At 72.0% G+C, this 55445-nt stretch carries 52 protein-coding genes, 1 tRNA gene and 2 pseudogenes (2 of these 55 running past the window's edge); 20 read left to right on the forward strand and 35 right to left on the reverse strand.

The annotated features are described in order from the left end of the window. Positions 1-517 carry the 3' portion of a dihydrofolate reductase family protein gene (locus ACWG52_RS37775; protein ID WP_453127265.1) on the forward strand. Its footprint begins 65 nt before the window's first position, so only the last 517 of its 582 coding nucleotides appear in the window; its start codon lies off the left edge, out of view; the stop codon is at positions 515-517. Between the two features lie 141 nt (positions 518-658). On the opposite strand, the gene ACWG52_RS37780 is transcribed toward ACWG52_RS37775, so the two are convergent. After that, the gene (locus tag ACWG52_RS37780; RefSeq protein WP_453127267.1) at positions 659-1072 is read right to left on the reverse strand and encodes a VOC family protein; all 414 of its coding nucleotides are present in this window, start codon (positions 1070-1072) and stop codon (positions 659-661) included. A gap of 92 nt (positions 1073-1164) precedes the next feature. On the opposite strand from ACWG52_RS37780, the gene ACWG52_RS37785 reads away from it, so the two are divergent. Both ACWG52_RS37785 and ACWG52_RS37790 read left to right on the forward strand, forming a co-directional pair. Continuing rightward, on the forward strand, positions 1165-1848 hold the full coding sequence (locus ACWG52_RS37785; RefSeq protein WP_453127268.1) for a class I SAM-dependent methyltransferase: 684 nt from the start codon (positions 1165-1167) through the stop codon (positions 1846-1848). Between the two features lie 45 nt (positions 1849-1893). Next, positions 1894-2244, forward strand: a complete 351-nt coding sequence (locus ACWG52_RS37790) for a hypothetical protein (protein ID WP_389806262.1) — start codon at positions 1894-1896, stop codon at positions 2242-2244. Here the strand turns inward: ACWG52_RS37790 and ACWG52_RS37795 are convergent. Continuing rightward, on the reverse strand, positions 2229-3125 hold the full coding sequence (locus tag ACWG52_RS37795; RefSeq protein WP_390167417.1) for a helix-turn-helix transcriptional regulator: 897 nt from the start codon (positions 3123-3125) through the stop codon (positions 2229-2231). The two genes, ACWG52_RS37790 and ACWG52_RS37795, sit on opposite strands and share 16 nt — an antisense overlap. A gap of 160 nt (positions 3126-3285) precedes the next feature. Here ACWG52_RS37795 and ACWG52_RS37800 point away from each other — a divergent pair, with 160 nt between their 5' ends. After that, positions 3286-4710, forward strand: coding sequence for an MFS transporter (locus ACWG52_RS37800; RefSeq protein ID WP_390167439.1), 1425 nt, complete (start codon positions 3286-3288; stop codon positions 4708-4710). 177 nt (positions 4711-4887) lie between these two features. On the opposite strand, the gene gap is transcribed toward ACWG52_RS37800, so the two are convergent. Beyond that, complete coding sequence (gene gap / locus ACWG52_RS37805; RefSeq protein ID WP_033224285.1) at positions 4888-5886, reverse strand: type I glyceraldehyde-3-phosphate dehydrogenase; 999 nt, start codon at positions 5884-5886, stop codon at positions 4888-4890. Positions 5887-5995: 109 nt separating this feature from the next. After that, positions 5996-6952 carry a GlxA family transcriptional regulator gene (locus ACWG52_RS37810; protein WP_390137686.1) on the reverse strand — a complete coding sequence of 319 codons (957 nt, stop codon included), beginning with the start codon at positions 6950-6952 and terminating at the stop codon, positions 5996-5998. Between ACWG52_RS37810 and ACWG52_RS37815 the strand changes: the two are divergent. Next, positions 6849-7250: pseudogene (locus ACWG52_RS37815) on the forward strand (hypothetical protein); the annotation flags it as partial. The gene ACWG52_RS37810 and the pseudogene ACWG52_RS37815 sit on opposite strands and share 104 nt — an antisense overlap. Before the next feature lie 167 nt (positions 7251-7417). Here the strand turns inward: ACWG52_RS37815 and ACWG52_RS37820 are convergent. Next, positions 7418-8680, reverse strand: a complete 1263-nt coding sequence (locus ACWG52_RS37820) for a hypothetical protein (RefSeq protein WP_389806255.1) — start codon at positions 8678-8680, stop codon at positions 7418-7420. A gap of 278 nt (positions 8681-8958) precedes the next feature. Between ACWG52_RS37820 and ACWG52_RS37825 the strand changes: the two genes are divergently transcribed. Continuing rightward, positions 8959-9918: an MBL fold metallo-hydrolase gene (locus ACWG52_RS37825; RefSeq protein ID WP_389806253.1), complete on the forward strand. Its 960-nt coding sequence runs from the start codon at positions 8959-8961 to the stop codon at positions 9916-9918. Between the two features lie 40 nt (positions 9919-9958). On the opposite strand, the gene ACWG52_RS37830 is transcribed toward ACWG52_RS37825, so the two are convergent. Genes ACWG52_RS37830 through ACWG52_RS37840 form a run of 3 tightly spaced genes read right to left on the reverse strand, consistent with a single transcriptional unit; the run spans position 9959 to position 12970 of the window. Beyond that, complete coding sequence (locus ACWG52_RS37830) at positions 9959-11365, reverse strand: hypothetical protein (RefSeq protein WP_453127272.1); 1407 nt, start codon at positions 11363-11365, stop codon at positions 9959-9961. 52 nt (positions 11366-11417) lie between these two features. Then, a complete protein-coding gene (locus ACWG52_RS37835) occupies positions 11418-12329 on the reverse strand; it encodes an SDR family oxidoreductase (protein WP_389806249.1) in 912 nt (303 codons plus the stop codon). A 29-nt stretch (positions 12330-12358) separates the two neighbouring features. Then, positions 12359-12970: a TetR/AcrR family transcriptional regulator gene (locus tag ACWG52_RS37840; protein ID WP_389806247.1), complete on the reverse strand. Its 612-nt coding sequence runs from the start codon at positions 12968-12970 to the stop codon at positions 12359-12361. Positions 12971-13138: 168 nt separating this feature from the next. Here ACWG52_RS37840 and ACWG52_RS37845 point away from each other — a divergent pair, with 168 nt between their 5' ends. After that, positions 13139-14161 carry a phosphotransferase gene (locus ACWG52_RS37845; RefSeq protein ID WP_453127275.1) on the forward strand — a complete coding sequence of 341 codons (1023 nt, stop codon included), beginning with the start codon at positions 13139-13141 and terminating at the stop codon, positions 14159-14161. Positions 14162-14202: 41 nt separating this feature from the next. On the opposite strand, the gene ACWG52_RS37850 is transcribed toward ACWG52_RS37845, so the two are convergent. Beyond that, positions 14203-14592: a hypothetical protein gene (locus ACWG52_RS37850; RefSeq protein ID WP_389806882.1), complete on the reverse strand. Its 390-nt coding sequence runs from the start codon at positions 14590-14592 to the stop codon at positions 14203-14205. A gap of 175 nt (positions 14593-14767) precedes the next feature. Here ACWG52_RS37850 and ACWG52_RS37855 point away from each other — a divergent pair, with 175 nt between their 5' ends. Continuing rightward, positions 14768-15316: a GNAT family N-acetyltransferase gene (locus ACWG52_RS37855; protein ID WP_389806242.1), complete on the forward strand. Its 549-nt coding sequence runs from the start codon at positions 14768-14770 to the stop codon at positions 15314-15316. A gap of 12 nt (positions 15317-15328) precedes the next feature. Here ACWG52_RS37855 and ACWG52_RS37860 read toward each other — a convergent pair whose 3' ends face one another. The 3 genes from ACWG52_RS37860 to ACWG52_RS37870 all read right to left on the reverse strand — a co-directional run bounded on the left by ACWG52_RS37860 (position 15329) and on the right by ACWG52_RS37870 (position 17675). Continuing rightward, on the reverse strand, positions 15329-16936 hold the full coding sequence (locus ACWG52_RS37860; RefSeq protein WP_389806240.1) for a phospholipase D-like domain-containing protein: 1608 nt from the start codon (positions 16934-16936) through the stop codon (positions 15329-15331). A 90-nt stretch (positions 16937-17026) separates the two neighbouring features. After that, positions 17027-17212, reverse strand: a complete 186-nt coding sequence (locus tag ACWG52_RS37865) for a hypothetical protein (protein ID WP_389806238.1) — start codon at positions 17210-17212, stop codon at positions 17027-17029. A 19-nt stretch (positions 17213-17231) separates the two neighbouring features. Next, positions 17232-17675, reverse strand: coding sequence for a tyrosinase family protein (locus tag ACWG52_RS37870; protein ID WP_453127278.1), 444 nt, complete (start codon positions 17673-17675; stop codon positions 17232-17234). A 202-nt stretch (positions 17676-17877) separates the two neighbouring features. Here ACWG52_RS37870 and ACWG52_RS37875 point away from each other — a divergent pair, with 202 nt between their 5' ends. Continuing rightward, positions 17878-18195, forward strand: coding sequence for an ASCH domain-containing protein (locus tag ACWG52_RS37875; protein ID WP_389806234.1), 318 nt, complete (start codon positions 17878-17880; stop codon positions 18193-18195). A gap of 96 nt (positions 18196-18291) precedes the next feature. On the opposite strand, the gene ACWG52_RS37880 is transcribed toward ACWG52_RS37875, so the two are convergent. Continuing rightward, complete coding sequence (locus ACWG52_RS37880; RefSeq protein ID WP_389806232.1) at positions 18292-20175, reverse strand: ATP-binding cassette domain-containing protein; 1884 nt, start codon at positions 20173-20175, stop codon at positions 18292-18294. A 487-nt stretch (positions 20176-20662) separates the two neighbouring features. Here ACWG52_RS37880 and ACWG52_RS37885 point away from each other — a divergent pair, with 487 nt between their 5' ends. Next, the gene (locus ACWG52_RS37885; RefSeq protein WP_390168616.1) at positions 20663-22252 is read left to right on the forward strand and encodes an outer membrane protein assembly factor BamB family protein; all 1590 of its coding nucleotides are present in this window, start codon (positions 20663-20665) and stop codon (positions 22250-22252) included. A 19-nt stretch (positions 22253-22271) separates the two neighbouring features. On the opposite strand, the gene ACWG52_RS37890 is transcribed toward ACWG52_RS37885, so the two are convergent. Continuing rightward, positions 22272-22826, reverse strand: a complete 555-nt coding sequence (locus tag ACWG52_RS37890) for a flavoprotein (RefSeq protein ID WP_389806228.1) — start codon at positions 22824-22826, stop codon at positions 22272-22274. A gap of 120 nt (positions 22827-22946) precedes the next feature. Next, the gene (locus tag ACWG52_RS37895; RefSeq protein WP_390168618.1) at positions 22947-23540 is read right to left on the reverse strand and encodes an NAD(P)H-dependent oxidoreductase; all 594 of its coding nucleotides are present in this window, start codon (positions 23538-23540) and stop codon (positions 22947-22949) included. A gap of 291 nt (positions 23541-23831) precedes the next feature. Between ACWG52_RS37895 and ACWG52_RS37900 the strand changes: the two genes are divergently transcribed. Continuing rightward, positions 23832-24326, forward strand: a complete 495-nt coding sequence (locus ACWG52_RS37900; RefSeq protein WP_244290937.1) for a hypothetical protein — start codon at positions 23832-23834, stop codon at positions 24324-24326. Here the strand turns inward: ACWG52_RS37900 and ACWG52_RS37905 are convergent. After that, positions 24304-24924, reverse strand: a complete 621-nt coding sequence (locus ACWG52_RS37905; RefSeq protein WP_389806222.1) for a GNAT family N-acetyltransferase — start codon at positions 24922-24924, stop codon at positions 24304-24306. The genes ACWG52_RS37900 and ACWG52_RS37905 overlap by 23 nt on opposite strands. Positions 24925-25140: 216 nt before the next feature. Here ACWG52_RS37905 and ACWG52_RS37910 point away from each other — a divergent pair, with 216 nt between their 5' ends. Continuing rightward, positions 25141-25980, forward strand: coding sequence for an NmrA family NAD(P)-binding protein (locus ACWG52_RS37910; protein WP_389806881.1), 840 nt, complete (start codon positions 25141-25143; stop codon positions 25978-25980). A 62-nt stretch (positions 25981-26042) separates the two neighbouring features. After that, entirely contained in the window at positions 26043-27053 is a 1011-nt protein-coding gene (locus ACWG52_RS37915) for an AraC family transcriptional regulator (RefSeq protein ID WP_389806220.1), read from the forward strand. 6 nt (positions 27054-27059) lie between these two features. On the opposite strand, the gene ACWG52_RS37920 is transcribed toward ACWG52_RS37915, so the two are convergent. After that, complete coding sequence (locus ACWG52_RS37920) at positions 27060-27563, reverse strand: GNAT family N-acetyltransferase (RefSeq protein ID WP_389806218.1); 504 nt, start codon at positions 27561-27563, stop codon at positions 27060-27062. Between the two features lie 230 nt (positions 27564-27793). On the opposite strand from ACWG52_RS37920, the gene ACWG52_RS37925 reads away from it, so the two are divergent. Further along, a complete protein-coding gene (locus ACWG52_RS37925) occupies positions 27794-28366 on the forward strand; it encodes an anthrone oxygenase family protein (RefSeq protein ID WP_389806216.1) in 573 nt (190 codons plus the stop codon). A gap of 99 nt (positions 28367-28465) precedes the next feature. On the opposite strand, the gene cpt is transcribed toward ACWG52_RS37925, so the two are convergent. Next, positions 28466-28987: a chloramphenicol phosphotransferase CPT gene (gene cpt, locus ACWG52_RS37930; protein ID WP_389806880.1), complete on the reverse strand. Its 522-nt coding sequence runs from the start codon at positions 28985-28987 to the stop codon at positions 28466-28468. Between the two features lie 138 nt (positions 28988-29125). Here cpt and ACWG52_RS37935 point away from each other — a divergent pair, with 138 nt between their 5' ends. Further along, the gene (locus tag ACWG52_RS37935; protein ID WP_453127284.1) at positions 29126-31297 is read left to right on the forward strand and encodes a TerD family protein; all 2172 of its coding nucleotides are present in this window, start codon (positions 29126-29128) and stop codon (positions 31295-31297) included. A gap of 15 nt (positions 31298-31312) precedes the next feature. On the opposite strand, the gene ACWG52_RS37940 is transcribed toward ACWG52_RS37935, so the two are convergent. From ACWG52_RS37940 to ACWG52_RS37955, 4 genes are all read right to left on the reverse strand, one after another. Beyond that, a tRNA-Phe gene (locus tag ACWG52_RS37940) sits at positions 31313-31479 on the reverse strand. Continuing rightward, positions 31441-31623 (reverse strand): hypothetical protein, encoded by a 183-nt coding sequence (locus tag ACWG52_RS37945; protein WP_390137659.1) that lies wholly within the window; start codon positions 31621-31623, stop codon positions 31441-31443. Before ACWG52_RS37945 ends, ACWG52_RS37940 begins: the two co-directional genes overlap by 39 nt. A gap of 22 nt (positions 31624-31645) precedes the next feature. Next, positions 31646-33172 carry an APC family permease gene (locus ACWG52_RS37950; protein ID WP_390168623.1) on the reverse strand — a complete coding sequence of 509 codons (1527 nt, stop codon included), beginning with the start codon at positions 33170-33172 and terminating at the stop codon, positions 31646-31648. A gap of 105 nt (positions 33173-33277) precedes the next feature. Then, positions 33278-34024 carry a TetR/AcrR family transcriptional regulator gene (locus ACWG52_RS37955; protein WP_389806206.1) on the reverse strand — a complete coding sequence of 249 codons (747 nt, stop codon included), beginning with the start codon at positions 34022-34024 and terminating at the stop codon, positions 33278-33280. A gap of 105 nt (positions 34025-34129) precedes the next feature. On the opposite strand from ACWG52_RS37955, the gene ACWG52_RS37960 reads away from it, so the two are divergent. Further along, a complete protein-coding gene (locus ACWG52_RS37960) occupies positions 34130-35371 on the forward strand; it encodes a saccharopine dehydrogenase family protein (RefSeq protein ID WP_266447084.1) in 1242 nt (413 codons plus the stop codon). Positions 35372-35380: 9 nt separating this feature from the next. Here ACWG52_RS37960 and ACWG52_RS37965 read toward each other — a convergent pair whose 3' ends face one another. From ACWG52_RS37965 to ACWG52_RS37995, 7 genes are all read right to left on the reverse strand, one after another. Next, entirely contained in the window at positions 35381-35773 is a 393-nt protein-coding gene (locus tag ACWG52_RS37965; protein ID WP_389806203.1) for an Imm7 family immunity protein, read from the reverse strand. Positions 35774-35814: 41 nt separating this feature from the next. Continuing rightward, a complete protein-coding gene (locus tag ACWG52_RS37970) occupies positions 35815-36090 on the reverse strand; it encodes a hypothetical protein (RefSeq protein ID WP_389806201.1) in 276 nt (91 codons plus the stop codon). Positions 36091-36534: 444 nt separating this feature from the next. Then, positions 36535-37482 (reverse strand): carbohydrate ABC transporter permease, encoded by a 948-nt coding sequence (locus ACWG52_RS37975; RefSeq protein ID WP_389806199.1) that lies wholly within the window; start codon positions 37480-37482, stop codon positions 36535-36537. Continuing rightward, entirely contained in the window at positions 37479-38813 is a 1335-nt protein-coding gene (locus ACWG52_RS37980; protein ID WP_453127288.1) for an ABC transporter permease subunit, read from the reverse strand. Before ACWG52_RS37980 ends, ACWG52_RS37975 begins: the two co-directional genes overlap by 4 nt. A gap of 10 nt (positions 38814-38823) precedes the next feature. After that, complete coding sequence (locus tag ACWG52_RS37985) at positions 38824-40158, reverse strand: ABC transporter substrate-binding protein (RefSeq protein WP_389806195.1); 1335 nt, start codon at positions 40156-40158, stop codon at positions 38824-38826. A 128-nt stretch (positions 40159-40286) separates the two neighbouring features. After that, complete coding sequence (locus ACWG52_RS37990) at positions 40287-41969, reverse strand: glycoside hydrolase family 13 protein (protein WP_453127290.1); 1683 nt, start codon at positions 41967-41969, stop codon at positions 40287-40289. Between the two features lie 224 nt (positions 41970-42193). Then, positions 42194-43468 carry an ABC transporter substrate-binding protein gene (locus tag ACWG52_RS37995; protein WP_389806191.1) on the reverse strand — a complete coding sequence of 425 codons (1275 nt, stop codon included), beginning with the start codon at positions 43466-43468 and terminating at the stop codon, positions 42194-42196. Between the two features lie 168 nt (positions 43469-43636). Between ACWG52_RS37995 and ACWG52_RS38000 the strand changes: the two genes are divergently transcribed. From ACWG52_RS38000 to ACWG52_RS38010, 3 genes are read left to right on the forward strand one after another with little or no spacing between them, the layout of a single operon-like run. Then, positions 43637-44143, forward strand: coding sequence for a PadR family transcriptional regulator (locus ACWG52_RS38000; protein ID WP_109782798.1), 507 nt, complete (start codon positions 43637-43639; stop codon positions 44141-44143). Continuing rightward, positions 44140-44952 (forward strand): ABC transporter ATP-binding protein, encoded by an 813-nt coding sequence (locus ACWG52_RS38005; protein ID WP_390168628.1) that lies wholly within the window; start codon positions 44140-44142, stop codon positions 44950-44952. The genes ACWG52_RS38000 and ACWG52_RS38005 overlap by 4 nt, the downstream gene beginning before the upstream one ends. 2 nt (positions 44953-44954) lie before the next feature. Continuing rightward, positions 44955-47294 carry an ABC transporter permease gene (locus tag ACWG52_RS38010; protein WP_390137807.1) on the forward strand — a complete coding sequence of 780 codons (2340 nt, stop codon included), beginning with the start codon at positions 44955-44957 and terminating at the stop codon, positions 47292-47294. Between the two features lie 10 nt (positions 47295-47304). Here the strand turns inward: ACWG52_RS38010 and ACWG52_RS38015 are convergent, their stop codons facing one another. Then, complete coding sequence (locus ACWG52_RS38015; protein ID WP_390137642.1) at positions 47305-48708, reverse strand: phosphotransferase; 1404 nt, start codon at positions 48706-48708, stop codon at positions 47305-47307. A 7-nt stretch (positions 48709-48715) separates the two neighbouring features. Next, the gene (locus ACWG52_RS38020) at positions 48716-49627 is read right to left on the reverse strand and encodes an NUDIX hydrolase (RefSeq protein WP_389806185.1); all 912 of its coding nucleotides are present in this window, start codon (positions 49625-49627) and stop codon (positions 48716-48718) included. Positions 49628-49855: 228 nt separating this feature from the next. On the opposite strand from ACWG52_RS38020, the gene ACWG52_RS38025 reads away from it, so the two are divergent. Next, positions 49856-50356 carry an NUDIX hydrolase gene (locus ACWG52_RS38025; RefSeq protein ID WP_389806184.1) on the forward strand — a complete coding sequence of 167 codons (501 nt, stop codon included), beginning with the start codon at positions 49856-49858 and terminating at the stop codon, positions 50354-50356. A gap of 33 nt (positions 50357-50389) precedes the next feature. Here the strand turns inward: ACWG52_RS38025 and ACWG52_RS38030 are convergent, their stop codons facing one another. The 4 genes and pseudogenes from ACWG52_RS38030 to ACWG52_RS38045 all read right to left on the reverse strand — a co-directional run. Further along, positions 50390-51913 (reverse strand): adenosine deaminase family protein, encoded by a 1524-nt coding sequence (locus ACWG52_RS38030; RefSeq protein WP_453127293.1) that lies wholly within the window; start codon positions 51911-51913, stop codon positions 50390-50392. Positions 51914-52007: 94 nt separating this feature from the next. Continuing rightward, positions 52008-52391, reverse strand: a pseudogene (locus ACWG52_RS38035) (nuclear transport factor 2 family protein); the annotation flags it as partial. A 523-nt stretch (positions 52392-52914) separates the two neighbouring features. Continuing rightward, positions 52915-55020 carry a xanthine dehydrogenase family protein molybdopterin-binding subunit gene (locus tag ACWG52_RS38040; RefSeq protein WP_389806181.1) on the reverse strand — a complete coding sequence of 702 codons (2106 nt, stop codon included), beginning with the start codon at positions 55018-55020 and terminating at the stop codon, positions 52915-52917. A 39-nt stretch (positions 55021-55059) separates the two neighbouring features. Next, positions 55060-55445, reverse strand: partial view of an FAD binding domain-containing protein gene (locus tag ACWG52_RS38045; RefSeq protein ID WP_390168632.1) — the final stretch only. It continues 622 nt past the right edge of the window; the window shows 386 of its 1008 coding nt (coding positions 623-1008); the start codon falls outside the window, past its right edge; it ends in the stop codon at positions 55060-55062.

The following is a 55445-nucleotide window of genomic DNA, read 5'->3' on the forward strand; positions in this document are numbered from 1 at the left end:
GCCCGGACCGCTGTTCGACTGGTTGTCCAGCGGTGACGTCCCCTTGGACGAGAGCGGCGCGCTGAAGGTGTCGCAGACGTCCTACGACCACACCCGGCCGTACTGGGACCGGATCGGCGTCACGGTCGTCGGCCGCCACGTCTTCGACCTGACGGACGGCTGGGACGGGAAGCCTCCGGGCGGGATCGACCACGTGGTCGTCGTGACGCACCGGCCGGAGCCCGAGGGCTGGGACCCCGAGGCGCCGTTCCGTTTCGTCGACGGCGTCGAGGCGGCCATGGCCAAGGCGCAGGAACTCGCGGGTGACCGCGTGGTCGAGGTCGCCGCCGGTGACGTCGGTGGCCAGGTGCTCGCCGCGGGCCTGGTCGACGAGGTGCGCATGGACGTCGTACCCGTCGTGCTCGGGTCCGGCAAGCGCTACTTCGGGTCGGTCCACGCGCAGCACCTGTTGGAGGACCCCGACGTGGTGCTTCAGGGCGACCGGGTGCTTCACCTGTGCTACCGGGTGCGCCGTTGAGCGATCGGCGCGGGTGCGCGCAGCCGGCGGCCGCGAGGTCTCCGGTGCCCGGTTCTTCGTGGTCGATGAACCGGGCACCGGAGACCTCGCTGTTGCCCGATCAGGGCACGCCGTCGCTCAGCTCACTTCGTTCGCACGGGCCTACTGGTCGCGCTCGGGCCAGGTGGGGCCCTGTTCGGTCCAGACGACACCCTTGTTGCGGCAGAGGCAGAAGGGGTGGCCGATGGGGTCCGTGTAGACGCGGAATCCGTAGCCGTCGGGGCCGGTGCAATCCCGCTGCAGGGTCGCGCCGAGGTCCAGGACGCGGCGCTGTTCGGCCTCGAAGTCGTCGACCTCGAAGTCGAGGTGGAACTGCTTGGGATGCTCGCTGTCGGGCCACTGCGGGGCGCGGTAGTCCTCCACCTGGATGAAGGCCAGTTCGATCGCGCCGAACTGGATACCGGCCCAGTGCTCGTTGCTGCTCTTCTTGACCGGGAGCCCCGTCACCTCGGAGTAGAAGGCCGCCAGCTTCATCGTGTCCGGGCAATCGATGATGAGATCGGTTAGTCGTAGCACCCCGTGATCTTGCCACAAGATCAAATGTGCCGGGCGGTGAGACGCCCATGGGGCGGTCCGGGCCCGCCACGGGCAGGAGTAACGTTCTGCCCGTGGCGGAACACCAGGACGAGACCAGGACGGCCTACGACGGGGTCGTCGCGCTCTACGCGTCGCTGTTCGCCGATCGGCTGGAGACGCAGCCGTTCGCGCGGGCCATGCTCGCCACCTTCGCGGAGTTGGTGCGCGGGACGGGCAACTCGCGGGCGGCAGACGTCGGGTGCGGGCCCGGACATCTGACGGCCATGCTCCACGACCTGGGCCTGGACGCCTTCGGGATCGACATCTCCCCGGGCATGATCGACCACGCCCGCCGGGCCCGCCCCGCGCTGCGGTTCGACGAGGCGCGGATGGAGGCCCTGCCGGTCGAGGACGGAGCGCTCGGGGGCGTCCTCGCCCACTACTCGATGATCCACACACCGCCCGGGGAACTGCCCGCGCTGCTCGCCGAGCAGGCGCGCGTCCTGGCCCAAGGGGGCCTGCTCCTGGTCTCCTTCTTCGCGACCGACGGACCGGAGCCGGTCCGCTTCGACCACAAGGTGACCCCTGCCTACAGCTGGCCGGTGGACCGGTTCGCCGAGCTGCTGGCCGGGGCGGGGCTCACACCGTTCGCCCGGTTGGTCCACGACCCGGCCTCCGAACGGGGCTTCCTCGACGCCCACCTGCTGGCCCGCCTCGCGCCGGCCGCGAGCGAACCGAGGGCATCCGGGTGCGGCTACTCACCCCCTTCTGAGTAGCCGCACCCAGGCGGGGTCGCCCGCCGTTCGCCTAGCCTTCGTTCCATGAGCCTCGTGAAGGAACCGGCCGGGCCGGAGCAGCAGACGCAGGAGGAGCCGGCGATGGAGCCGGAGCGCAGGGGCACGGCGTCACTCGCCCTGGGGGCCACCGCCGTGGCGATGCTCGGCTGCCCGTTCCTCCCGGAGCAACTCCCGCCGTGGATCCGCTTCTTCCCGCTCTACCTCGTCCTGCCCGTCGCGATCATGGCGCTCGTCTGCGGTCTCCCCGACCTGTGGGCCATGCGGGGCGACGAGGCGGCGGCCCGCGGCCGCGCGCGGATCGGGGTCGCTTTCGGCACGGTGGCCGTCCTGGTGCCGCCGGCCGCCTGCCTCCTCATGGTTCAGCTCCTGGACTGAAGTTCGCCCTCGCCGAGAAGCCCCGCCCCGGCCGGTGCCGCCAGCCGTTCCAGCTCCTCCAGGCGCTCGCGCGACTCCTGGTCCAGCGGTACGTACGTCACGAGCCTCGGGCCGGTGCGCGGTCCGAGCCACAGGTTGTTGTGTTCCAGGTACAGCATGCCCACGTGCGCGTTGCGGACGTACTTCGACTTCGCGACCTGACCGCCGACCACCTCGTGGCGGGCCCACACCTCCCGGAACTCCGCCGACGCCCCCTCCAGCCGGGCCAGCAGCGTCTTCCACGCGGGCTCCGCCAGGTGCTCGGCCATCGCCGCCCGGAACCGCGCCGCCATGATCCGGTGCGTGCTCGGCAGGTCGACCACCGAGTCCTGCCACTCCTGGTCGGTGAAGGCGAGCCACATGCAGTTGCGCTCCTCCGGCCGCTTGCCGTCCAGGTCGCCGAGCAGACGCCCGTAGGTGGCGTTGTAGGCGAGGATGTCGTACCGGCTGTTCTGGACACACGCCGGGATGTGACCCAGCTGGTCGATGATGGCCCGCACGGACGGTGTCACGCTCGGGCAGACCGCCGGCTGCACCGGGTCGAGGCTCCCGGCCAGCGAGAACAGGTGCTCCCGCTCGCTCACGTCGAGCAACAGTGCCCGCGCGACGGCGTCCAGCACCTGCCCCGACACCTGGATGTGGCGCGCCTGCTCCAACCACGTGTACCAGGTCACGCCCACCGACGACAGGTGCGCGACCTCCTCACGACGCAGCCCCGGGGTCCGTCGGCGCGGCCCGCGCACCAGCCCGACCTGCTCGGGAGAGATCCGCTCCCGGCGGGTGCGTAGGAACTCGGCCAGCTCGTGCCGCCGAACATCGCTTCCAGGAGCCACAGTGGTCATGATCCCAGCCTGCCGCACCGCCCATCCTGTTGCCAGGTAGTCCTGATACCTGGATAACGACACTCTGGTACCCGTCTGACGGCCGGGAGATCGTCGGACGGTGACTCAGATCCCTGTACGCAGCAATCCTGTACGCAGCAACTCCGGGCACGGCGACCCCGTGCCCAGCGTTTCCGTCCGAAGTGTCCCCGTCCGAAGTGTCCCCGCGCCCCACCTGAGCGGCCTCGGCCTGTTCACCGTGCTCCTCGGCGCGGCCCTGCCCCTGATCGACTTCTTCATCGTCAACGTCGCGCTCCCGTCCATCGAGCACGACCTCGCCGCCGGCCCCGCCCTCCTGGAACTGGTCGTCGGTGGCTACGGCGTCGCGTACGCCGTCCTGTTGGTCCTCGGCGGGCGCGTCGGCGACAGCCTCGGCCGCCGCCGGCTCTTCCTCGTCGGCATGGCCGCCTTCGGCGTCACCTCGCTCGCCTGCGGCCTCGCCCCGAACGCCTGGGCCCTCGTCGCCGCCCGCGTCGCCCAAGGCGCGGCCGCCGCCCTCATGCTGCCGCAGGTCCTCGCCACCATCCAGGCCACCACCGAGGGCCCGCGCCGGGCCCACGCCATGAGCCTCTACGGGGCCACCGGGGGCCTGTCCATGGTCGCCGGGCAGATCCTCGGCGGCGTCCTGGTCGCCGCGGACCTCGCCGGAACGGGCTGGCGCGCGGTGTTCCTGGTCAACGTCCCCGTGGTGCTGGTCGGGCTGGTCCTGGCGGTGCGCAGCGTCCCGGACACCCGGGCCGGCCGGCCCGCGGCCGTGGACGTGCCCGGCACCCTGCTCCTCGCGCTGTCGCTGATCTCGCTGCTGCTCCCGCTGACGGAGGGGCGCGCCGCCGGCTGGCCGCTGTGGACCTGGATCTCGCTGGGCGTGTTCCCCGTCGCCGCAGCGGCGTTCTACTTCACCGAGCGCCGGGCGGACCGTAAGGGCCACACCCCGCTGGTGCCGCCGAGCCTGCTGAGGCTGGAGTCGCTGAGGCGCAGCCTGGCACTCCTGATGCCGTTCTCCGTCGGCTTCGGCGGCTTCATGTTCGTCCTGGCCGTGACCCTCCAACAGGGCCTGGAGATGGGCCCGGTGACGGCGGGCCTGGCGCTGGCGCCGATGGCCGTCGCCTTCTTCGGAGCCTCGCTGGCCGGTCCGCGCCTGATCACCCGCTTCGGCAGCCGGATCGTCACCGCCGGCGGTGTCATCCAGGCGGCCGGGATCGCCCTCCTGCTGGTCACCCTGCGCCAGGGCTGGCCGGACCTCGGCGTGGCCGTACTCGCACCCGGCATCGCGCTGGCGGGACTGGGCCAAGGCTTCCAGATGCCGGTGCTGATGCGCCTGACGCTCTCGGACGTCCCCGCCGACCGGGCCGGGGCGGGCAGCGGCGTCATGATCACCGCCCAGCAGTCCGCCGTGGCGCTCGGCGTCGCCACGCTCGGCAGCCTCTTCCTCGCGCTGGTCCCGACGGCCGGCATGCGCGCGGCCGTGTCCACCACCCTGCTCGTCCAGCTCGGCCTCATCGCGCTGACCGTCCTGCTCAGCCTCCGCCTCCCGCGCATGCGCTGACCGGATCACGCCGGTGCGAAGCATCGAGCACGAGCAGGAGCACGAGCACCGGCGCGGCCGCGCGGTCGCGTGGATACGCCGAGGCGCCCGCGCGCGGCAGGTCGGTCACCGTGATCCGTGACCGTGACCTACCGCGCGCGGGCGCCTGGCCCGCCCCCACCGGGGACCGCTGTCGGTTCAGCCCGCGGCGAGGAGCGTGAGCGTGTCGATCACGCGGTTCGAGAAGCCCCACTCGTTGTCGTACCAGGCGACCACCTTGACGTGGCGGCCGTCGACACGGGTGAGCTCCGAGTCGAAGATCGACGAAGCCGGGTTGCCCGTGATGTCGGAGGACACGAGCGGGTCCTCGGAGTACTCCAGCACGCCGGCCAGCGGTCCCTGCGCCGCGGCGCGGTACGCCTCAAGGATCTCCTCGCGCGTCACGTCGCGGGCGACGGTGGTGTTGAGCTCGACGATCGAGCCCACCGGGACCGGCACGCGGATCGAGTCGCCCGACAGCTTGCCGTCGAGCTGCGGCAGCACGAGGCCGATCGCCTTCGCGGCGCCGGTCGAGGTCGGAACGATGTTGACACCGGCGGCGCGGGCACGGCGCGGGTCGCGGTGCGGGCCGTCCTGCAGGTTCTGCTCCTGCGTGTAGGCGTGCACCGTGGTCATGAAGCCGTGCTCGATGCCGGCGAGCTCGTCCAGGACGGCGGCCAGCGGGGCCAGCGCGTTGGTCGTGCAGGACGCGTTCGAGACGATCACGTGCTCGGCCGGGTCGTAGGCGTCGGTGTTGACACCGAACGCGAGCGTGACGTCGGCGCCGTCGGACGGCGCGCTGACCAGCACCTTGCGCGCACCCGCCTTGATGTGGCCACGGGCGGCCTCGGCCGAGGTGAAGCGGCCGGTCGCCTCCAGGACCAGGTCCACCTCGAGCTCGGCCCACGGCAGCTGCTCCGGCTCGCGCTCGGCGAGCACAGTGATGCGGTGGCCGTCGACGACGAGCACATTCCCCTCGACGGTCACGGGGCGGCCGAGCCGGCCCGACGTGGTGTCGTAGGCGAGCAGCCGAGCGAGGGTCGCGGGCTCCGTCAGGTCGTTGACGGCGACGACCTCGAGGTCGGTGTCGCGCTCGAGGAGCGCGCGCAGCACGTTGCGACCGATGCGGCCGAATCCGTTGATGGCAATGCGAGTCATGAGCGATGTCCCTTTCGTTCGCCATCAGGTTCGCTCGCGGTCACCCTCCGCAACAGCGGCGAGATCGCCATGGTTCGTAAGGATCTCGCCATCGGGCGGGGTGGGTCGGTCACTCGCCCTGGGTGAAGGTGCGCCGGTACTCCGTCGGGGTGGTGCCGAGGATGCGGTGGAAGTGCAGCCGCAGGTTGGCGCCGGTGCCCAGGCCGACGTCGTCGGCGATCTGCTCGACACTTCGCTCCGAGCGTTCCAGCAGCTCACGGGCCACGTCGATCCGGGCCCGCATGACCCACTGCATCGGCGTGTACCCGGTGTCCTCGGCGAAGCGCCGCGAGAAGGTCCGGGGCGAGACCCCCGCCTGCTGGGCCAGCGCCTCCAAGGTCAGGGGTTCTCCCAGGTGGTGCAGCGCCCACTCGCGGGTGGCGGCGAACCGCTCGCCGAGCGGCTCGGGCACGCTGCGCGGCACGTACTGCGCCTGGCCGCCGCTGCGGTAGGGGGCCGCGACCAGACGGCGGGCCGCGTGGTTGGAGGCGGACACGCCGAGGTCGCGGCGCAGGATGTGCAGACACAGGTCGATGCCCGAGGCGGCGCCGGCGGAGGTGAGCACGCTGCCCTCGTCGACGAACAGGACGTTCTCGTCGAGGTGGACGAGGGGATGTTTCGCGGCGAGGGCTCGCGCGTAGTGCCAGTGGGTCGTCGCGCGCTTGCCGTCGAGCAGACCGGTGGCGGCGAGCGCGAACGCGCCCGTCGAGATGGCGGCGAGCCGCGCGCCCCGGTCGTGGGCGGCGATCAGCGCGTCGATGACGGCCCGCGGCGGATCCTCGCGGTCGGGGTGGCGGTAGCCGGGGACGAAGACGATGTCGGCCCACGCGAGCGCGTCGAGCCCGTGGGTGACGTGGTAGGAGAGCCCGTCGCCGCCGGTCACGAGCCCAGGAGCCGCGCCGCACACGCGCACCTCGTACGGCATGCTCGCGCGGGTCGTGAACACCTGCGCGGGGATACCGACGTCGAGGGGCTTGGCGCCTTCGAGGACGAGGACGGCTACACGGTGGAGACGGGAGGGCGACACGGGGTTCAGGGTACGGCGGGGGAGAGGACGCCCCGTCCTCGGCCGCCCCGGGCGTCCGCGCTGTCGGCCGTGGCGGACAGCGAACGGGGACGGCTGGTCCGCCTTCCCGGTCGACGGCCGCCCGGTCGCCGTCACCGGCGACCGGGGCGGCCGCGTTCAGGTGTGGGACGTGGACACGCGTACGGAAGTGGTGGGACGGGGGCGCCCGACCTCGCACACGGGTCCGGTGCGGGCCCTCGCCGCGGCCGTCGTGGACGGTCGGCCGCTCGTCGTCACCGGCGGCGACGACCGGACGGTCCGGGTGTGGGACCTGGGATCCCACCGGCCGGTGGGATCGGTCTCGGTCCTTCCCCGCGAGGTGACTGCGGGGACCATGGCGCCCGACGGGCGGATGGTGGTGGGATGCGGCGGTGACGTCGCGGTCCTCGCACCCCTGACCTCCTGCCCCCCGATCGCCCGGCGGAGTCACAGTCGTTTGGCGATGAGGTCCAGGTCCCCGCGGGTGAACCCCGGACCGTCGGCGCCGTCCGGGGCGAAGGACTCGATGACCGCGCGGACGACGGGCTTCTCGTCCGTACCGGTCACTTCGGTGAACTGCACGTTGTAGAAGACGACTCGGCCATCCACGTCCACGTTGGAGATCTCCAGGACCTCGTCGACCCATTCGGTCGCCTTGGCCGCGTTGCCCTGCTCGCGCTCCAGTTCCCGCAGACAGCTGCGGCCGATGCCCGGCAGCAGGGTCACCGTGAGCGCCGTGGCATCGGCGAAGGTGCGTACGTCCGGCCAGAAGGTGTTGATGGGCCGGGGCCGGGACGCGTCCGTGAAGTCGAAGAAGGTCAGGGTGTGGCGCACGCACACGTGGTGCACGTTCTCCTCGGCCGCCGTCAGTGTCAGGGTCACCTTTCGGTCGCCCACGTCGGCGAGGACCGTAGCGGTCGCGGCGGGGTTCGCCGAGTCGGCGTACACCGCGATGGACGGCGCGTTCACCCGGGCTTCCGTGAAGAGGCGTAGGCCCTGCTCGGACGTCGGGAACGGGGTCATCCCCTTGCGCAGGTTCTGCTTGGTCCTGGCGTCGTAGACCCACTGCTCGCGCAGGGGCGGGTACAGCACCGCCCCGTCGCGGGCGACCTGTTCGGCGGCGACGTGCGCGGTCCGCAGGTGCCGGTGCAGGGTGGTCCAGAGCGCGGCGTCGTACACGCCCCGTCCGTTGTCCGCCTCCGCGGCGTGCAGCCACGCCGTCTCCAGGTCCTTGAGCGCGAGCGACACGGCGTCCATCCGGCGCGTGCCCGGCCCGCCCGGTATCGGCTCGGTGTCGGGGTCGAAGTTCATGCCCGGGTCGTCGGCCGGACTCTGCGGGCCCAGGGACACCATCAGCGGCAGGTTCCACAGCAGGCGGTGCGGGTTGGGGCTGCCACCGGGACCGGCCATCGCCACGGCTTCGGCGACCCGCTCACCGGCCACCGTCCAGCACAGACTCCAGAACGCCCGCGCCGCCCCCTGGAGCTTCGCGTTCTGCGCGTTCCAGGCGGGGGTGAGCTGCTCGGCGATCGAGCTGAGGCGCTCCTTGGAGATCTTGTGGTGCAGTGCCCCGGATTTCCACTCGGTCGGTAAGGTGTAGGCCGCCTTGCCGTCGTTCAGCGGCTTGACGGCCCACTTGGTCTTGTCCGGGACCTCGCGGGCACTGCTCGGTGGTGGCGCCGGCCTGCCGGCAACCGGAGACGTCGTCATGGCACTCCCTTCGTGGCCCACCGAGCGCGGGCCGCGCCCATCTTCGAGTCCTCCGCGAGGGGACGTCCACCGGTTCCGGCGCATTGGGAAGGGTGGGACGAAAGACATTGCGAGAGTCACCGCGAGAGCCGCCGCACCTGCCCCGTGAATCCCAGCCGCCCTATCGGCCGGGCCTGTCCGGTGCCGAGGCGCAGCCTCGGAAATCGGCGCGCCCCGACCGGCCGGGGCCCGTTACGATCGGGCCCTCACCCGATCATGGCGGTACCACGGAGGCACCGATGACACTCGCCCCTTCGCGGACGCCCGACCACCCCGAACTGCTGGAGCGAGGACACCCGTTCCGCCAGTGGAAGACCTGGCGCATCCCTGGCACCGAGCTGACCCTCACCGGGTACTCACGCGCGAACGACAAGACGTTCTTCCACATCCCCGAACTGCGCTGCGCGCTCGACGCCGGGCTGGCGGAAGGCCGTCAGCCGGAAACCGTCTTCCTCACCCACACGCACCACGACCATTCCAAGGACCTCGACCACCTGGCGGCCAGGCCCGACGGGGTCGACATCCACCTGCCCGCCGCGGCAACGCCGTACGTGGAGACCTTTCTGCGGGCATCCGCCGAACTGAACCACGGAACCGCCTACGATCCGGCCCTCGCCGCGGGCTGCCGCCTCCACGGGGTGCGCGGCGGAGACGAGTTCACCTTCGGGCGCCGCGGCCACCATGTACGGGTGGTGGAGTGCGTCCACAAGGTGCCGTGCGTGGGATACGCGTTCTCCGAGCGGCGCAAGGCGCTGCTGCCCGAGTACGAGGAACTGCGGCGAACCCTCGCCGAACAGGGCCGGGGTGCGGAGTTCGGCCGCGTCCTGGCGCAGCGCCGCAAGGAGGGGACCGAGGTCGAACACGAGGTGCGCAAGCCGCTGTTCGCCTTCCTCGGCGACACCCATGTGAGTGTCTTCCAGGACAACCCGTGGCTGTTCGCGTACCCGGTGATCATCACCGAGTGCACCTACCTCGACGACGCCGAGCTGGAGCGGGCCGACCGGGTCGGACACACCGTGTGGAGCCGGCTCAAGCCCGTCGTCGAGGCGCACCCGGACACGCTCTTCGTCCTCACCCACTTCAGCCTGCGCCACTCGGACCGGGACGTCCTGGACTTCTTCCGCGACGAGCGGCCCGACAACGTACTGCTGTGGGCGCACCCGGACAGCCGAATGCCCGAGCAGCACCAACACGGCTGACGCCCCGGGCCGTCGCACCAGGGGACACGGCCGGCCCGGGTCAGCATCCCGCCAGTGCGTCCCGCAACCGGCGTGCCTGTTTGAGCAGTTGGGACGACCCGGGGCGCTGGGCGAGCGCCGTCACCTCGGGCAGCTCACCACGCGCTCCCGACAACCGGGCGGAGTCCGCGGCGACGGCCAGCAGCGCCCCGTGCAGCTGGGGCCGGGTACGAGCCAGCAGGCCGGGCAGAGCGGTGGCCAGGACCGCCCAGACCGCCGCGGCGCCTTCCGGTACCGGTACGGCGACGGCCGCCCGGAGCGACTCCGTCAGCAGGGGCACCCGCAGCGTGCCCAGCTCCACGAGCGCGGTCAGCTCCCGGCCCAGCAGCTCGCCGTCCAGCCGCCCGCGCGAGGCCAGTACCACCAGCGCGCGCACGGCGGCCTCCCGGTCGGGCTCGGGGACGGAGGCGAGCCCGTAGGCGACGGCCAGATGCACGGCGGGCCCGGCCGGGCCGTCCGTCGAGGCGAGCGCCTCCAGGAACGCGGGGGAGCCGCTGCCGTCCTGGTCGGCGGCCGACGCGACACCGGTCAGCAGCCGTGCCGCGGCGATCTCCGGATGCCAGGGCAGGGTCGCCACCGTGTGGGCGTCCCGGTAGTCCGGCAGGGACCAGTGCGGACAGGAGATGAGCGGCTCGAACACGCGGAACAGTGACCAGAACTGCCGGGGGAACGCACCGCGGCCCTCGATGGCCTCGTGCCCCACCACGATCCGGCGGCCGATGCGTGCTCCCCGGCGTTTGCTGGGACGCTCGGCCTCGCCCGCCTCGCGCTCCCGCTGCCAGGCAGGTGGGGGCAGTCCACCCTGGCGCAGCCAGGCGGCCAGCCGGATCCCCTCCGCCGACTCCAACTTCTCCGCGGCACGCACCACTTCGGGGTCCATCGGGCCGCCGCCGCAGCGCAGCAGCGCCTGCCCCAGGTCCGCCGGTCCGGGCCGGATGCCGAGCCGCTCGTACTCCGCGAGGCGTTCGACCAGCTCGTACGGTTCCACCGCGCCGGTCGGTCCGCTCGGTACGGAGAGCAGGAACGGCACGTGATCACCGGCCCCCAACCGTGCCGCGACCTCGCCCGAGCGCGCGCCCGCTATGTAGCCCAGTGCCACGTGCTGGCACAGTTCGAGCCAGCCGGCCCCGGACGTCTCCCAGGCCTCCTCCGCCCGCACGGGACCGACCGCTTCGCCGACGATCACCGCCAGGCACCGCACCTGAGCGTGCGGCTTGACCTTGAACTCGCGCGGGACGGCCCCGAGCGCGGCGGTCAGCGCCTCCCTGTCCCGGAAGCTGTGACTCACCACGGCGTTGAGCAGACGCTCGAACACCACCACGCCCGGGTCATGACGACCCGCCAGCACGGCCCGGACCTCGTCGGCGAGCGCACCGAGTGACGGTACGGCGAATTCCCCCTCGATCATGTGACGCAGGCTAGCTCCTGCCACTGACAGCGCCGCCGCGGGGTGTGTGGTGTCAGAGCGGATCGCCGAGGGGCCCGTACTCCGCCTCCAGGTTCCTGGCCCAGTGCGCGGCGAAGTCGGGCCGGCTGCCGTCGGCGTCCGTGAACCCGTACTCCTTGTACAGGTCCCAGGTGGCCAGCGCCCGCCCGGTCCTGGTGATGACGTCCGGGTCGGCCGCCAGGGCGACGACCGCCCGCCCCAGATAGGCGGGAGTCTCCGAGTGCGCGAAGTTCGGGTCCTCGGCCGCGCCGTCACGCCAGGTGGCCTCGGTGACGCCGAAGTGCTCCAGCATCGCCTCCGAGCGCAGGAATCCCGGTGTCAGGGAAACGGCCGCGACGCCGTGCGGCCGCAGCTCGGCGGCCTGCGCGACGGCCAGTCGGATCACCGCCGACTTCGCCATGTCGTAGAAGAAGGAGCCGCGGTAGCGGGCGGTGTTGCCGTCGGTGACCTCGACGACCAGGCCGCTCCCGCGGGCGACCATGAGCGGCAGCGCGTACCGGCTGGTGATCACGTGGGTCTCCACCGCCCGACGCAGCAGGCGCAGGCCTCGGTCGAGATCCTGCTCCCAGAGCGGGTGTTCCCAGTCGGTGAGCGCGTCCCCGCCCCACACGGAGTTGACCAGGATGTCGAGCCGGCCGTCCTGCTCGGTCGCGATCCGCGCCACCAGCGCCCGGACCTGCTCCGGGTCGCTGTGGTCGGTGCGGACCGGGATGCCCAGGCCTCCGGCGGCGGTGATCGTCTCGGCCGTCTCCTCGATGGTCTCGGGGCGGTCGAGATCGGAGCGCTGCGTACCGCTGCTGCGGCCGGTCACGTAGACCGTCGCGCCGGCGGCTCCGAGCTCGACGGCGATGCCCCGCCCGCCGCCCCGGGTGCCGCCGGCGACCAGCGCGACCTTTCCGGCGAGCTGTCGTGTCTTCGTCGTCATCTCTGGCTTCTCCAGATCTTCCTGCGGGTTCAGGCGGTGGGAGTGGGGGTGGTGCCGGCGATGTGGGGGGCCAGCACGGCGTCCAGTTCGTGCCGGACCCGCCGGACGAGGGCGCCCTGCCGGTCGAGCGCCCAGATGAGGCCCGCGCCGGAGGTGACGGCCTGCACGGTCGCGGTGAGGGCCTCGACATCCGTCGTGGCACGGAGCTCGCCCGTGGCGACGGCATCCGTCAGCAGCGTGCCGACCGCCCGGCGCTGGGCCTCGTGCACGGCGAGGGCCCGCTCGTGCAGCTCGGGGTCCGTGAGATCCATGCACAGGAACGCCAGATGATGGGCGAAGGTCTCCGGAGAGACCATCGGAGCCATCCACTCGGCGAGGAGGGCGGCCAGGGCCCCGAGCGCCGAACCCTGCTCCCCACGGATCCTGTCGGGCAGTGCGTCCGCGTCGCGCACGGACTGGTCGGCCAGGGCCAGGATCAGACCACGCTTGGAGCCGAACCGCTGCACGAGGGTGCCCGGCACCAGACCGACCTCGCGGGCCACCGCCGCGAGGGTCAACCCGGCCGGCCCCACCCGGCCCATCACCTCGGCGGCCGCCCGCAGGATCGCCAGGTCTTCCACCCCACGGGGACGTCCGGCCACGCCTCACTCCTCTTTAATAAATGCACGTGCATTTATTAAACCACGCAGGGTGTCGGCCGATCAACGGTCCTGCCCGACGGCTCAGGAGCCGAAGCGGTCCTTGACGGGGCGACCCGGGCAACTCCTGCACTCGAAGGAGTAGATCCCGCCCATGTCACCGAGCATCAGGTGACCGACGCACTCCGCGAGGACCCGCTGCCGACCGCGCTGCACGCGGTGACGCGCGCGTTCGTCCTGGGCGAGGTGTACGACCGGCGCTTCCTCGCCCAGGGCCTGATGAACCGGAACTGGCGCGTCGACACGGCGTCCGGTCCGTACGCGGTGAAGGAGATCACCGACGTCCCGTTGCCCGAGGTCCGCGGGAACCTCGCCGTACTCGCGGGCCTGGCCGGTGACGGCCTACCCGTGCCCGCCCCCGTGGCCACCGCGAGCGGAGACCTCGTGGCGGAGTTCGACGGACACGGCTACCGCGTCCTCGCCTGGGTCGACGGCCGGCACGTACCGGGGACCGAACTCACCCTCGACCAGGCCCGCGAACTCGGCGTGCTCCTCGCCCGCCTGCACCACGCCCTGGGCCGTCATGCCCCCGGCCCGCTCCCGGATCGGCCCCCACCGGCCGAGGCCACCGGTGTCGCCACGGCCGACAGCGCCGCCGAAGCCCTGACGGCCCGGCTTCCCGCCGACCCGATGCCCGGCCTCGACGCCGCCCTGCGCGAGCGGCACGCCCTGCTGAACCGGTACGCGGACCGGCGACCGGACGGCGAGATCCCGGCCGGACCCTACGGCTGGACGCACGGCGATTTCCGGTACCGCAACCTGCTGCGAAGGGACGGCGAGGTCGCGGCGATCCTGGACTGGGACCGGCTCGGAGTCCGGCCGTACGGGGAGGAGGTCGCGCGGACCGCGCAGGTCCAGTTCGGCGTCGACGGCGTCTTCGACCTCGACCGCGTCGCCGCCTTCACGGCCGGGTACCGCTCGGTGATCGACCTGCCCGTGGCGGACCTGGCCGACGCGGGGACCCGGCTGTGGTGGAAGCGCCTGACCGACTACTGGCAGCTGGAGTTCCTCCTCGCCCGGAAGGACCCCGCCTTCGGGAAGATGTTCCTGGAAGGCGAGGCGCTGCTGCACTGGCGGACCGACCGGGCCGATGAGGTCCAGGCGGCGTTCGCCGGCCGACGCGGTTGCCTCTGAGCCGGCGCGGTTGCCTGTGAGCTGGGGGGAGCGTTGCCCGGTCAGGCGTCAGGGTCGACTTCAGGGTGCGTGAACCGCACGGGCTTGCCCAGGGACCGGGCGTAGGCGATTTCTGCTCGCGTGCTGTCTCCGATGTAGTCGCCGACCACGAGCACCTCGTCGGCCAGCCGGATCTTCGCCCGGTGCAGATCGTCGAGTCGAACCTTCAGTGCCGCTGCCTCGACCGGATCGGACCAAAGCGCGTGGGGCGACTTCATGTCACAGCCCGGTTTGACGACAATCCTTCCGGCCTCGGTCTCCCGCAGATCGGCCTCGTTCATCTCGGTCATGAAGCGGGTGGAGCCGCAGATCACGACGATACGCGGGAGGCTCGACAGCGTCTTCGCGTCGGCGAGCCTCTCCTCGGGGGTGAGCGGTCGCGGGTAGGGCACCGGTTCCCCCGACTCCACTTCGCCGGTCACGGGCTGCTGACAGTCGGCACAGCGGAAGATGGTCATGCCGTCATTCTGTCGGGCCGCACGGGGCGCTACGAGGCCACGACACCAGGCAACCGCATCGGGCCTGCGCGGCCACCGGGGGGTGAATCCCCCTGGGTAACGTTGGCCCATGATCGATACGCCGTCACGGGTCGAACTGAACCCGCTCACCCTCTCCGACCAGGACGAGTTCTGCACGCTCGTGCGAGCCAGCTCCGCGCTCCACCGGCCGTGGATGCGACTACCCGCGACCGCGAAGGAGTTCCAGGCCTGGATGTCCCGCTTCGACGACGGCACCAACCGGGGCTTCCTGGTCCGGGCCCGGGAGACCGGCACGACCGTCGGCATGGTCAACATCAACTCGATCATCCGGGGCCGCTACCAGGGCGCTTCCCTCGGCTACGCGGCCTTCGCCCCGTCCGCGGGCCACGGGTACATGACCGAAGGGGTCGCCGCCACCCTGCGGCACGCCTTCACCGACCTACGGCTCCACCGGCTGGAGGCCAACATCCAGCCCGGGAACAAAGCCTCCCTGGCCTTGGTCCAGCGGCTGGGCTTCCGCTACGAAGGTCTCTCGCCCGCCTACCTCTACATCGACGGCGGCTGGCGCGACCACGAGCGCTGGGCCGTCACCGCACCGAGCCCCTGGACGCCCGACCCGACCCTGCCCGAGGTCTAGGCCGGGCACGCGTTACGGCGAGCCGGCCAGCAGTCGCCGTTGGTGGTCGCGCGCCGGTTCGTCGTAGTACCTGTCCGACCAGTGCCCGGCGACGAGCGGCACCGGAGCTTCGACTCCCGTCTCGGGGCCGGGCGTCGGCTGGTGCGCGGCCAGGCGGAGCGAGTCCCGGAAGCGGTGGTGGTTGAACAGGCGGGAGAACTCGGTGAAATAGATCTCCGCGAGGCCGTGGTCGCCCCGGATCACCAGCATGTTCTCGTCGTTGCGGTTCGCGGAGGGGTTGCTGAAGTTGGCGGAGCCCGTGACGACGATCGGATCGTCGCCGAGCGGGTCGATCAGCAGGTACTTCGTGTGCAGGTACTCGATGTTGTTGGAGAACGGGTTGTCGTGCTCGGCGGCCCAGCCCGCCAGCCCGCCCTCTTCGACGAGTCCGCAGGCCACCAGCTCGGTCTCGGGATCGGTGACCAGGCTCCGGTGCGCGTCCGCGACGCCGGCGTCCTCGAACAACAGCCAACGCAGAGCCGGGTGGTCGCCGGGAAGCCGGTCGGCGAACCGGGGATCGAAATTGAACGGGAACGTGATGCACACCAGCTCCTGGGCCGATCCGAAGAGCTCGGCCCAACGGTCCTGAGCCGTGGTGTGCGTGTGCGGGCTGAACACGACCGTCATGCCCGCGGGCCAGGGGTCGGGCATCGGGCTGTGGACGTCCACCCAGTTGTTGAGGGTGCCGGGGGTGGGGTCCGCGACGAGCTGGGCCCAGTAGTCGCGGTACTGCCGTGCGACGGACGCGTCGGTGACGGTGTGTCCGACGTTGGACTGGCCGAAGATCCCGTTCTCGGTGATGTTGGTCGACCCCGTCCACACGGCCCGGGGCGCGTCCTCGTGGCTCACGACCACGAACTTGTTGTGCGGGATCGTGGCGCGGGTCCGCCAGGTCACGACCAGGTCCTCGATGCCGGCGGCGGCCACCGCCTCACGGTTGTGCGGGTGGTCGAACACGACGAGCCGGACGTCCACGCCCGTGTCCGCGGCCACCCGGAACGCGGTGAGCACGGGCAGGTACTCGAACTCGTACAACGCCGCCCGGAGCTGTCCGCGGTCGCCGTCGGCGGTGCCGATGAAGGCGAGCAGCGCCTCCTCCAGGCCGCGTGACAGCCAACGCCAGGCTTCACGGTTGGGTACGTCACGCGGGTGGAGGTTCTTGAAACGTTCGGCGTAGGCCTGCGAGGCGTAGACGCCACGGTTGAACCAGACACCGTGCACGCCCGGCTCCTCGGCCCGCACCCGCAGCTCGACGGTCGAGACCGGGGTGAGTTCCTCCCCCGGGGTTCCGGTCATGGTGTGCACGCGGTAGGTGTACGTCCGCCCCGGCTCGACGCGGTAGTCGGCCCAGGTGAAGGTCTGGAACGGGTTCCAGTTGGACCCCCACCGGCGCCTCGCCTGGGGGAAGCGGAGCCGGTTGTCGAGCCAGCGGTGCCGGCCCGTGGTGTGGTCGAACCGCTCGACTCCAAAACCGAGTACGTCGTCCATGGCGGCTCGATCGTGGTCGAACCCCAGGACCACCACATGGGTCCCCGCGATGGCTCGTACGCGCAACGGTCCGGAACTGCTCTGCACTCTCATGCCCATGCCTCCCGGTCCCCGGGACGTCAAGACCAGCTTCACCCCGCGCCGGGACGCGCGCACTCCGGCGCGGAGGCACCTCGTCCCCGCTCAGTACCACCGCCGGGCCGTGTCCGGCAGGAGGACCGCGAGGGCGGCCACGGCGAGGACCGCGGCGGCGAGCCGGGTCGGGCGCCGTGGTGTGCGGGCCAGCCTCTCCGTGAGGACGATCCCGGTGAGTACGGCCATCCACACGAGCATCCCGCTCCCGTCGCCCGCCACGGCCATCACCAGCATCAGCGGCGTTTGTGGACCGTCAGTTGCCAGGCGGCCGCGAGCGCGAGCGCGCACGCGAGGGCGATGCCCTCCGGCAGTCGCGCCCAGAGCGGTGCCGGCGCCAGGAGCAGGGCGCCGTACCCGATCTAGACCGATCGGCGTCGTAGTCCCAGAACGGCAGCGCCCAGTCGGCCGGTCCGCCCAGATCCACGACCGCGGCGCGGACGATCCGTTCGAAGTACCAGAGATACATGCGGTGCCAGGAGAGGAAGAACCAGGAGCCGTGCTTGCAGCTGTTCCACAGTGGCTTCGGCGGTGTCTCGACCGTTCCGTGGATGGCCGCCTGGTAGGACCAGCTCGTCGGATCGTCCGCGTCCCGCCGCTTCATCTCGGCGACGGCTGCCGCGTGGTGCGCGAGCGTCAGGTCGTCTTCCGGCAGGGTCCACACGTTCCTGCGCACGTGCACGAGCGGCTGAGGGCTCAACGCGTCCGCCTTCCGTCACGTCGGTCGGCCGTCACGAGGTTCGCGCCCGGCACCGCCGCGCCGCCGGTTCCCCGTCGCGTCAGGTCGCGAACGAACGAATTCGGGATGAAACCTACCGAAACGTCATCCTGTGATCGACTCGGCGCGCAGGGAGCGGACGCCGGCCCGGTCCGACCGGCACGACACCGGTTAGGGTGCGTCGATGAACGCGCCTTCCCTGTACTTCCATCCCGACTACCTCGACGCCGTGCGGGCGGGCCGGAAGACGACCACCGTCCGCTTCCGTGACCCGGTGGAGGTGGGCCCGGTCAGCCTCGTGTTCGAGTCGGACGAGGAAGTGGTTCTGCCGGGTGTCGTCACGCGGCTCACCGGGACGACGGTCGACGGCCTGACCGAGGCGGACGCCCGGGCGGACGGCTTCCGTGACCTGGCCGAGCTCCACGACCGACTGCGGTACCACTACCCCGACATCGAGCCGGCCGACCGGATCACCATCGTGCACTTCCGACCGGTGGCATGAGCGGGTGGCCTCGGTGGGGACGCGAACACGGCGCCCTCACCGAGGTCGCGGGTCCGGGGGACGTGGAGCGCCACTCGTCCCCCGGACCGCACCGGGCTACCTGTCCTGGGACAGTCGGACCAGCTCGGCGAAGGAGCCGTCCAGGCGCACCAGTTCCTCGTAACCGCCCTGCTCGATGATCCGTCCCGCGTCGAGGACGACGATCCGGTCCGCGAGGCGGCAGTTCTCCATCCGGTGCGTGACGATCACCGTGATCCGCTCGTCCTTCATGTCCCGCAGTCCGGAGAACACCATGTGCTCACCGCGCGGGTCCATGGCCGACGTCGGCTCGTCCATGACCAGCAGCCCCGGCTTCCGGTGGAACGCCCGCCCGCACGCCAGACGCTGCCACTGACCGCCGGAGGGCTCGTGCCCGCCCCAGACCGAGCGGGCCAGGAGCGTGTCCAGGCCGTTCGGGAACTCCTGGACGGTCGTCCGCATGCCGACCGCGTCCAAGGCGTCCCAGACGGCCTCCTCACCCCGCGGGTCGGGTTGGCCGAGGGTGATGTTCTCCCGAGCGGAGAAGGGCCAGTACCCGTAGGACTGGGTGACGAGGCCGACATGCTGCCAGGCGGTGCGCTGGTCGGCGTCGGAGGTGGGGACACCGTCCCAGGAGACGACGCCGGACGTCGGGACGGTCAGCGAGGTCAGCAATCGGATCAGCGTCGACTTCCCCGCCCCGTTCTCCCCGACGACGGCGACGACCTCGCCCCGGGACAGGGTCAGCGACACCGGCCCGAGCGAGGGGGTGTCCTTGCCGGGGTAGGTGTAAGTGACCTCCTCCAGACGGATCTTCTCCGGCGCGACCTCCATCACCTGCGGGCCGCGGGGACCGGACTTCTCCGCGGCCTCGGCGACGAAGGCGGTGTAGTCGCCGAGGTAGAGGGCGTGCTGGAACATCGCCGCCCCGTAGACGACGAGCTGCGAGAGGGCGGCGGTGGAGGTCCGCATGGCCACGATCGCCGTGCCGGCCGCCGCGATCGCCATGTACCCGCCCACGACGAGCCCGGCGAGGGCCCCGTAGGTCGCCAGGACGAAGACCCCCGAGGCGGTGGCGGCGGTCAGGTGGACGGTGAGGTAGCGGGGCGCGGAGCTGACCATCCTGGAGTCGATGCGCTCGCAGACCGCCGCGTACCAATGATGGGCGTACGGACGCATGCTGTTGCCGCGCAGCTCGTCGGCGAGCTTCGGGGTGGTCAGGTGCCAGCGCATCATGTGTTTGATGTTGCGGGAGCCGACCGTCTGGTTGTGGAGCCGGTGGTCGAGGCGGGCGGCGTAGACCGAGCCGAGGCCGCGCGGGATCACCGACAGCAGGAGCAACGGCAGCAGCACGGGGTGGACCACCGCGAGGACGGACGCCACGGCGACCATGTCGATCAGACCGCCGGTGAAGCCGAGTGCGTCCTGCAGCAGCATGGCGGAGCGGGCGGATCCGGTCTCGGCGGCCTCGGAACGCTCGGTGAAGTCGGGCGCGTCGTAGGCGTCGAGTTCGACGTCCATGTGGGCGTCGACCATGGCGAGGTCGGCGAGGGTGGCCATACCGGGATTCAGGCGGCGGGCCGCGCTGCCCGAGGTGATGGAGGCCAGCGCGCCGAGCGCCGTCATGGCGGCCGCGACGACCAGCGGCCAGGCCGCCGCCGCGATCCGCTCCTGGACGCCGTCGCCCGTCAGGAGCGGGACCATCGCCCGGGAGATCGCCGTGAGCGCCGCCGCCGTGCAGATCCCGCCGAGGACCTGGGCCGTGACCAGCACATGGAACGCGGTGCGGTTGACGGCGAGCGCGAGCCGCGCCGTCCGCCGGAGGGCGGACGGGACGCGGCGGGCCATCTGCCCGAGCGACAGCGCCTCCATGGTCTCGTTGTGCCGGCCCCAGGTGTACGTGAACTCGGGAGGGGCGGGTGGTACGGCGGCCTTCCGCCGCTCGGCCTGCTGCTGGGACATGCTGCGTCTCCTTCGACCGGGTTGTCCTGGAGGCCGGTTCGTCGCTCGCAGCGCATGCCGGAGAAGCCCGGCTCCGCGGTGTGCGGAGGGGCGGCTGCGTGGTCGCGGGAACTGGGAGCAGGCAGTACAGCGCAGGCCGACGGCCGGAGCAGCGGGATCTGGCCGACCTCGCGGCGGCGGCTCCCTGGCGGTGGCCGCTGATCGAATCCGGGCACCCCCGGGCTTCCGGGAGCGGACGCACCGGAGGTTGGCCGGAACCCGCCGGTACGGGGGTCGGCCCACCGGAAACCACTTGCGGGCCCGTGGCCGGCCCCCGGGCGGTCGGACGCGGACCCCGCCCGCGGGGTGGGACGGGGCGAACGCGAGATCCCGCCGTCGCCGAAATCCGTTGGCGGACGCCCGGAGGCGCGGGCGATCATGGGCTGCCGCCGTTCCCTGCCCGGGACGGCGGCGCTTTCGTGAGCCGCTGCCACCTGGAGGGACCCGTATGCCCCGTGACACCCCCGCGCCGACCCTCCGACGGGTCCTCGGAGGCGGGCCGTTCGCCGAGACCGGGGACCCGTCGGTCGCCGTCGTCGACGGCCGCTCGGGACTGGTCGGGGTGGGCGGGGACCTGGGCGGGGTGCAGTGGAGCGGCAACGGGACCGCGGACGACGGGTGGAGCGGTCACCGGGTCGGCGTCTACGAGCCGGACGGGCTACGGTGCCGGCACCTGCTGCGCTCCCGGAAGCCCGTGCGGTCGCTGGCGTTCCACCCCGTCCTGCCCCTCCTGGCCGTCGGCACGGGGGCGTACGACGGCGGCTACTGCTTCGAGGGCGAGCTGCTCCTCGTCCACCTGGACACCGGTGAGGTCGTCTCCGCACTGGAGCGTGATCGGGAGGTGCTCGACGTCGCCTGGCTCAGCTGGACCGAACTGCGCATGGTGCTGGCCCCTCCCGACGACTGGGTGGACCCGGGGGCGCGGGAGCAGGGCCACACCGTCGTGGTCTCTCGCGCGGACTGGGGGGCGGTGGGCGCGCGGGCGGTCCGCGCGGAGGAGGTGGACGCGACCGTGGCGCCGTACGCCTGGCCGGACCGCGCACCGCGGGCCCGCCGGCTGCTGGCGGAGCTCGCCGGCGCGGTCGGCCTGGACCGGTCGGTGCGGCGGCGGGTGTGGGCCGTCGAGGGCCTGGCGGACGGCCGGGTGCTGGCCGCGCTGGACGGGGTGCTCGCGGAGGCGTGGCTGCCGTCGGGGCGACGACAGTGGGCGGTCGAGGACGAGGAGGGCGGCCGCCAACTGCTGCCGGGGTCCGACGGGGTGTCCGTGTGGACCGATGCCGAGCGGCGTGGACGCCGTACGCGCTCGGGGTGGGAGAGGTCCGCGCCCCGGGTGGCCCGGATCGCCCTGGACACCGGCCGGGTGCTGGAGACCGTGAGCGCCGGCGAGTACGCGCTCCTCGTCGCGGGCGGCGGGAAGCGGTTGGTCCTGCGTCCGGTGGAGGACCACCGGAAGGCCGACCGGCGACTGTTGCTGTTCGAGCTGGACGGAACGGCCGCCGAGGGTCCGGAGGTCAGGGGCTTCGACCTGTTCTACCACCCGTTCCCGATGCACCGCTCGAGCCGCCCGTACGTGCTGGTGGGAACCGATCCGGAGTGGGCGCACAAGGGCCTGTGGGTCGCGGCCGTGGACCCGGACGGGGCGCTGCGGCCGCTCTTCCCGCACAGCTGGGTGCCGCGGGAGCACCACTTCGGGGGTCCGGCGGTCGAGATCGGGGAGTCACTGGTGTACGTGGGCTCCGTCCACCACCCGCAGGGGCATGGGGACTCCTACGTCGTACGGCGATCCCTGGACGGCGAGGTGCTGTGGGAGCACCGCGCGGCCCATCGCGCGACGGCGCTGGACACGGACGGCGAGACGGTCTTCTCGGCGGACAATTCCGGAGCCCTCACCGCCCTGGACGCCGCCACGGGCGTGGTGCTCTGGCAGACCACCCTCACTGTCGGCGGGGTCCCGACCTGCGCGCTCTCCCTGGCGGTGGCTCCGCAGGGGCGGCTGCTGGTCGGGACCGTCGACGGCCGTGTCCTGGAGTACGGGTGACCGGTGACGGCCGGACCGCCTAGGCCTGCGGCACGGCGGGGTCGAGGGCGCCCAGGGCGTTGATGGCGGTGTCCCAGGGGAAGTGGATCGGGGCATCGGGGTCGGCGGGGTCCGGGGTGTATCCGGACTCGCCGTGGAGGAGTTCGACCCCGGCGTTGCGCAGGGTGCTCAGGGAGATGTCGAACTGGGGGTGGGCGGCGAGCGCGGTGTTGGCGCAGGGCATCGCTATGACGGGCGTGCGCTTGCCGGTCGCCTCGGCGGCGAGGCCGACGACGAGGTTGTCGGTCAGGCCGAGGGCCCACGCGTTGATGGTCTTGAAGGTGGCCGGTGCGAAGAGAACGGCGTCGGCCGTCGGCCATACGTCCGGCTGGCCGGGAAGTTTGTACTGCCATCGCACGGGATGGCCGGTCAGAGCGGCGAGTCCGTCGAGGCTCTGGGAGAGCCAGTGCGCCGCGGTGGGGGTGAGGCCGAGGCACACGTCCCAGCCGCGGGCCTGGGCGTCCTCGATGACCCGGGCGACGTCGAAGACGGGCGGGGCGGCGGAGCAGAGCAGGTGGAGAGTCTTCGTGGTCATGCCGCAATATGATCACATGCTTCGAGCTTGATCACGTTTTCCGGATGGGGGCAGTTCTCGCGGGCTCCGCACCCGCGGCGCCGGAGCGTGCGGGTGGTCTCCGACAGCATCGGAGGCGTTTCATTCCGTGAGCTCGGCCGCCAGCCGGCGGGCTCGGTGCAGCCAGGCCGCGCGCTCCTCGTCGAAGGAGTCGGTGACCGTCCGGAAGACGGTGCGTCGCACGTCGGTGATTCCCGCGTAGGGAAGGACGCATGCCGCCCAGATCCGCTGCAGCGGGTCGCCGAACTCCCTCTCCTCCCGGTCGAGCGGGGTGTCGGACGTGTTCAGTACGAGCGCCCGGTCGGCCTTCAGGAGCGGGGCGGGCTCGCCGTCCGCCGTACCCAGCTTGTAGGCGACGCCCGGTGCGAGGACACGCTGCACCCAGCCCGTGAGAACGGCGGGTGGCATGCCCCACCAGTTCGGGTGGACGAACACCAGAGCGTCAAGGGTGGCCAACTCCCGCTGGTGCAGCGCCACCTGCGGGTCGCGGGCGCCCGGCGCCGCCTCGACCGTGCCGGTCTCCTCCGCGGACAGCGACGGCGGGAAACCCTCGGCGCACAGGTCGTGCGCGACCACGTGGCACCCCCGGCCGCGCAGCTCCTCCACAACGGCATCGAACACGGCGTGGTTGAAGCTCCCCCGCCGCGGGTGTGCGAGATACACCCCGATCTGCATGTGCGTCCCCCTGGTCGACACGAGCCTTCGTCGCCACCTGATCCGAGGTGCCGGACGGCTCACTTTCCGGCCTCATTCTCGTCCCCGGTCGGCGGCCACCGATCACCGGGGCAGGTTTCGCGCCCATGAGGGCGGTGCCCGGCGCTGCGCGTGCGCGGCCCGCCCGGATGGGGGAAGCTGGGTCTAGCCGTCTCTTTCGGATCTTGCCGGGTCCGCGTCCTGACCGACCAGATCCGAAAGAGACGACCTAGCCGCACCGCCGACAGCGGGACATCAGGGCGAGGAGGCCTCGTGGACACCTCAGAAGACGGCCGGCTCATTCGCGCACCCCGGTCCTGGTTCAAGGCCAGGGTGCGGACCGCCACCGTTCTGTGTGCGGCGGCGGCTCTCGCCGCGGCCGCCATCCCGGCCTCCGCGCAGAGCCCCCGGGCCGTAGCGGCTCCGGCTGAGCCCCTCGTGGTCGTCGACTGCTTCTCGCAGTCCCAGGTACGACCCGAGGAGTACCTGCTGGCCTGCGGGGACGGCAACAATCGTCTCGTCGGACTGAAGTGGGACACCTGGGGGCCGAAGACCGCCACGGCCAAGGGCACCGACATGGTCAACGACTGTGTCCCCTACTGCGCCGCCGGCCGCTTCCGGTCCTACCCCGTGACGGTGACCCTGAGCAGTCCGGAGCCCTGGCCGGGCCACCCGGACGTGGACCGCTTCACCACGATCCGGCTCCTCTACACGGACACCGCACCGGCCCCGGTCCCGAAGGACGTCACGTACAAGCTCGTGTACTGAACTCGTCCGACGACCTGAGCACGAGGCCGCCCCTTTCGAAACGTGCCGGATCCGGATGAGGGTCCGGCACGGGGTCCGTCGCCAGACGGGCGTGGCACTCGACGTCGTAGCGGATTCCGTCGTAGGCGAGCTTCTGGCGCTGGAGTCCTTCCACGGCGAAGCCCGCGGCGTGAGCGACCCGGCACGAGCCGGGGTTGTTCACCCGGTGCCCCAGCTCCAGTCGGAACAGATCGGCCTCGTCGAACGCCCAGCGCGCGAGAGCCCGGCAGGCGTGCGAGGCCACGCCCCGGCCCCGCGCCGCGGCCGTCGTCCAGTAGGAGACCCAGCCGACGGAGTGCCGCCGGTTCACCGCGCCGACCGACACCTGTCCGAGCACCGTGTCGGCGCCGTCGACGACGGAGAAGGAGAAGGCGGAGCCGGCCTCCCACTCGTGGGCACGCTCCGCGATCCACCGCAGTGCGTCCTCCGGAGAACTGATGGGAAGGACGGTCTGCTCACGCATGAGGGGATCCGCGAACGCGGTCGTCACGGCGGCCGCGTCACGCGGGGCCCATCTACGCAGCACCAAACCCGAGGAAACTTCGACACGTTCGCGCATCCCGCGAGTCTTCCTCCCCTCCCGCCGCCCTGTCATCCCGTTTCCCGGGCCCCGTGCCACACGCATACGGCCGGGCCCGATGGACGCTCGCGTATGCAGGTGAGCTCTTCGGCCATGTCGCGTCTCGCATCGGTGGATTTGACTGGGGTCATGACGAAGACGACGAAGAACGAGAACCAGAGCGAGAACCGGAACGAACACCGCAACGAGCAGGCCATGGTCGTGGACCACGCCGATGCCGACGGCATCACCCTGGTGATCGGCGGAACCGGCAAGACCGGCCGCAAGGTCGCCGAGCGGCTCACGACCCAGGGCCGCCCGGTCAGGGTCGGATCCCGTCGCGGCGAGCCGCCTTTCGACTGGAACGATCCCGAGACCTGGCTCCCGGCGCTCGAAGACGTCGACCGGGTGTACGTGACCTACTACCCCGACCTCGCCTTCCCCGGGGCGTCCGTTCAGGTGACGGCCTTCGCGGAGGTGGCGGTCGCGGCCGGGGTCCGGCGCCTGGTGCTGCTGTCGGGGCGTGGCGAGGAGGCGGCGCGCGCGAGTGAGGAGGGGCTGAAGGCGTCCGGCGCGGACTGGACGATCGTCCGGTCGAGCTGGTTCAACCAGAACTTCGACCAGAGCTTCTTCCTCGAATCCGTCCGGTCGGGCGAGATCGTGCTGCCGACGGCGGACGCGGTCGAGGCGTTCGTCGACACCGGAGACATCGCCGACGTGGTGGTGGCCGCGCTGACCGACGACCGGCACATCGGGAAGACGTACGAGCTGTCGGGGCCACGCCTGTTGGGATTCGACGACGTGGCCGCCGAGCTCTCGAAGGTGACGGGCCGTGAGATCACCTATGCACCCATCCCGATGGAGGACTATCGTGCGGTGCTGCGTGAGAACGGGCTGCCGGAGGACTTCGCCGAGCTGTTCACCCTGATCCTGGACGGGCGCAACGCGCACCTCGTCGACGGGGTCGAGGAAGTGCTGGGGCGGCCGCCCCGGAACTTCTCGGACTTCGCCCGGGAGGCGGCGGCCACCGGCGTCTGGGACCTCCGGGCCGTCTGATGCGGACCCGCCGCGCCCGGGAGCGTGCCGGGACGTCGTTCCGTCCGGGGGAGGATGTGCGTATGGACATGCTGGCGGGTCTCCTCACGGGCCCTCAGGCCCGTGGCGCGTTTCTGCAGAAGTCGGTGCTCAACCCTCCGTGGTCGATGCGGATCGAGGACCGTGCCCCGCTGTCCGTCGTGACCATGACGCAGGGCTCGGCCTGGCTGCTGCCCGACGATCCGGACGCCGAGCCGGTCCGGATCGACCCCGGGGACGTGGCCGTCGTACGCGGACCCGCGCCGTACACGGTCGCCGACCTGCCGGACACCCCCGTCCAGATCACGGTGGGGCCGGACCAACGATGCAGTACGCCCGAGGCCGGGGACGTCACGGACTCGATGGCGCTCGGTGTACGGACCTGGGGCGTCGCCCGCCCCGACGCCGGGGCGGCGGTGATGCTGAGCGGCACGTACCAGGCGCCGGGCGAGGTCGGCGGACGGCTGTTGAGCGCGCTGCCCACGATCCTGGTGCGGCCGGCGGGGACCGCCGACTCCACGCTGATCGCGCTCCTCGCCTCGGAGATCTCCGGCGAGGAGCCGGGCCAGGAGGTGGTCCTGGACCGGCTGTTGGACCTGCTGCTGATCGGGGTGTTGCGAGCGTGGCTCGCGGCCCCCGGCTCCGGCACCCCGGGCTGGTTCCGGGCCCAGGGCGATCCGGTGGTCGGGCCGGCGCTGCGGCTGCTGCACGAGAGCCCGGCGCACGGATGGACCGTGGAGGAACTGGCCCTGAAGGTGGGCGTCTCCCGGGCGTCGCTGGCGCGCCGTTTCACGGAGCTCGTCGGCGAGCCGCCCGTCGGCTATCTGACGGGCTGGCGCCTGGCGCTGGCGGCCGATCTCCTGCGTGAACCGGACGCCACGGTCGAGAGGGTGGCCCGCAAGGTGGGCTACAGCAGCGCCTTCGCGCTGTCCGCCGCCTTCAAGCGGGTCCGGGGAGTCAGCCCGCGGGAGTTCCGCTCGGGGACGCCGGCGCCGGACGCGGCGATGGCCCGGGGACCGCGGGGCACGGTCGTGCTCGGCCGGGCCGTGTCCTGAGACGGCTCAAGCGCGGTCCGGCGTGAGGGAGAGCCGCGCCACGCGCTCGTCCCCGCTGAGTTCGCCGGTGGGACGGAAACCGAGTCCGAGGTAGAAGGGCTCCGGGCTGTTCGCGCCGGTGTTCCAGCTGACGTACGCGTCGGGGATGCCGCGGGCCCGGATCTCTTCGGTGGCCGCGCGGACGGCGAAGCGGCCGTAGCCCTTGCCCTGGTGGCGGGCGTCGATGTTGAGGCGCCAGATACCGCTGCGGCGGTCGTCGGGGTCGACGGCCGGGTTCCAGAGGATGTCGTGGAAGGCCATGACGAAGCCGACGATCTCGTCGCCGTCGACGATGGCTCGCGGCCAGGCCGCCGCCGTGTGCAGGTACGCCTCGGCGAGCGACTTCACCACGGGGGAGACCAGGTGGGCCTGGTCGGAGCGGACCTGTATCGCGCACACCGCGTCGAAGTTGTCGGCGGTGACGGGTTCCAGGCGCAGCGCGCCCGGCGCTGGAGTGTTCGAAGACGGCATGGGACCAGGGTATCGCCGGCGCCGACACCCCCTCGCCGGTCCCGACACCCCTCGGCGGGTTCGAGGACGGCCTCGGGGTGGCCGTGGCCAAAGATTCACCCAAGGGGTCAGGGAAACCCGGCAGAAGATCGAACAGGCGATGTCACGATCGGTCGTTCGCATTCACAACGCGTCGCACCGCACTGCATCGCATCGTGCTGTATTGACTGTGGGAAGAGGACGAGAGTCGCATGACCATCAACCCGACACCGCACGTTCCGAGCCCGCCGCCGACCTCCTCGGCAGCGGCGGATGGGCCGCGGAGCACCCGGCTCGCCGCCACCTTGATCACCCTGTCCACCGTGTTGGCGGGTCTGATGGCCGGGCTGTTCTTCGCCTTCGACGTTTCGGTGATGCCGGGGCTGGCGGCCGGTGACGAGCAGACGTACGTCACCGCGATGCGCGCGTTCAACAAGGCCATCGACGGAAATCCGCTCTTCGGCTCGGTGTTCCTGCTGGCCCTGCCGGCGGCCGCCGCCTCGGCGGTCGTGGAACACCGCGGCGGCAGACGCGCCACCGCCCTGTGGGTCGGCGCGGCCGCGGTCGCGTACCTCGTCGTCCTCGTGATCACCTTCGCCGTGAACATCCCGCTCAACAACGAACTCGCGGACGCGGGCGCCGTCGAGCAGATGAAGGACTTCTCGATCGTCGAGCGGTTCAAGTCCACCTGGGTCACCACGAACATCCTGCGCACCCTGCTCTGCACGGTGGCCCTCACCGCGCTCGCCCGTGCGACGCTGCTCCACGGCCGCGCCACGCGCTGACCGCACCCCCGCGCGGACGCCGTGGAAGCCTGCCCGACACCACCGCGACGGAACGCCCGCCGCGACGGCATCGGGCGGCATCGCGCGGCGCCGCGCGGGTCAGCCGGCGTGGGAGGCGATGATCCGCGCACACTCCAGCGATTCGGCGCGCGTGGTGTCCACCTCGATGTCGTAGGTGACTCCCCGGTGCACCGCGTCCGCCTGCGCCGCCGCCATACCCCTGACACGGTCCCCGCGCGCGATCTCACGCCCCGCGGCCACCGCACCGTCGCACCGCACGCCGACCCACAGGACCGGTACGTCGCCCAGGGCCTTCCGCCACCGCTGCTGGGACGCCGCCCCGCCGAGGAACACGTCGTCGATGATGATCCGTGCTCCCGTACGAGCCATCGTCACGATCCCCTCCGTCCAGGCCGCTTCCAGCGCCCGGAAGGTCGCCCCGACGCTCACGGTGCCGTCCGCCGCGATCTCGATCCCCTCCTCCGCCTCCCGCATCACGGCGGGCAGGGTGTCGACGAAGGCATCGCACCCGAACGCCAGCCACGGATCCGGCAGCACGGACTGCAGACATCGAACGATCCCGGACTTGCCCGAGCTGGAACCACCGTTGAGAATGATCATCTGAGTCACCGGGCCACAGTAGGACCCGTCACGTCCGCGACGGAACCGGTTTCGGCGGGACGCCGCACCGGCCCGACGCCGCACCGGCCCCGGGAAAACCGGGTGCGGCTCTCCGCTCGGCCTTGGGATCATGCGGGAATGGTCCACCGACTCGACCCCCTGGTTCTCCGGCACACCCACCGCATCCCCCGCCCCACGGGACCCGTGGGGGAGGGCGCCGTCGCGGCGCAACAGTTCGACGCCGCCCTGATGTCCGTGGGCTTCAAGCTCTCGGCACAGCTGCTCGAACACCTGTCAGGGCTGGCCGAGGGGGCGGTCGTCGACACCGCCGTACGAACGCTGGGCACCGTCCGCGAGATGGTCGGCGACCACGTGCGGCACAACGCCTACTTCATCGACTTCCCGGCCAACGTGCCGAACACCTTCGACTTCTGGATGCGGTGCATAGCCGAGGCGCTCGCCGACGACAGCACCCGCGAGAGCACCCTGGAGCAGCTGAGCACCGGCGTGGTGAACCTGCTCACCCTCCCCTCGTACGGGAACCACCGGCACACGTACGCCGAGATGCTGACCCACCACGACGAGCTGATCGCCGTGGCGGGCGACCGTATGACGGTCCTGCACCTCGGCGGCGCCCTGGACGACGAACTCACCTTCCTCTACCTGGCGTTGGCGGGCAGCACCACACCCCTCGGCGAGGACGGACTCCGGGACCTGGGGGACCTCGCCGGCCACTGTGCCGACGGGCCTCAGCCCGAGGAGATCCCCGTCCGGGAGAACCGGGCCGTGGTCAACGAGGCCCGACTGAAGGCCGGTGCGGGCCTGCTGCTGGACACGGTCACCGATGTGCTGCGGCTCGCCTGCGCGCTCGCGGGCGGCGACGTCGGCCTGCAGGAGCCGACCCGGCTGCGGGGCATCTCCCGCGCCGCGCGCCGGGCTTTGCTCGCGGGCCTCGACGCGGTCGTCGGCGCGGCACCCGCCAAGCTCGCCGACGTGCACGCCCACCGTGAGATGTGGAAGCGGCTCGGCGAGCGGCTGCATCCGCACGAGTACCCGCAGTGGCCGCACGCGGCCGACGTGTTCGCCGTCGCCCGCGGCGAGAAGGAGGCCCGTACCTTCGACAGTCGGGTCGAGGAGCTGCACGCCCGGCTCGACCCCACCGGCGCGGCCGCCCTGCTGACGGCCGCCCCCGGCAAGCTGCTGCGCTCCCTGGACCGGCTGCTGCGCTCCGCCTGCGCGCAGGACGAGCGCGACACGGTCGCGGCCGCCGCCGAGCAGGTCCTGCCCGACGTCTCCGGCCGCGTCCTGCTGTCGGTACGCCAGCACCTGCACAACCGCGCGGAGGCGACCGGCGAACAGCGCGTGTTCGTCAACCGCTCCGGCCGGGCCTGGGTCACCGAGGACACCCGCGCGCCGGTGTTCGAGCCCGAGTGCAAGCGGATGATCACCGCGATCGACGCGGAACTACGCCGCCGACTGCCCGCCGCGGACCACCTGCTGATCGACCCGGACGTCCTGGACGTGGCACTGCCGCTCAGCGGCAAGGCGACCACGTCCGGGCTCGGCGTGCTGCCCCGCGGCTCGATCTCCCCGGTCGACGGCGAACTCCTGCGGTTCTTCGTGTACTGGAAGCAGACCGAGCGCAGCACCGACTACGACCTGTCGGCGGCGCTGCTGGCTCCCGACTACTCGACCATCTCCTGGCTCTCGTACACCAACCTCACCGACGTCGGCGGAGCGCACTCCGGTGACATCACGAACGCACCCGACGGGGCTTCGGAGTTCATCGACCTACGCCTGGACGCCGTACGCGGCACCTGCATCGTCCCGCAGGTCAACATCTTCTCCGGGGAAGGCTTCGAGGAGGTCGAGGAATCGTTCTTCGGCTTCATGCTGCGCGGGACCGAGCAGCAGGGGCGACCGTTCGAGCCGCGCACGGTGCGGATGAAGTCGGACCTGCGCGGGCCGGGCCGGATCGCACTGCCGCTGGTGTTCCTGCGCGGGGCCGACGGCCGGTGGCGCGCCAAGTGGCTGCACCTCTACCTGACGGGATCCCCGTCGTACAACCGGGTCGAGGGGAACCGGGTGACGGTCGCGATGCTGATGCGCGCCATCGTCGACCGCGAGCAGCTCACCGTGCGCCACCTGGTCGAGTTGATGACCGGCAGCGCCACGACCGTGACCGTGTGGGACGGGAGGACGGTCCCGGCGGGGCCCGTCACCTACATCGGTCTGGAGCGACCCGAGAAGCTGCACCCGGGGTCGCGGATCGTCACCCCCGAAAATCTGCGTGACCTGATCCCCGAGTGACTGTTAACGTGGCCGTGGCGAGGCCATGAAGGGGCTTCCTTCTCAACACTCCTAAAGTAGCCTCTTCGCTTTCCTCGCCACCGACTCGAACCTCCGGCCGTCCCGCGTCACGCGGGACGGCCGGAGGTTTTTCGTCGCCTGCCTCAGGTCAGGTGGTCGGCGACCAGTTCGGCGAAGGCCTCCGGAGTGAGCACCTCGACGCCGAGTTCGGCGGCCTTGACCGCCTTCGAGGCCCTCCAAAGCCGCGGTCGTCTTCCCGCGAGCCACTGACCATCAGCCCGGCCCGCGGGTCGACCGACGGCCCCGGTGGGACGGCGGACCGTCACGGCCCGTACGTCCCCCGTGTGTTCACCCTCGGGCGGCCGGCTCCACGGCCCGCTCCGAGGCGCTCGGCACCACCTGCTCCGCCTGGTGGACGCTCGGGCGCTCCGTCCAGAACGTCCCGGACGCCGCGCGCCGGGCGAGCATCACCAGCAGCCCCACGAGGCTGAGGCCGAGGGCGATGACCAGCGGCGGCCCGAGGCCGAACCAGGAACTGCCGCCCGCGGAGTTGGCGGGATCCGCCATGTCGACGACCGCCTCGACGAGCAGCCAGATCAGCATCCCCGCTCCGACGAGCGGGCCGGCGCCGATGAACAGGAACGCGCGCACCCCCGAGGTCAGCAGGCGCCGGTGATAGACCGCGCAGGCGATTCCGGTCAGGGCGTAGTAGAAGGCGATCAGGAGGGAGAGGGCCGTCAGCGAGTCGGCGAGCGCGTTCTCGCTGACCTGATGGATGAACAGGTACCAGACGGTGGCCGTACCCGCGACCCACCAGGTGCCGACGGCCGGGGTGCGGTACCGGTCGTGGATCAGACCGAACCGGCGGGGGAGGGCGTGCCTGCGCGCCATGGACAGCGCGGTACGGGAGGCCGGGATGATCGTCGTCTGGGTCGACGCGAGCGCCGAGGTGGCGACGGCGAGCAGGACGATCCAGTCCCAGCCGCCGAGGGCATCTCGGGCCAGGGACGCGAAGACGGCCTCCTCGTCGTCGGCGTGCGCCGTGAGGTAACCGGTGCCGGCGAACGCGACCACCGCGAAGGCCACGGACACGTAGGTGGCCAGGAGGACGACGGTGGACCAGACGCCGGCCCGGCCCGGGGCGGAGGAAGGGTCCTTCGTCTCCTCGGTGAGGTTGACGGCCGACTCCCAGCCCCAGTACACGAAGACGCCGAGGAGCAGCCCGCCGGTCAGCGCCGTGCTCCCGGCTCCGAACGGGTCGAGCCAGTCGAGGGACGGCCGCAGCGCGCCCGGGGAGCCGGTGCCGACGTGGACCCGGTACAGGGCCACCGCAGCGAAGACGAACAGGCAGACGGTCTGCAGCAGCACGAGGACGTTCTGCAGGCGGGCCGCCGCCTGGGTGTCCCGGACGCACAGGGCCGCCATCGTCACGATCACCAGCACGGTGAGTGCCTGCCGGATCAGCGTGTTCCCGGCCCAACCGTCCAGGCCGACGGCCAACAGACCGAAGTTGACGGCCACATCGGCGAGCGAGCCGACCACCAGGACCCCGGTCATCGTGATCGCCCAGCCGCCCAGCCAGCCCGTCGTGGGCCCCAGCGCACGCGTCACCCACGAAAAGGTCGTGCCGCAGTCGGGATCGGCCCGGTTCAGGTAGTAGAAAGCGGATGCGATGAGCACCATCGGGACGAACGACGCGAGCATCACCCCGGGGGCGTGGACGCCGACGAGGGCGACGATCGGCCCGATCACGGCGGCCAGCGAGTACGCCGGCGAGGTGGCGTTCAGCCCGATGGCGAGGGCGTCGACGAACCCGATCGCGTTCGGTCTGAGCGTGGCGGCGGCGGCAGGCGTCCGCGGGGTGTCTTCGACCATGGTCCCTCACTGGTGCACGGTGAACGGGGCGTGAATGCGATGAGGAAACCCGTGCTCCGCACAGAGGGTCAATGGTGTTGGCATAAGCGCGCCCCGCAGCCCCGGTCACTCGCGCCCGGCCGTGCCCCCGTCCCCGGCACCCCGGCCGCCCGCCGCGTCCGCGAGCTGCCGCGCGGCGGTGTCCAGCAGCATCTCCAACGCCACCGGGTAGGCACTGTGGGGCATCCGGGCGGCCAGCAGTCCCGCGGTGGCCGCGATGTTCGGGTACGTGTCGGCCGGCAACCGGGCGTACGTCGACTCCCACCGCTCCTCGTCCGACGCGCGCGCCTTCTCCGTCAGCGCGAGAGGCCCCGCGTCGAGCGCCGCGAAGGCCAGCGCCTGGTCGATGTAGGCGTGGTAGATCCGTACGGCGTCCACGTCGGCGAAGCCCGCGCCGCGCAGGCTGCCGAGGATCGCCTCGTCGGCCGCGATCTCGCGCGGCCGGCCGCTGACCCGGCTCGCGGTCAGCAGCGCGGCCTGCGGGTGGGCGAGGTAGGCGCCGTGGATGCGCAGCCCGAGCGAGCGCAGGTCGTCGCGCCACCGCCCGGTCGGGACCCAGCCGTCGAGCGCGCGGCCGATCAGCTCCTCCCCGATCGCCAGGGTCAACCCGTCCATGCCGTCGAAGTACCGGTACAGCGTGCTGGGGTCCGCGCCCAGCGCGGCGCCCAGCCGCCGGGCGGACAGGCCCGCGCTCCCGTGCTCGCGCACCATCCGCAGGGCCGTCTCGACGATGAGCCGCTCGGAGAGCACCGTCCCCTGCCGGGTCGGGCGCCGCCGCCTGCGGGCCTCCTCCGGGACCACGTCCTTCGCCATCGCCCGCCTCCGTCCATCCTTATGCCAACACCATTGACCTTAACTCGGACGGAACGGTTCCATCAGCCCCCTGAGGCGCACGCCTCACAGAGAAAGGACCTCGCCATGCGTGTTCTGCTTGTGGGTGCCGGCGGTGTCGGGAGCGCGATCACCAAGATCGCCGCCCGCCGCGACTTCTTCGACCACTTCGTCGTCGCCGACTACGACCTGGCCCGCGCCGAGGCCGCGGTCGCGGCCCTGGGCGGCGAGGAGCAGCGGTTCAGCGCCTGTCGCGTCGACGCCTCCGACGAGGCGGCGGTCACGAGCCTGCTCACCGAGCGCGGATGCGACGTCCTGATGAACGCCACCGATCCGCGCTTCGTGATGCCGTTGTTCAACGCCGCGCTCGCGGCCGGCAGCCACTACCTCGACATGGCCATGTCCCTCTCCCGCCCCCACCCCGAGCACCCGCACAGCGCATGCGGGGTCAAGCTCGGCGACGAGCAGTTCGAACGGGCCGAGGAATGGGAGAAGTCGGGCCGCCTCGCCCTCGTCGGCATGGGCGTCGAGCCCGGACTGTCGGACGTCTTCGCCCGCTACGCCGCCGACCACCTCTTCGACGAGATCGAGGAGATCGGCATCCGCGACGGAGCGAACCTGGCGGTCGAGGGCTACGACTTCGCCCCGTCCTTCAACATCTGGACGACGATCGAGGAGTGCCTGAACCCGCCCGTGGTCTACGAGCGCGAGCGCGGCTGGTTCACCACCGAACCGTTCAGCGAGCCTGAGGTCTTCGACTTTCCCGAGGGCATCGGCCCCGTCGAGTGCGTCAACGTCGAACACGAGGAGGTCCTCCTCGTACCGCGCTGGGTCGGAGCCCGCCGGGTCACCTTCAAGTACGGCCTCGGCGACGACTTCATCGGCAAGCTCAAGACCCTCCACGCCCTCGGCCTGGACTCCACCGAACGTGTCGCGGTCCGCGGCGAGGACGGCACCGAGGTCCGGGTCTCACCCCGCGACGTGGTCGCCGCCTGCCTGCCCGACCCCGCGACGCTCGGGGACCGGATGACGGGAAAGACCTGCGCCGGGACCTGGGTCAAGGGCACCAAGGACGGGCTGCCGCGCGAGGTCTACCTCTACCACGTGGTCGACAACCAGTGGTCCATGCGCGAGTACGGCTCCCAGGCCGTGGTCTGGCAGACCGCCGTCAACCCGGTGGTGGCCCTCGAACTCCTGGCCACCGGCGTCTGGTCACAGCCCGGTGTGCTGGGCCCCGAGGCCCTGCCGCCGCAGCCGTTCCTGGACCTGCTCACCGCGTACGGCTCCCCGTGGGGCATGCGCGAACAGGGCGACACCCCGGGCAACTGACCGTACGTGCTACCTGCTGAAGGGATCCTCGAGGACGGGGATGCACGGCGACAGCGACGACTCGGTGTGCTCGCTGACGTTCCCCCGGACCAGCCGCAGCACACGGACGTCGTTCTCGTGCCGGGGATCCTCGTCGTCACGCACGTGCAGCAGGCCGTACGAGCCGGGCGCGACCGCGCCGACGTGCCGGAACAGGTCGAGGATCTCGGGGGCGCGATGGTTGGAGAAGCCGCCGATGTGGAGGAAGAGCTCGCCGTTCATCCAGCGCAGATCGAGCAGGTAGGGGCCGGCGATCTCGTCGACGCGGCGCCGAAGACCCTCGACGATCTCGGCCTTCCGGCTCGGGTCGTCGTCGTCCGTGGCGCTCTCGTGGACCGTGATCCAGCCGTGGTATTCGAACATGGCGGGAGCCTATCGAGGCGTCGGCGGCATCCGCTCGACGCTCAGCCGAGGGCCCGGTACGCCGGTGACGGATCGACCAGGTCCGGGCGGTCCACCGCGTACGCGGCACCGTGGATCGCCCGAATCGCCCAGTGCCACGCCTCGTCGTGGAAGACGAGTCCGCGCAACGGGTCGCCGGCCGGCTCGTACGGGTAGCACTCCAGGGCGGCTTCCTCGGACGCCTCCTGGGTCAGCCCACCGTGATGCCGCATCACCCACGCGTAGCCACGCCGCTCGGACCGCAGGCAGTCGAGGTACTGCTCCTCGCTCCACGTCATGGCTCCACCCTAGGGCTGTGCCGTGCCGTGCGGACCGCAGGCGGTCCGGACCGGGGCGGACGGCCTCGGTCCGGGCCTTCCGCGTCTATGTCGTCATGCGGCAGCCCCCTCTCCGGCACGCAGCAGCCGTACGGCGTCCTGGGTGCGCAGGAGGCGGGACACATGAGAGGGGTACCAAAGGGCTCCGACGGCCCATCGCCGGGGATGGAAGGCCTGGGCGATGGACGGCGTGACGCGCAGCCCTTCCGGGCCGTGCCACTTGGCGACCCTCTCTACTTCTCCCGGTCGGAGGGGGCTGCTCTGCCCGAGCCGTCGACTTGCCTACCGGCATGGTGACACGGTCCGGTGCCGTTCCCGCTGAACGGTCGGCGCAGCCACGGGAGCGGGCCCTACGGGCGGTCTCTCGACCACCCGTAGGCCCGCTCCCACGGCAAGGGGCCACGGCTACTTCACCGAGCCGGCCATCACCCCCTGGACGAAGTGCCGTTGGAAGGCGAAGAAGACGATCAGCGGGACCACCAGGGACAGGAACGCCCCGGGCGCGAGGACGCCGATGTTGCTTCCGAACTGCCGCATCTGGGACTGCAGCGCCACCGTGAGCGGCTGGGACCCGCTGTCCGCGAAGAGCAGCGCCACGAGCATGTCGTTCCAGACCCAGAGGAATTGGAAGATGGCCAGGCTCGCGATGGCCGGGCGGCCGAGCGGCAGCACCAGCCGTGAGAAGATCCGCCACTCGCTGCCGCCGTCCATCCGGGCGGCTTCCAGCATTTCGCGCGGTATCTCGGCGAAGTAGTTGCGCAGCAGGAAGATCGCGAACGGCAGCCCGTAGGCGACGTGGAAGAGGACGACGCCCGCGACCGTGCCGAACAGCCCCACCGCACCGAAGAGTTTGGCGACCGGCAGCAGCCCGATCTGCACGGGCACCACCAGCAGTCCCACGACCACCAGGAAGACGGCGTCCCGGCCGGGGAACTCCAGCCACGCGAAGGCGTATCCGGCGAGTGCCGCGATGGCGACCACCAGGGCGGTGGTGGGCAGGGAGATCAGGACGGTGTTCCCGAACGCCTCCGCGATGCCGGAGTCCTTCAGCAGGGCGCCGTAGTTGTCCAGGGACATCTGCGACGGGTCGCCGAGCGCGGTCCACCAGCCGTCGGAGGCGTTGTCGCCCTCGGAACGCAGGGAGGAGACGAGCAGGCCCGCCAACGGGGTGATCCACACCAGGGCCACCAGGATCAGCGCACCCTGCACGAGGGAGCTGCTCAGCAGGCGCGACAGCCGATTTCCGCGCCGGCGGCCGGGGCCGGGGCCCTTCGCCGACGGGCCGGGGACCGCGCGGACATCCGCGGTCCGCCGGGACCTTCGGCGCTCGATGGTGCCGTGGCCGCTGCTCATGCTCCACTCCTTCGGAAGCGCCGGATGTTGAAGACCATCGCCGGGACGACGAGCAGGAGGAGCACCACGCTGAGCGCGCTGCCGAGCCCCTGGTCGTTGCCGCCGCCGAAGGAGACCAGCCACATGCGGGTGGCCAGGACGTTGGCCTCCTCCTGGACCGGTCCGGGCGCGATGATGTAGACGAGGTCGAAGACCTTCATCACGTTGATCACCAGGGTCACGAAGACGACGGTGAGCACCGGAGCGAGCAGCGGCACGGTGATCTTGCGGAAGATCTGGCCCTCCGAGGCGCCGTCCATCCGCGCGGCCTCCAGGGCGTCCCGCGGGATGGCCGCGAGGCCGGCGCCGATCAGAACCATCGAGAAACCGGTCCACACCCACAGGTAGGCGCCGATGATGGCCGGGGTGACCAGCGCAGGACCGAGCCAGTTCACCCCCTGGTACGGGGCCGCGAAGTTGGCCGCGGGCAGCCGGACCGCGTAGGCGTCGTCGGCCAGCCCGGTGAAGCGGAACGACCCGTCCTCGGCCGTGACGGCGGTGGCGGCCACCCGGCCGTCCCGGACGGCCTCGACCCTCATGCCGGGCAATCCGTTCTCACCCGGGTCGATACGGCCGGGGGTGCCGGCGCCGCCGGGGGCGAAGTCGAGGTAGACGACACCCCCGATGGTGTCCGGCTCGGGTGCGGCGGACGTCGCCGCTTTCGCTCCGTCCGGCATCGCGTCGGGTGCCACCCCGATGAAGCCGAGGTCGACCGCTTGGCCGGGGCGTACGGTCTCCTCGGTGCCGTACGGGCCGCCCGCCCCGCCGGTCAGGCCGTGGCCCTCCCGGGTCCGGGCGGTCGGATAGGCGGCGGTGTCGCGGAAGCTGTCGTGGACGCCGACGACGGCGGCGTTGAGGACGCCCCGGGACGGGTCCTGGTCGTAGGCGAGGCGGAAGATGATGCCGGCGGCGAGGAACGACACGGCCATCGGCAGGAAGAGCACGAGCTTGAACGCGGTCGCCCAGCGCACCTTCTCGGTGAGCACGGCGAGCATCAGCCCGAGTCCGATCAGCAGGGTCGGGGCGACGACGACCCACAGGGCGCTGTTGCGGATCGCCTTCAGGGTGGCCTGGTCCTGCACGATCGCCGCGTAGTTGGCGGCCCCTACGAAACGGTCGCCGTCGGCGTCGAAGAGGCTGCGGCCGAAGGAGAAGAGGACCGGGTACACGACCAGCGCGCCGAGCAGCAGCAGGGCGGGCAGGACGAAGACGATGGCGAGGCGGCGCTTCCTGCGCTGGGCCCGGCGCCGCCCGTCGGTCGGGCCGCGGGTGGCGGTCACGGTGTCAGCCATGGACGTCGCCTCAGTTCCCGTAGGCCTTGGCGGCCTCGGCCTCGAGCTTCGCGGCCGTGCCCTTCGGGTCCGACGGGTCGCGCAGGAAGTCCTGGAGGAGCTTCCACTCACCCGCGCCCTTGGTGCCGCCGAACGCGGCCGGGGCCTGGTCCGACATGTCGAAGCGGATCGAGTCGCCCGCCGCGATGAGGGAGTTGGCGGTGCTGCGGGTGATCTCGTCGCCGTACGAGGCGATGTCGACCTCCTTGTTCGGGGACAGGAAGCCGCCGGCGCGGGCCCAGACCTCGGCGGCCTCGGAGCCGGCCAGGTATTCGAGCAACTGCATACCGGCCTTGCTGTTCTTCGCGTCCTTGAGGACCACGGCCGCGTCACCGCCGCTGACGACCGGCGCCTTGCCGCCGTCGACCGCGGGGAAGGGGAAGAACTTGGCGTCCTTGCCGAGCTTCTTGCCGAACTGGTCCTTGGCCACGCCACCGACGAAGTCGCCCTCGTAGACCATGCCCGCCTTGGGCTCGGGGCCGAAGACCTGGGCGACCGACGTGGGGAAGTCGGTGCTCAGCGCCGTCTGGGCACCGCCGGCGACGAGCTGCTTGTCCTTGAACAGCTCTCCGAGGGTGGTCAGCGCCTTGACGACGCTCTCGTCCGTCCACTTGAGCTTGTGCTGGGCGAGCTGGTCGTACTTCTCCGGTCCGGCCTGGGAGAGGTAGATGTTCTCGAACCAGTCGGTGAGGGTCCAACCGTCCTCGCCGGCCACGGCGAAGGCGGGGCGACCGGAGTCGGCGAGGGTGCGGCCGGCCTTCAGCATGTCGGTGTAGCTGGTGGGCTCGGTGACACCCGCCTGGGCGAAGGCCTCGGGGGCGTACCAGACGGTCGACTTGTGGGCGGCCTTGAAGTAGAGGCCGTAGTACGTGCCGTCGACGGTGCCGTAGTTCTTCCACACCGGGGCGAGGGTGGAGCCGGCCTTCCGGGCGGTCTGGTCGGACAGGGGCTGGAGCCAGCCCTTGGCGGCGAACTGCTGGAGCACGCCCACCTGGGGGACCATCACCACGTCGGGCGCGTTGCCGCCCTCGATCTTGCTTCCGACGAAGGTGGAGACGTTGTCGCCGGAGGGTATGAAGACCGTCTTCGCGCCGGTCTTCTCGGTGAAGGCGTCCAGGACCTTCTTGAAGTTCTGCTGCTCGCTGCCGGTCCAGACGCCTGCCACGGTCACGGTCTGGCCGCTCAGTTCGCCGCCGCTCGCGGGTCCGGTGGTGCCGCCGCCGCAGGCCGTGGCACCGAGGGCGAGGGTGAGGGCCGCCGATGCGGTGGCCGCGGTCCGCCGGGTCGTCTTGCTGGGTCGTCGCATGAGGGAGTCCTTGTCTGGAGGTCCGGGACACGGGGCGGGGTCCGGACGTACATGGAGGGGGCGCGGGGGAGGAGGAAGGGGCGGAAGGTACGGAAGGAGGGGGAGAGGGGGAGGTCAGGGGCCGGGGGTCACGGGGTCGGGCAGTCGGCCGTCCACCAGGCGGCGGTCGCCGCGGGGAGCACCCCGTCGGGGCAGGGACCGCTGGCGAGCAGCGGAGTGCCGGGGACCGGGGCGGGCACGGGCTCGGTGCCGAAGTTCACCGCGCAGACGAGGCCGTCGCCGCGGGTGATCGCGAGCACCTGAGGCGGGGCGTCCAGCCAGCGCAGGGGGCCTTCGCCGAGCTGCGGCAGGGTGCGCCGCAGTTGGAGCCCGTCGCGGTAGAGGTGCCAGAAGGAACGGGTGTCGGCCAGGGCGCGGTCGGTGGCGTGCTCGGCGAACCACTCGGGCTGCGGCAGCCACGGCTTGGCGCCGGCCGCCTCCCCGGAGAAGCCGAACGGGGAGGCGTGCCCGGACCAGGGCAGCGGCACGCGGCAGCCGTCCCGGACGTGCTTGCGGCTTCCGGTACGGCGGAAGATCGGATCGGTGAGGACCTCGTCGGGCAGGTCGAGGACCTCGGGGAGGCCGAGCTCCTCGCCCTGGTAGACGTAGGCGGCGCCGGGCAGCGCGAGCATCAGGAGGGCCGCGGCGCGGGCGCGGGCGGCCCCCAGACCGCTGCCTTCCACCCCGGGCTCGCCGGCGTAGCGGGTGACCGTGCGGACCTGGTCGTGGTTGTTGAGGACCCAGGTGACGGTGGAGCCGGTGCCGGCGATGTCGCGCATCGCATCGGTGATCGTCGCGCGGAACGCGTCGGCGTCCCAAGGGGCGCTGAGCAGGTCGAAGAAGAACGCCTGGTGCAGTTCGTCGGGGCGGACGTACTCGGCGTGCTCCCGCGCGGTGGGCACGGACACTTCCCCGACCAGCAGTCGCTCGCGGCCGTCCCGGGCGGTGTACTCCTCGCAGACCGAGCGCCAGCGCCGCCACACGCCGTGCACCTCGGGCTGGTTCCAGGCCAGCTGGTTGACGGCGTCGCGGGCCCGCTCGTCGGCCGTCGGGTCGTCCGAGTCGGGCAGCGCGGGGTGCTTGAACAGTCCGGCGGCGACATCGATGCGGAAGCCGTCGACCCCGCGGTCCAGCCAGAAGCGCAGCACCTCCTCGAACTCGTCACCCACCGCCGGATCGCGCCAGTTCAGGTCGGGCTGCTCGGGCGTGAAGAGGTGCAGGTACCACTCGCCGGGGGCGCCGTCGGGCCCGATGGTCCGGCTCCACGCGGGACCGCCGAACATCGCGTGCCAGTTGTTCGGAGGCTCCACCCCGTCCGGGCCGCGGCCGGGGGCGAAGTGGAAGCGGGCGCGCTCCGGGCTGCCCGGCTCCGCGGCGAGCGCCTCCTGGAACCACGGGTGCTCGCTGGAGCAGTGGTTGGGAACGATGTCGAGCAGCAGCTTCAGTCCGAGCCGACGGGCGTCGGCCGCCAGTCGGTCGAACTCCGCGAGGTCGCCGTAGACGGGGTCGACGCCGCGGTAGTCGGCGACGTCGTAGCCGTGGTCGTGCTGCGGCGACGGGTAGAAGGGGCTGAGCCAGATGCCGTCGACACCGAGCTTGCGCAGGTAGGGGAGCCCGGCCCGGACGCCGGCCAGGTCACCGATGCCGTCCCCGGTGCTGTCGAGGAAGCTGCGGACGTAGACCTGGTAGATCACCGCGTTGCGCCACCAAGGGGCCGAGGTGGAGGCGGCGGGGGAGGGGTGGCCGAGGGCGGCCGGAAGGGTGCTGAGCATCTCGCGTCGACCTGTCTGCTGAATGCGAGAGCGCCCCGGATCGGTGCGCTGTTATGCATGCATGTTAAGTAGCAGCGACCGGAAGGTGTCAACGATGTGTCCAGAAACAGCGAAAAGCTGGGGTGATTTGTACGAGAGTGACCCCATGCACGACGAAGGGTCTCTACTTAACATGTAAGTAGAGACCCTTTGGGGATGGAGGAGGGAGGAGGGACGGAGTGCGATCAGTCGGAGCGGGAGATGGTCCCCAGCTCGCGCGCGAGCCGAGCCGACGCCTGCTCCGGCGTCTGGCGCAGCGCCAGCAGGTCCTGCGCCACAGCCTGCACAGCGAGGCTCACCTGGTCGTAGCGCGGACTCTTGGGGCGCGGCACCGCCGACAGCACGCTCCGGCGCAGCGTGGGCAGGTACGGATATGCCCGGACCAGCTCGGGGTCCTCGTACAGCGCGGCCCGCACCGGAGGCAGCGAGCCCTTGGTGAGCACCTGCCGCTGGACCTGTTCACTGGTGAGGTACGAGATCAGGTCGGCCGCCGACGCCGGATGCCGCGCATGGCTGCTCACCGCGAGGTTGGAGCCACCCAGCACACTGGTACCGGGCCCATCGGGTCCGGGCAGCGGTACGGCACCGAACCTGCCCGCGACCTTCGACCCCTCCGCGCTCGCGTCCGCGTACACGTAGGGCCAGTTCCGCAGGAAGAGCAGCCGGCCGTCCTGGAAGGCCCGCCGCGACTCCTCCTCCTTGTAACCGAGCGCCTCGCGGGAGATCCACCCCTCCCGCACCCCGTCCGCGAGGAACCGCAGGCCGGTGCGCGCCTCGTCCGAGTCCACGCTCACCCGGGCCCCGTCGTCGCGCAGGATCGATCCGCCCGCCGAATGCACCGCCTCGGTGACATTGACCGTGAGCCCCTCGTACGGGAGGAACTGGCCGGCGTAACCGTCCAGTCCGTACTTCGGGGCGATCGTGCGCGCCTGGCGGGCCAGCTCGTCCCAGCTGCGGGGCGGTTCCTCGCCCTCCCGGTCCAGGATGTCCTTGCGGTAGTAGAGCAGCCCCGCGTTGGTGACGTACGGGACCGCGTACAGCCGGCCGTCGAAGGTCGCCGTGTCGACGACGGGCCGCAGGAAGGCGTCCAACGGGAAGCGCTCACGCCGGAGCGGGGAGATCCAACCGGCCGCCGCGAACTCGGACGTCCAGGCGACGTCGATGTTCAGCACGTCGAACCGGTCGCGGCCCGAGCGCAGCTCACTGATCATCTGGGCCCGGGTCTCGTCCGCCGAGTCCGGCAGTTCGACGAGCGTGACCCGCTCGTCGGGATGGGCCTCGTTCCAGTCCTCCAGGAGCGGAGGGAGGTAGTTCGTCAGATCGCCCGCCGTCACGAGCGTCAGCGGACCGCGGTCCTCGGACGCGGAACCCGCGTCGGCGCGGGCGCCGAGACCGGTGTATCCCGCCAGCACGACCGCCCCGACCAGGAGAGCTCTACCCGCGGCACGCATCCACCGCATAGATTCCTCCCAGTGCACGATCCGGCTGCGTCGCCGACCATCGTGGCCTATATATACCCGTTAGGCATGGGCGATACTAGACGCCCAGGCAGACGAGACGGACGGCGGCGCAACTCGGCCCGCTGCCGAGTGAACCGTTGACTACGGAGCGGGAAGGAGGGGGAGCGAGTGCGGCTGGCGCTCCTTGCGCTCCTCACCCGTAGCCCTGCGCACGGTTACGAGCTGAAGCAGGACCTTGAGAAGCTCCTGGGCGCCGCGTACCCTCAGCCCAACGTCGGCCAGATCTACGTCACCCTCGGACGGCTCGAGAAGAGCGGCCTCATCGAGGGCGAGGACGTCGAGCAGTCGGGACGCCCCAACAAGCGCACCTACCGGCTGACGGACGCCGGACGCGAGGCCGTACAGGCCTGGTTCGAGGAGACCGCCGAGGAACCCCGGGTACGCGACGAGTTCTTCATGAAGCTCGCCCTCGCACCCCGGTCGGGTCTGGCCGATCCGGTCGCACTGATCAACAAGCAGCGCCGGCAGTACCTCAACACCATGCGGGACCTGTCCAAGCTGGCCGCGGCGGAGGACCGCGACAACAAGATCTCCCAACTGCTGATCGAGGGCGCCATGCTGCACCTGCAGGCCGACCTCGACTGGCTGGAACGCTGCCAGGAGGAGCTGGAATGAGCGACGACGCCACCCCCGCCGCCGCTCCTGGCGTGCCCGGCGGGTCCGCCACCCCCGCCGAGACCATCGTGCGCGCCGAGGGCCTGACCAAGACCCACCACGGCGAAGGCCTCCCGGTGCACGCCGTACGCGGGGTGGACCTGTCCGTCCGGCCCGGCGAGTTCGTCGCCGTCACCGGACCCTCCGGAGCCGGAAAATCCACCCTGCTCCACCTCATGGGCGGCCTCCAGCGCCCCGACAGCGGCAAACTGTGGATCGGCGGAGAACGGGTCGACGAGTACCGCGAGGCCCGCTGGGCCGTCCTGCGGCGCCGCAGCATCGGCGTCGTCTTCCAATTCTTCAACCTGGTCTCCAACCTCACCGTCGCCGACAACGTCGAACTCCCCGCCCTGCTCGCCGGCGCCTCCCCGAAGGCCGCCCGCGCGTCCCGCGCCGAACTGCTCGCCGAGCTCGGCCTCGAAGGCCGCGAACGCTCGATGCCCGGTGAGCTCTCCGGCGGCGAACAGCAGCGGGTCGCACTCGCCCGCGCCCTGGTCAACCACCCCGCACTGCTGCTCGCCGACGAACCGGCCGGCAGCCTCGACAGCAAGGGCACCCGCGAGGTACTGCGGCTGCTCTCCCGGTTCCACCAGCGCGGCCAGACGATCGTGATGGTCACCCACGACGCCCGGATGGCCAGTGCGGCCGACCGCGTCGTCAGCTTCTTCGACGGGCGCATAGCCGACGACGCAGAGCTCGGCGGCGGACGCCGCGGGCCGGCCCGGGGCGTCTCCGGCGTGCTGGACCTGGACCTGGAAACCGAGAGGTGACCGTGCGGGCCACCCTGCGCTGGGCGCACGCCGACTTCCGCGCACACCGCGGCGAAGCCCTCTTCGTCGTCCTGGCCAGCGCCGGGATCATCGCCTCGCTCCTCCTGGCCGGCGCCCTCTTCGGCTACGCCGCCAACCCCTGGCAGCGCGTCTTCAACCAGTCCCACGGCGCCCACATCTGGCTGCACACCCGCGCCGGCGCCGACACCGCCGCCCTCTCTCGCGTGGACGGGGTCGCCGCCCTCTCCGGCCCCTACCGCACGACGGCGACCACCGTCGAATCGCGCGGCGCCCGGGTCGGCGTGACGCTGCGCGCGACCGGAGCGGAGCCCCCGGACACCGGACGGCCGCTCGTCACCGACGGCCGCTGGCTCACCGGACCGGACACCGCCACCGGCGGCGCGGGTACCGGCAACGACACCGTCGTGCTGGAGGCCTCGGTCGCGCGCGCCCTCTGGGCGGAACCGGGCGACACCGTACGGGTCACCGGCCCGGACGGCGCCCCGCACGCACTGGAGGTCAGCGGCATCGCCGAGGTGGCCGAGCCCCGCTACCACCCGGGCGGCGGCCCCGGCATCGGCTGGGTGCTCGACAGCACCCTCGACGACGTCGCCCACGGAGACACCGGGCAGAGCGTGGGCCTACGGCTGCACGATCCGGACGACACCGACTTCACCGTCCAGCGGGCCGTGACCCTCCTCGGCGCCGACCGGGTCGCCCAGGTCACCAAGTGGCAGCAGGCACGGGCCGAGGCGGGCGGCGACGACCGGCTGCTCGGCCAGATGTTCGCCGTCTTCGGGCTCGGCGCGCTGCTCGCGGCGGCGCTCGCCGCCGCCGGAGCGATCGGCGCCCGTGTCCGCGGCCAGCTGCGCGACATCGCGATCCTCAAGGCCGTCGGCTTCACCCCCGGTCAGGTGACCCGCGGCTTCCTCGTCCAGCACCTGGCCTTCGCCCTGCTCGGCGTGGCCCTCGGCACGGCGGCGATCGCCCTGCTCGGCGACCGGATACCCGGGCGGATCGGCGAGGCGACCGCCGTCTGGCAGGACCTGCCCGGCCACACCGCCCTCATGATCGGCATCCCGTGCGGCGCGGTACTGCTGATCGCGACCGCGACCGGGCTCTCGGCCTGGCGGGCCGGCCGGGTCCCGCCGGTGCCGGTGGCCCGCGCGGCGCTGCCGTCCGCCACGCCGATGACCGCGCTCGGCAGGCGCGCCCTCGGCCTCCGCGTGCCACCCGCCCTGGTCCTGGGATGGCGTGCGGCCTTCCCGCGGCGCGGCCGGACGCTCGCCGCCGTCGCCCGACTCGCCCTGCCGCTGCTCCTCATCACGGTCGCGCTCGTCGCCTGGTCGACACTCGACCAGTTCCGCAGCAGGCCCGCGCAGATGGGACTGGCCGCGGCACTGACCGTACGGGCCGGACAGTCGGCCGGAACGGACGACGCGGAACTGGAGCGGACCCTCGCGGCCGTCCCGGGCGTCGCCGCGGTCCACCCCGGCGCCGAGATGGCGGCGCTCGTACCGGGACAGACCGGCACGATCACCCTCCGAGGCCTCGGCACGGCCCGGGACCCCTACCCCTCCGAGGTCGTCGAAGGCCGCGCGGCCGGCGGTCCGGACGAGGCCGTTGCCGGACAGGGCCTGCTCGACCTCCTCGGGGTCCGCGTCGGCGCCTGGGTGCGGATGACCGTCGAGGGACGGCCACAGATCCTGCACGTCGTCGGCCGCACCATCGAACCCGAATCCGGGGGCCGGGTGATCACCACGACCGTCGACGCGCTGCGGGAGCGAGACCCTGCCCTGCGCCCCGACTTCCACGCCCTCGTCCTGCGCGAGGGCGCGGACCCCGTGGCCGTGAGCGCCGCGCTGGCCGGGACGGCGGGCGGCACCCTGGAGGTCCGGCAGACCCCGAACCCGGTCGACCGGCTGGAACCGGCACGCGCGGTGATCGCCGCCCTGATCGCGGTCCTCGCGGTGATCGGGCTGATCGAGCTGCTGACGCTGATCGGTACGGGCGTACGGGACCGGGGCCGGGATCTGCTCGCGCTGAAGGCCATCGGGCTGACGCCCCGGCAGATCGGCTCGATGATCGTGACGGCCGCCGGACTGACGGCGCTCGCCTCCGCCGTGCTGGGCACGACGCTGGGGGTGCTGTCCGGCAGATGGCTGGTGGACACCCAGGGAGCGTCCAGCGGGATCGGCGCGGGCATCGCCCAGCTGCCACCGCTCCCCGTGCTGTCGACCGTGATTGTCCTGGCGGTACTGGGCGCGGTGGGAGCGGCGGCGTTGCCGGCGACGCGGGCGGCACGGCGGCGGCCGGCGGACTCGCTCAGCGAGACACTCTGACGCTCCGAGGTCACGGCCGGTGGGTGCCACGGAGCCGGTACAGGGTCCGGTGGCCCCGCTCGGCGACCTCGGGGTCCCCGTGGGCGGTCCCGTAGGCGATCCCGGAGACCGCGTCGAAGGCGGACTCGCAGTCCAGCCGGCGCTCCTCGACCGGGGTGAGCGGTCTGCCGTAGCCGTCGAGGAAGGCGGCGCGCAGATCGGGCCGGCCCGTCCAGGTGTCGGCCAGGCGCACCAGGTCCCGGGTGGCGGTGGCGTACTCCGAGCGTTCGAAGTCGAAGAGCCGTACCTCGCCGTCGTCGGTCAGGAGCACGTTGCGGTACTGCAGGTCCCCGTGCGTGGGCACCAGCACGGGCCGCGGCAGGTCCTCGTAGGCGCGGGCCAGGCTACGCACCAGTTCCTCGTCCCCGGCGGCCAGATGAGGTCGGGCCTCCTCCACGTGCCGCTTCACGGAGTCCGTGGCCGAGGACGGCCCGGCGGGCCGCTCCGGGCCGGCGCGGTGCAGGGCGGCGGCGAGCCGCCCCAGCCCCCGCTGCACGCCTACCTCGGTCGCCGGATCGAGGTCCATGCCGTGCGGTGACCGCCCCGCCAGTGCCGTGAGGACGACGGCTCGCGCGACCGGGTCGCGGGCGACGAGGCGCGGAACCGGGCGCCCGAGCCCCGGCGCCCAGGTCCGGTACGCGGCCACCTCGCGGTCGTGGAAGAGCTGCCCGGCATGCCGCTTGAGGTACCAGGTGCCGCCACCGGATCCGGTGAGCCGCCAGACCCGGGCACCGGCCCGCGCCCAGGAGACGTCGGTCGTCCGCGCGATCCGGCCGACGGCCCGCTCGGCGAACACCCGCAGTGGTTCGGGAAGGTCCGCCCCGTCGGTCAGCGGCGGCGGCGGGGGCGGGCCGGGCAGGAGGCGGGTGCGGTCGACGCCGCCCGCCTCGTACGCGACGAGGTCCCCGAGCCGCTGGAAGTGCACGGCGGCCGGCATGCCGGCCCGGTAGGCGTCCAGCCCGGCCCGGCAGTACGCCACCATCGGCTCCGGCAGCGCGTCGAGCGGGTACCAGCCCATGCCGTCGCACCGGTCCGGCTCCCTCACCCCGGGCCGGCCCGCCCACCGTCGCACTTCGAAGAAGACGCCGATCCGAGAATTGCCGCCCCGGGGCGGGCGGTGGTGGACGGTCACCGCCGCGCTCACGTCCGCCGCCGCGATGAGGACACCGGTCTCCTCTCGGGCCTCCCGGATCACCCCCTCGACCATGTCCTCGCCCGGGTCGAGGTGCCCGGAGGGCAGGTGCCAGAGCCCGGTCGCGTACACGGGCCCGGCCCTGCGCGACAGCAGTACCTCCGGGCCGAGGGCGCCGTCGCGGCGCAGGACGAGGTGGACGTCGACCGGCACCGTGTGCCGGGGGCCAGGGGTCGTGGTCATGGGTGACTCAGGCCCAGCCGAGCTCGGTGTAGAGGCGGCCGGCCCGGATACCGTCGATCGCGGCCCGGGTGTAGGGGACGACGGGTTCGGGAAGGTCGTCGGCCGGCCACCAGCCCCAGGACAGGCAGCGGTCGGGCTCGCGGACCTCGGGTGTGCCCTGCCACCGCCGGGCACGGAAGACGAGCTGCATACGGGGCCGGCCGCCCGGTTCGTTCACCTGGTGCACGACGTGGACCAGGTCCACGTCGCCCGGGTCGATGACCAGACCGGCCTCCTCCGCCGCTTCCCGCACCAGGCAGGTGACGGCGGATTCCTGCTCGCAGTGTCCGGCGAGGAAATGGTGGGTGGAGGCGGCGAAGGCGGAGTCCGGGTGGCGCAGCCCGAGCAGGACCTGCCCGTTCCGTTCGAGGTAGAGGTGCACGCCGACGATGTTCCGGCGTGCTCGGCCGCCGCCGGGCCGGGCCCGGGCCGGAACGCCTGCCGGGGCGAGGCCTCGGGCCCGGTGGAGGTCGATGACCTCCTTCGTCCACGCGCACATCGTCAGGAAGGGGATCGTGGCCACGTCGAAGTGACGGAACATGATGCCTTCGGGACACGGGAGTTCGTCGGCGTCCCCGTCCCAGAACCCCAGGTACACCTGGATGCGGCCCTGCTCGTCCGGTCCGTCCGGCTCCGCCGCCGGCCCCTGGCAGTCGACGACGGCGAAGGGTTCCAACGGCACCGTCAGACCGGTCTCTTCGAGGAGTTCCCGCTGAACCGCCTGCGCCGCGGTCTCCTCGCCCTCCCGGCCTCCACCCGGGATCGACCACGTGCCCGGATCGCAGATGCGTTTGTTGGCGTCGCGCAGGTGCAACAGGTACCGGCCCCGCGAGTCGACCAACAGTGCGGCGGTGCCGTGCGGTTCGACGGATGCGGTCATCGAAGGCTCCTCCGGAAGGACGGTCGCGACGGGACGCCCGTACAAGTGCCCTGAAGAACGGACCGGAAATCGGGATCGTCACGGCCGGACCGGGAGCAGGGTGCGAACGAATGTTCTCGCGCGAGGTGGAGCCCTTGCGGGCCCGCGCCCACCGACGCCGAAACTCGCTCGAACAGGTCGGTGTCATCCCTGCGGGGGATTGCGCGACACCCGCCTAGGCTGCAGACCATGACGACACCTCACCAACGGTTCGGCGTGGACCCCGACGTCGAGCTGCCCGTACCCGCCCCCGGCGAGCTGTGGACCGTCGGCGCCGTCATCCTCGACGACGACGGCCAGGCCTTCGCCCAGAAGAGGAGCCCGCACCGCCGCCTCTTCCCCGACAGTTGGGACATCGTGGGCGGCCATGTCGAGGCCGGGGAAACCCTGCTGGAGGCCCTCGCGCGCGAGGTCGAGGAGGAGACCGGCTGGCGCCTGCGCCACGTACGGTGCTTCCTCGGCACCACGACCTGGACCGGGGACGACAGCGACGGACTCCGTCACGAGGCCGACTTCCTCGTCGAGGTCGAGGGCGACCTGGACCACCCTTCGCTGGAGTGGAGCAAACACTCCGCCTACGGATGGTTCGGTCCCGAGGACCTCGACCGCCTCAAGGAGAACCGGCTCCCCGGAGAATTCTTGATCCACGACCTGATCGCCCGTGTCGTGCGGACCGGCCCGCGCCCCTGAGGAGCGCGGACCGGGTGCGCATGCGTTCCGGGATCAGTGCGAGCCGGGACGGGTGGCGCGGGCGTGGTGGACCTCGAAGCGCCGGAAGGCCGCCTCCTGCCGCCACTCGACCTGCGCCTTCGGGCTGGCCTTCAGGAACCGGGCACACCGCTCGCTCGGGTGCTCGGCACCCTGGACGTCGCGGGCACAAGCCCCGGTCGGACGGTAGCCGGTACGCAGGTCACGGTTCCACAGTCCACGGCCCGGCAGGAACGAGTGCTCCAGGGAGGCCCGGGCCAGGTCCCTCAGCTCCGGGTAGCCGAGTCCGTACATCTCCGCGGCACGGCGGTACTCGTCGGTGATCTCGATCCGCGACACGCCCGGGTCGTCGGTGGCGAGGACGACCGGCACGCCGTGGCGGCGGTAGGTGGCGAAGGGGTGCGCGTCGCCGGAGACGCGCAGGATCTGCTCGTTGCTGTGGAAGGGCACCTCGACCGCGATGCGCCGCTCGGCCATGTAGCGCATGAGCGACTCCCAGCGGTCCTCGTGCAGGACGGACACGCCGTGCCCGATCCGCTCCGCGCGACCTGTCTGGGTGGCCTCCCTGATGTGGAAGGTGAGGTCCTCGGGCTTGACCAGGCCGGGCACGAGCTCGCCCGCGTGGAGGGTGATGTGCGCCTTCGGGTATTGGGTCTTCAGGTAGTTCAGCATCCGCATGTGCAGGCGGTAGTCGCGCAGCGCGACCGGGTCGTCCTCGGGCTGGACCAGGTTGACGGCGACGAAGCGCGGGTCACGCTCGGCCAGCCGCATCCCGAGCGCCATCTGCGTGAACACTCGTTCCGGGGTGCCGGCGCGGGCGACCTGGGAGATCCACCGGTACGGCAGGGAGCACGACTCGTCGGGCCGCGGGGTGTCACAGTGCGCGGCGCCACGGAACTCGACGTCGGTGCTGTCGGCGTCGGTGCGGGCCTGGCGGACGACCGCGTCCAGGCCTCCGTCGGCGAGGAGCTCGTCGTGCATGCGGTCGAGATCGGCGTCGTAGCCGACCCGGTCGGCGAGCGCGCGGGCCTGACCGGAGGCCGGGGAGATCATCGTCTCCAGGTAGAACTGGTGCTGCCGAGCGGCGGAGTTGGCGACCTCCGCGAGCATCCGGCCGGGGTGACGCCAGGTCACCTCGCCGAACTTGCCGAAGGTCGCGAAGAAGTGGTCGTGGCCGTTGCCGTCCGCCGGGAAGTCCTGCATCGACCAGGCCTGGATGACCTGCCGGCGGAAGGCCGCGTCGGTGACCGCGTCGGCGGCGGGTCGGGTTCCGGCGCCGCACGGCGGGGGCACCGCCGTGGTGGTGTCGGTGGTGATGCACAGGCCGTCCCCGGCGGCGAGTTCGATCAGGAACTCGGTGGTGACCGCTCCGGACAGGTGGTTGTGCAGATCACCACCCTTGGGGAGGTCGGCGAAGAACTCCCCCGGCCGGTCGGGGCCGGGGGCCGGAGCCACGGCGGGAGCGGAGGCCGCGTACGCGGAGGCGGGCGCGAGCAGGGCGAGGGCGGAAAGCGCACCGATCAAGTGGGATGGGATCACGGGCACATGGTGGTGAAGCGGACCGCCGCATGACGGTATGCCGGGCCGGGCGCCGCCCCCCGTCACTCGGGAGGCCCCGCAAAGGATCGTTCCTTCAGGAATGCCGGTGATAGGCCTTGTTGGCGATGCGCCAGCCGTCTCCGACGCGGACCAGCAGGAAGATGTCGGTGAACGTGTCCGAGCCGTGCGAGAGCGTCATGGTCGCGGTCGCGACGGTGCCGTGGACATCGACGGCGTCGATACGACGCGACCGGGTCGGTTCGTCGGGGGCCGGCCGGCCCCGGAACAGCGCGCAGTATGCGTCGAGGGGCCACGAGACGAACGCGCCGTCCCGGATCCCTTCGATATGGGCCGAGGGCAGGAACGCGTCCCGGAAGTGGGCGGGGTCGCCGGTGGCGTGTCCGCGGATGTAGGCGTGGAGCGGTACGAGGACGGCGTCGCGCACGGCGGGGGCCGTGGCGGCAACGGCGATGTCGGTGGGGCTGTGGTCGGAGATGGGGTGCGGTGAGGTCATGAGCGTCAGATTGGTGCACGGCAAGCGCTGCGACAAGCGCATATGTCGCAGGCCGGCTGTGCGTGATCCGCATGGCTGTGGGCCTGCGGGCCGGTCGACCGCCCACATGAGTGCGGCGGCACCCGCCAACTGCCAGAAGCCTTCGGCGTGCAGCCGGGGTCCACGAAGGCGAAGGCCGTGCAGATCAGCCACAACACCGGACAGTCGGCCTGCCGAACAGGTCGGCCGGAAGTCGGAGACCGGGAGCGTGGCCACCGCCACGCCGGCGGCCACCGAGGCCCGTCGCAGTGTGCGGCCGGCGCCCTTTCGATCGGGTCCGTGCCCGGGTCCGCTGTCGACCGCCATCGGTTCGCCCCCTCGTGAGTCGCGACTCCGACAGAAGGCACGCCCTGCTCGAACCCGTACCAGCATCTGGGGCGACGTGGGTCCGGCGAAGGCGAACGGATCCGGCCAGGGCGAAGCCACCTGCCGGGGCGTGTGCCGGTCGTCAGCCGAGGGCCGCCAGGACGCGGTCCGGGGTGAGGGGGAGCGTGCGGATCCGACAGCCGGTCGCGTGGTGGAAGGCGTTGCCGATGGCCGCCGCCGTGCCGACGATGCCGATCTCGCCGATGCCCTTGCCGCCCGTCGGGTTGAGGTGCTTGTCGTGCTCGTCCAGCCAGTGCGCCTCGATGTCGGGCACGTCGGCGTGGGCGGGGACGTGGTAGGAGGCGAGGTCGTTCTCGGTGAAGTCCCCGAAAGCCGGGTCCATGGTGCTGTGTTCGGTGAGGGCCATGCCCAGCCCCATCACCATGCCGCCGACGAACTGGGAGCGGGCGGTGAGCGGGTTCAGGATGCGGCCCGCGGCGAAGACGCCCAGGAGCCTGCGGACCCGGACCTCGCCCGTGACGGTGTCGGCCTGCACCTCCGCGAAGTGGGCGCCGAACGCGTGCCGGGCGTACGGGGACTTCTGCTTGGCGGAGGCCGTCGTATCGGCGGGGACGGACACTCCGGCCTCCGGGATCGGGCCGGAGCGGCGGGCGAGCAGGGCGACCAGGCTCGTGCAGGCGTCGTGGACCGCCCAGCCCCAGGACGCCGTACCGGCCGAGCCGCCGGCCACCGAGCCCTGCGGCAGCGAGGAATGCCCGATCTCCACCGTCACCCGGTCCAGGGTGACCCGCAGCGCGTCGGCGGCGATCTGCGCCAGGACGGTGCGGGCGCCGGTGCCGAGGTCGGTGGCGTTGGTCTGCACGAGGTACGTACCGTCGGGGAGGGCGTGCGCCCGCGCCGAGGAGGGGGCGACGTACACCGGGTAGGTGGCGGCGGCGACTCCGGTGCCGATCAGCAGCGGGCCGTCCCGGCGGGGCGTGCGGTGCGCGGCCCAGTCGAACCGGGCGGCCCCCTCCCGCAGGCATTCCACCAGATGGCGGCTGCTGAACGGGCGGCCGCTGTCGGGTTCCGCACCGGGTTCGTTGCGGACGCGCAGCTCGACCGGGTCGATGCCGAGGGCGCAGGCCAGCTCGTCCATGGCCGACTCCAGGGCGTACATGCCGGGGCTCTCGCCCGGTGCCCGCATCCAGGAGGGCGTGGGCACGTCGAGGGGCACGACGCGGTGGGTGGTGAGGAGGGCGGGCGCGTCGTACATGACGCGGGCGGGGACGGCGGCCTGTTCGACGAACTCCCGGACCCGGGAGGTGTGGGTGGTGACCTCGTGGGTGAGGGCGGTGAGCGTGCCGTCCGTACGGGCGCCCAGCCGCACGCGGTGCACGGTGGGCGCGCGGTGGCCGACGACGGCCGCGAGGTGACGCCGGGGCAGGGCGAGGGTGACGGGCCGGCCGGTGTGCCGTGCGGCCATGACGGCGAGGACGACGTGGGGGCGGGGGGTGCCCTTGCACCCGAAGGCACCGCCGACGTGTTCGGAGACCACCGTGACGCGATCGGCGGGCAGTCCGAAGAGGGAGGCCAGTGTGGAGCGTACGAGCCCGGACCCCTGGCTGGAGTCGTACACGGTGAGGGTGTCGGCGTCGGTGTCCCAGTGGGCTGTGGCGGCGTGCGGCTCCATGGGGTGGTTGTGCAGCGGCGGCACGGCGTACGCGCAGTCCACCCGGACCGGCGCGGCGGCGAACGCGGCGGCCACGTCACCCTTCTCGCGGTGCGCCGGATAGCCGCCGTTGACCTGTTCGGGGGTGTAGGCGGCCGGGTGACCGGTGTGCAGCACGGCGTCGTGGGGCTCGACGTCGTAGCGGACGTGGACGGCCGCGGCCGCGGCCCGGGCGGCTTCGAGGCTCTCGGCCACGGCCAGGGCCACGAACCAGCCGCGGTGGGGCACTTCGGGGTCCTGGAGCACGCGCAGGGTGGGATCGTCGCAGGGGCCCAGCCGGGGCGCGTCGTACGGCGTGAGGACGCAGAGGACGCCGGGCAGAGCGAGCGCGCCGGCGGTGTCGACGGCGGTGACGCGTCCACGGGCCACGGAGGCGGGTACCGGCCACGCGTACGCCCGCTCCGGCAGGGCGTACTCGGCTGCGTAGCGGGCCTTGCCCATGACCTTCTCCCGGCCCTCCAGACGGGTGGTCGGGCTGCCGACGGAGGGCGCCGGGGCGGCGGGGCTGGAGTCCATGGCGGGTCCTCGCGATCGGGGGTGGGGCGGAGGGAGGAGTCAGGAGCGGGAGCCGGGGGAGAGGGGACTCCCGGAGAGGGAGGCGAGCACCTCGCAGGCGAGATTGCGGGCGAGCGGGACCTTGAACGCGTTGTCGCGCAGCGGCTCCGCCGCTTCGAGCTCGGCCTGCACGGCCTCCCGTACGGCGCTCTCGGTGGGGGCGGCGCCCAGCAGTCCTTCCTCGGCGACGGTGGCGCGCCATGGCCGGTGGGCGAGCCCGCCGAAGGCGATCGCCACATGACGGACGCGTCCTCCGGAGATGTCGAGCACGGCGGCGACGGAGACGAGCGCGAAGGCGTACGAGGCGCGGTCGCGGGCCTTGCGGTAGCGCGACGGGAGGCCGGCGCGGTCCGGCGGGAGCGTGACAGCCGTGACGATCTCGCCGG

The sequence above is a fragment of the Streptomyces sp. CLCI03 genome (assembly GCF_053615355.1).

Excerpts from the sequence above, each read along its gene's own strand:
- ACWG52_RS38025 (WP_389806184.1), top strand. The coding sequence starts at position 49,856 with ATGACGACACCTCACCAACGGTTCGGCGTGGACCCCGACGTCGAGCTG.
- ACWG52_RS37965 (WP_389806203.1), bottom strand. The coding sequence starts at position 35,773 with ATGTTCGAATACCACGGCTGGATCACGGTCCACGAGAGCGCCACGGAC.
- ACWG52_RS37890 (WP_389806228.1), bottom strand. The coding sequence starts at position 22,826 with ATGACCACGAAGACTCTCCACCTGCTCTGCTCCGCCGCCCCGCCCGTC.
- ACWG52_RS37960 (WP_266447084.1), top strand. The coding sequence starts at position 34,130 with ATGCGTGTTCTGCTTGTGGGTGCCGGCGGTGTCGGGAGCGCGATCACC.
- ACWG52_RS38040 (WP_389806181.1), bottom strand. The coding sequence starts at position 55,020 with ATGGACTCCAGCCCCGCCGCCCCGGCGCCCTCCGTCGGCAGCCCGACC.
- ACWG52_RS37885 (WP_390168616.1), top strand. The coding sequence starts at position 20,663 with ATGCCCCGTGACACCCCCGCGCCGACCCTCCGACGGGTCCTCGGAGGC.
- ACWG52_RS37985 (WP_389806195.1), bottom strand. The coding sequence starts at position 40,158 with ATGCGACGACCCAGCAAGACGACCCGGCGGACCGCGGCCACCGCATCG.
- ACWG52_RS37825 (WP_389806253.1), top strand. The coding sequence starts at position 8,959 with ATGACACTCGCCCCTTCGCGGACGCCCGACCACCCCGAACTGCTGGAG.
- ACWG52_RS37910 (WP_389806881.1), top strand. The coding sequence starts at position 25,141 with ATGGTCGTGGACCACGCCGATGCCGACGGCATCACCCTGGTGATCGGC.
- ACWG52_RS37790 (WP_389806262.1), top strand. The coding sequence starts at position 1,894 with ATGAGCCTCGTGAAGGAACCGGCCGGGCCGGAGCAGCAGACGCAGGAG.
- ACWG52_RS37905 (WP_389806222.1), bottom strand. The coding sequence starts at position 24,924 with ATGCGCGAACGTGTCGAAGTTTCCTCGGGTTTGGTGCTGCGTAGATGG.
- ACWG52_RS37835 (WP_389806249.1), bottom strand. The coding sequence starts at position 12,329 with ATGACGACGAAGACACGACAGCTCGCCGGAAAGGTCGCGCTGGTCGCC.
- ACWG52_RS37915 (WP_389806220.1), top strand. The coding sequence starts at position 26,043 with ATGGACATGCTGGCGGGTCTCCTCACGGGCCCTCAGGCCCGTGGCGCG.
- ACWG52_RS37860 (WP_389806240.1), bottom strand. The coding sequence starts at position 16,936 with ATGAGAGTGCAGAGCAGTTCCGGACCGTTGCGCGTACGAGCCATCGCG.
- ACWG52_RS37865 (WP_389806238.1), bottom strand. The coding sequence starts at position 17,212 with ATGCTGGTGATGGCCGTGGCGGGCGACGGGAGCGGGATGCTCGTGTGG.
- ACWG52_RS37875 (WP_389806234.1), top strand. The coding sequence starts at position 17,878 with ATGAACGCGCCTTCCCTGTACTTCCATCCCGACTACCTCGACGCCGTG.
- ACWG52_RS37855 (WP_389806242.1), top strand. The coding sequence starts at position 14,768 with ATGATCGATACGCCGTCACGGGTCGAACTGAACCCGCTCACCCTCTCC.
- ACWG52_RS37950 (WP_390168623.1), bottom strand. The coding sequence starts at position 33,172 with ATGGTCGAAGACACCCCGCGGACGCCTGCCGCCGCCGCCACGCTCAGA.
- ACWG52_RS37955 (WP_389806206.1), bottom strand. The coding sequence starts at position 34,024 with ATGGCGAAGGACGTGGTCCCGGAGGAGGCCCGCAGGCGGCGGCGCCCG.
- ACWG52_RS37830 (WP_453127272.1), bottom strand. The coding sequence starts at position 11,365 with ATGATCGAGGGGGAATTCGCCGTACCGTCACTCGGTGCGCTCGCCGAC.
- ACWG52_RS37995 (WP_389806191.1), bottom strand. The coding sequence starts at position 43,468 with ATGCGGTGGATGCGTGCCGCGGGTAGAGCTCTCCTGGTCGGGGCGGTC.
- ACWG52_RS37970 (WP_389806201.1), bottom strand. The coding sequence starts at position 36,090 with ATGACGTGGAGCGAGGAGCAGTACCTCGACTGCCTGCGGTCCGAGCGG.
- ACWG52_RS37935 (WP_453127284.1), top strand. The coding sequence starts at position 29,126 with ATGGTCCACCGACTCGACCCCCTGGTTCTCCGGCACACCCACCGCATC.
- ACWG52_RS37975 (WP_389806199.1), bottom strand. The coding sequence starts at position 37,482 with ATGAGCAGCGGCCACGGCACCATCGAGCGCCGAAGGTCCCGGCGGACC.
- ACWG52_RS38005 (WP_390168628.1), top strand. The coding sequence starts at position 44,140 with ATGAGCGACGACGCCACCCCCGCCGCCGCTCCTGGCGTGCCCGGCGGG.
- gap (WP_033224285.1), bottom strand. The coding sequence starts at position 5,886 with ATGACTCGCATTGCCATCAACGGATTCGGCCGCATCGGTCGCAACGTG.
- ACWG52_RS37820 (WP_389806255.1), bottom strand. The coding sequence starts at position 8,680 with ATGACGACGTCTCCGGTTGCCGGCAGGCCGGCGCCACCACCGAGCAGT.
- ACWG52_RS37795 (WP_390167417.1), bottom strand. The coding sequence starts at position 3,125 with ATGACCACTGTGGCTCCTGGAAGCGATGTTCGGCGGCACGAGCTGGCC.
- ACWG52_RS37920 (WP_389806218.1), bottom strand. The coding sequence starts at position 27,563 with ATGCCGTCTTCGAACACTCCAGCGCCGGGCGCGCTGCGCCTGGAACCC.
- ACWG52_RS37880 (WP_389806232.1), bottom strand. The coding sequence starts at position 20,175 with ATGTCCCAGCAGCAGGCCGAGCGGCGGAAGGCCGCCGTACCACCCGCC.
- ACWG52_RS37980 (WP_453127288.1), bottom strand. The coding sequence starts at position 38,813 with ATGGCTGACACCGTGACCGCCACCCGCGGCCCGACCGACGGGCGGCGC.
- ACWG52_RS38020 (WP_389806185.1), bottom strand. The coding sequence starts at position 49,627 with ATGACCGCATCCGTCGAACCGCACGGCACCGCCGCACTGTTGGTCGAC.
- ACWG52_RS37925 (WP_389806216.1), top strand. The coding sequence starts at position 27,794 with ATGACCATCAACCCGACACCGCACGTTCCGAGCCCGCCGCCGACCTCC.
- cpt (WP_389806880.1), bottom strand. The coding sequence starts at position 28,987 with ATGATCATTCTCAACGGTGGTTCCAGCTCGGGCAAGTCCGGGATCGTT.
- ACWG52_RS37895 (WP_390168618.1), bottom strand. The coding sequence starts at position 23,540 with ATGCAGATCGGGGTGTATCTCGCACACCCGCGGCGGGGGAGCTTCAAC.
- ACWG52_RS38015 (WP_390137642.1), bottom strand. The coding sequence starts at position 48,708 with ATGACCACGACCCCTGGCCCCCGGCACACGGTGCCGGTCGACGTCCAC.
- ACWG52_RS37990 (WP_453127290.1), bottom strand. The coding sequence starts at position 41,969 with ATGCTCAGCACCCTTCCGGCCGCCCTCGGCCACCCCTCCCCCGCCGCC.